Genomic DNA, 53,539 nt, shown 5'->3' on the forward strand with positions numbered 1-53,539 from the left:
CGCCCAGCGAGGTCTTGCCGACCCCCGGGGGACCGGCCAGCACCATCACCGCACCGGAACCCCGGCCGCCGACCACCTGCAGCCCACGCTGCGCGCGCCGGGTGCGCACCGCCAGGTATTCGACGATGCGGTCCTTCACGTCGTCCAGACCGTGGTGGTCGGCGTCCAGGACGGCCCGGGCGGCGGCCAGGTCGGTCGAGTCCTCGGTCCGCACATTCCACGGCAGGTCCAGCACGGTGTCCAGCCAGGCGCGGATCCAGCCGCTTTCCGGGCTCTGGTCGCTCGCCCGTTCCAGCTTGCCGACCTCACGCAGCGCGGCCTCGCGCACCTTCTCCGGCAGATCGGCGGCCTCGACCCGCGCCCGATAATCGTCAGACCCCTCGGGCTCGCCCTCGCCCAGTTCCTTGCGGATGGCGGCCAGTTGTTGGCGCAGCAGGAATTCCTTCTGCGTCTTCTCCATGCCCTCGCGGACGTCTTCGGCGATCTTGTCGTTTACCTCGACCTCGGCCAGGTGCTCGCTGGTCCAGTCGATCAGCAGGCGCAGCCGACGGGCCACGTCGATGGTCTCGAGCATCTCGCGCTTCTGCACGTCGGACAGGTAGGACGCGTAGCCCGAGGTGTCAGCCAGCGCCGACGGGTCGGTGAGGCTGTTGACGTAGTCGATGATCTGCCAGGCGTCCCGGCGTTGCAGCACCGCCAGCAGCAATTTCTTGTATTCGGCAGCCAGCGCCTTGATCTCGTCGGTCGTCTCGGTGTCGGGGACCTCGGTGACCTCGACCCACAGCGCCGCACCCGGTCCGCTGGCCCCGGCGCCGATGTGTGCGCGCCGTTCACCCCGCACGACGGCTGCGGTGCCGCCACCGGCGATCCGGCCGACCTGCAGAATTTTGGCCACCACACCGTGGGTCGGGTAGCGGTCCTCCAGCCGGGGCGCGACCAGCAGCTCGCGTGAGTCGCTGGCCTGGGCGGCGTCGACCGCCGCGCGGGCGGCGTCGTCGAGCGCAATCGGCACCACCATCCCGGGCAACACGATCGTGTCGGTAGCGAACAGGACCGGCAGTGATTTGGCTTCAGCCATCAGATCCTCCAAAAGTTAAGTCTGACTGGCTCAACCCTGCCGGCAGGCCGTTTGTTCCCTGGACTGTTTCGCTACGAGCGTCACACCAGCGCAACGCTGGCCGCCGAGCGTCACGCTGGTGTTACGCCGGCGGCACCGGCCCCACCCGCCGTAGCTGCGTCACGTGTTTGGGGGAGAGTTCTTCGAGGCAGGTCACGCCCAGTAGGGCCATGGTGCGCAGCACACCGCTCTCGAGGATGTCGATCGCTCGCCGGACGCCCGCCTCGCCACCGGCCATCAACCCGTAGAGATAGGCCCGTCCTACCAGCGTGCACCTGGCGCCCAATGCGATCGCCGCGACGATATCGGCGCCCGACATGATGCCGGTGTCCAGCAGGATCTCGGTGTCGTTGCCCAGTTCGCGGGACACCGACGGCAGCAGGTGGAACGGCACCGGCGCCCGATCCAGTTGCCGGCCACCGTGATTGGACAGCACGATGCCGTCGACGCCGCGGTCGACGACCGCCCGGGCGTCGTCCAGCGTCTGAATCCCCTTGACCACGAGTTTGCCGGGCCAGTGCGACTTGATCCAGGCCAGATCGTCGAAGGTGACACTGGGGTCGAACATGGAGTTCAGGTATTCCCCGACGGTGCCCGACCAGCGGTCCAGCGACGCGAAGGACAACGGTTCGGTGGTCAACAGATCAAACCACCAGTGCGGGTGCGGAACCGCGTCCAGCACGGTCCGCAGCGTCAACGCCGGCGGGATGGACATTCCGTTGCGGACATCGCGCAACCGCGCGCCGGCGACGGGGACGTCGACGGTGACCAGCATGGTGTCGAAACCCGCCGCTGCGGCCCGCCTAACCAGGGCCATGGACCGGTCGCGGTCCTTCCACATGTACAGCTGAAACCATTTGCGTCCCTGCGGCACTGCCGTCGCGACGTCTTCGATGGAGCTGGTGCCCAGGGTGGACAGCGAGAAGGGGATACCCGCCGCGGCCGCCGCCCGCGCACCGGCGAGCTCGCCTTCGGTGTGCATCAAACGGGTGAATCCGGTGGGTGCGATGGCGAACGGCAACACCACCGGTTGGCCCAGCACATTCCATCCGGCCGTCACATTGGTGACATCACGCAGGATGGTCGGGTGAAATTCGATGTCGCGGAACGCTTGTCGGGCCCGCTGTATCGAAAGCTCGTCCTCGGCTGCGCCGTCGGTGTAGTCGAACGCCGCCTTGGGAGTCCGCCGTTTGGCGATCCGGCGCAAATCTTCGATGGTGAGCGCGGCCTCCAACCGCCGTTGGACGCGGTTGAACTGCGGCCGCTTGAACTGCAGCAGCGGCGCCAGGTCGCGGATTCTGGGCATCTGCCGCTTGACCGCCATCAGTTCATCTAACCAGTGTGCGAGTCTGGAGGTATGGCCCGCGATCGGTTCGAGCTGCAGCGTTTCGTGGACGCCCAGGACCGCGTCTACGACGACGTCGTGCAGGAGTTGCGGGCCGGCCGGAAACGCAGTCACTGGATGTGGTTCGTCTTCCCGCAACTGCGCGGGCTGGGCAGCAGCCCGACGGCAGACCATTACGGCATCTCCTCCCTCGAAGAGGCCCGCGCCTACCTGGAACACGACCTGCTCGGGCCGCGGCTACGCGAGTGCGTCCGGTTGGTCAACGACATTGCGGGCCGCTCGGCCGGACAGATCTTCGGCTCACCGGACGACTTGAAACTGCGGTCCTCGGTGACGTTGTTCGCTCGGGCCACCGATGACAACCAGGATTTCGTCGCGCTGCTGGACAAGTATCACGGGGGCGAAGAGGACCCGCGCACCGTAGCGCGGCTCAGCTAGGACGCAGAATCCGCCAGCCGTGCGGCTCGACGGTCACGCTGTCCACGACCTCCGCGGGCGGGGCCGTCGAACCGGCCAGCACCTCTGCCCGCTGCGAGCCCAGCTCCGGCAACGACAGCCGCAGCGGCTCGTCGTCGATGTTCAGGGCGACCAGCAGCGCGTCGTCGCCGTGCTGCGTCCGGTAGACGTAGTGCTTGTTCTGCAACAGCACGGCGCGGGTCGTCGCGGCGTGCAACCACGGGTGCCGGCGTCGCAAGCCGACCAGGAACTGGTGCAACGCCCATACGCGCTGACCTGATTCGTCGAGTTGCGCTGGGGGAGTGCCGAACTCCGGGCGGACCGCGTCGTCACCGCCGCGGCGCTCTTCCTTGACCCCGCGCCAGCCGAATTCGTCGCCGGCATACACGCTGGGGACGCCACCCACCGTCAGCAACAGCACCAGCGCGTGCGCCTGGTGTTCGGCGCGGTCGAGCTGGCTGGCGATCCGGGTGACGTCGTGATTGCCGACAAAGGTCAGGGGCGCGAACTCGTCGAGGAACTCGTTGTGCCGCTGCAGTGCCCAGTCCAGCTCGAAGAAGTTTCCGTCGTTGAGGCTGCTCCAGATCGCCTTCCACAACTCGTACTGGGTGGCCGAATCGAACCTGGCGGCCCGGACCTGCGCCGCGTAGTCACCGTGGATGAGTTCTCCGACGAACCAGACGTCGGGGTGGCGCTCGCGTACCCGCGGTAGCACCTCGGCCCAGAATTCATGCGGCACAACATAAGCCGCATCGAGGCGCCAGCCGTGCGCGCCCCGCTCGAGCCAGTGCGACATGACGTCGACGACATAGTCGGCGACTTCGGGATTGTTGTGATTGAGGCCGATCAGTTCGTCGTGGCCTTCGAAGTTGCCGCCGCTGAACCAGTCCGCCGAAGCGGGGTCGCGGTAGCGCGCGAAATCCGCGCCCACATGGTTGAACACGCCGTCGAGCAGGATACGCAGCCCTCGGCGATTCGCCTCGGCCACCAGCTGGTCGAAGTCGCCGTCGTCGCCGAGTCTCGGGTCGATCAGGTAGTGGTCCGTGGTGTCGTACCCGTGGGTGCGGGAGGAAAAGATCGGCCCCAGCGCGACACCGGAGGCGCCCAGTGCGATCGCGTGGTCGAACCACTCGGCGAGTCGGCGCAGCCGGTGTTCCCCCGGGCCCGGCGGATGTTCAGCGGGGAACGCTCCGACGAAGCCCAGGGGATAGACCTGCCACCAGATCGCGTGTTGCACCCAGACGGGTCCGGTCATGACGGGCCGATCAGCCGACGGCCGCCAACGTATCGGCTGTGCTGATCGCTTGCGCCACACCGGAAACGATCGCTGCGACCTTCAACGCCTCGAACACGGCCTCGCGTTCGACACCCGACTCGCGCAGCGTGTGCTCGTGCGCCACCATGCAGTGCGAGCAGCCGTTGATCGACGAGACCGCGAAGCTCCACAGCTCGAAGTTCGCCTTGTCCACACCGGGGTTGCCGATGATGTTCATCCGCAGGCCGGGACGCAGGTCGTCGTACTTGCCCTCGAGGAAGCCGCGGCCACGGTAGAACACGTTGTTCATCCCCATGATCGAGGCGGCACCCAGGGCCGCGTTGTAAGCCTCGGCCGACAGGTTGTCGGCCGCCTCCCCGCCGATTTCGCTCAGCACCCGGGCATTCCGGGTCGCCGCGGCGCTGGCCAGCAGGGTGCCCCAGAGCTGCTCCTCGTTCAGCGCGGTGGTGCGGGAAATCGAGCCCAGGTTGAGCTTGAGATCCTTGGCGTACTCGGGCAGCGCGTCCTTGAGATTCTCGATACTCATGTTTCCTCCTCTGTGCCCTCTACCCGCTATGCCGAAGCCTTGAGCAGCTCGCCGGCATCGATGGTCGGGTCGCCCTTGCGCCAGTTGCAGGCACACAGCTCGTCGGATTGCAGGGCGTCCAGCACCCTCAGCACCTCGTCGACGTTACGCCCCACCGAACCGGCCGTCGCGGACACGAACTGGATCTCGTTGTTGGGGTCGACGATGAACGTCACCCGGTCGGCGACACCGTCGGCGTTGAGCACGCCGGTCGCCTGGGCGAGCTCGCGCTTGATGTCGGAGAGCATCGGGAAGGGCAGCTTCTTGAGATCCTCGTGCTGGGCACGCCACTGGAAGTGGACGAACTCGCTGTCGATCGAGGCGCCGAGCACCTGGGCGTCCCGGTCCTCGAACTCGTCGTTGAGCTTGCCGAAGGCCGCGATCTCGGTGGGGCACACGAAGGTGAAGTCCTTGGGCCAGAAGAAGATCACCCGCCACTTGCCGGGGTGGTCGTCGCTGGAGATGGTGGTGAAGTAGTCACCGGGCTGCTTGGCATCGACCTTGGACAGGTCGCCGCCGATCAGCGCGGTCAGCCGGTATGCGGGAAACTGGTCGCCAATGGTCAGCAGAGACATGGCACTCCTTTTTCTGTACTGATTCAAATTTGACGGTTATGTCACCATATTGCCCCGTCACCGGCATGAAGTAAAGGTGATATATAGCACTGTATTATTAGGTATGACCGATAAGAGTTTTCAGCCCACCCTGGCCGGCTTGCGGGCGTTCGTCGCGGTGGCGGAGAAGCAGCATTTCGGCAGTGCGGCAACGACTCTCGGGGTTAGTCAATCGACCCTGTCGCAGGCCCTGGCCGGGCTGGAGGCGGGGTTGGGCGCTCTACTCGTCGAGCGGTCCACCCGCCAGGTCCGAGTGACCGCCGAGGGTGTGCGGCTGTTGCCGTTGGCCCGGGCGGCGATCGAGGCCGCGGACGCGTTCACCAACGCGGCGGCAGGCGTGTCCGATCCGCTGCAGGGCAGCATCCGCCTGGGACTGATCCCGACGGTGGCGCCGTATGTGCTGCCCACCGTCCTGGCCGGGCTGACCCGCCGGCTACCCGATCTCACGGTGCGCGTCGTCGAGGACCAGACCGATCGGCTGTTGCTGGTCCTGCGCGAGGGTGCGCTGGACGCCGCCCTGATCGCATTGCCCGCGGACACCAGCGGCATCAGCGAGATTCCCATCTACGCCGAAGATTTCGTACTGGCGCTGCCACCCGGGCACCCGCTGACGGGCAAGCCGCGGGTACCCCCGGCGGCGCTGGCGGAGCTGCCGCTGCTGCTCCTCGACGAAGGCCACTGCCTGCGCGATCAGGCCCTCGATGTCTGCCAGAACGCGGGCGTGCAGGCCGAACTCGCCGACACCCGGGCAGCCTCCCTGACCACCGCGGTGCAGTGCGTGGCCGGCGGGCTCGGCGTGACGCTGATACCGGAGAGTGCGGTGTCGGTGGAGACGGCACGCGGCGGCGTCGGGCTCGCGCGCTTCGGCGCACCCCGGCCCGGGCGGCGCATCGGGCTGGTCTTCCGGTCGTCCAGCGGTCGCGAGGAGGCCTATCGGCGCCTTGCCGGGATCATCGGAGAACTCATCAGCGAGGAACTGCCGGTACGCCTTACCCGCTGACGGACGTAAGGTTCGGCCCATGGAGAAGGTCATCGCCGTGCTCAGGCGCGCGGAATCGGACGAGGGCTGGTGCGCTCGCCAGCGCGGCCCGGTCGCCGAGCAATTGCTGCAACTGGGCATCCCGGGGCTGTCGGTCAACGTCCGCGACGACGCTGTGCGCGAGTCGCTGATGACGCTCACGACACTGGACCCGCCGGCAGCCGCGGTGGTGAGTCTGTGGACCCAGCAATGTTATGGCCAACAGGTCGCGGCGGCGCTGGACCTGCTTGCCGCCGAGTGCGAGCGGCTGGCCGCCTACCTGGTCACCGAATCCGTTCCACTGGCCGGCCCTGTGTCCGAACCAGGTTCCCGCACAACGGGTTTGGCCAACATTGCACTGCTGCGCCGGCCCGCCGAGCTGGACCAGGCGACCTGGCTGAACCGTTGGCAACTCGATCACACCCCCGTGGCCGTCGAAACCCAGTCCACCTTCGGCTACACCCAGAATTGGGTGGTGCGAGCGCTCACCCCGGACGCGCCGGGAATCGCCGCCATCGTCGAAGAGTTGTTCCCGCCGGAAGCGGTGTCCGACCTGAAAGCGTTCTTCGGGGCCGCCGACGACGCCGACTTGCAGCACCGGGTAGGCCGGATGGTCGCCAGTACTTCCGCGTTCGGCGCGAACGAGAACATCGACACCGTGCCCACCAGCCGGTACGTCATCAAGACGCCCTTTGTGAACTGAGGAAGGCCATGACAACACTCGTCGACGCAGTGGGACTCGCATCATCGGAAAGCGGATTGGCGGTGGTCTCCACCGTCCGCGCCGACGGCACAGTGCAGGCGTCGCTGGTCAATGTGGGCCTGCTGCCGCACCCGGCCGGGGGAGCGCCGGTCCTGGGCTTCACCACCTACGGCAAGGTCAAGCTGGCCAACCTCCGGGCACGACCCCCGCTGGCCGTCACCTTCCGCAACGGCTGGCGGTGGGCCACCGTCGAAGGCCGCGCGGAGCTGGCCGGCCCCGACGACCCGCAACCCTGGCTGAGCGGTCCGGATCAGTTGCGGCAGTTGCTGCGAGACGTGTTCACCGCGGCAGGTGGCTCCCACGACGACTGGGACGAGTACGACCGGGTGATGGCGCAGGAGCGGCGCGCGGTGGTGCTGATCGAGCCGAACCGCGTCTACAGCAGCAGATAGGATCCAGCGGTGACGCTGCTGATCGACGATGACAACCGGGTCCGCACGCTGACGCTGAACCGGCCCGAAGCGCTCAACGCCTTCAACGAGGCCCTCTATGACGCCACCGCGCAGGCCCTGCTGGACGCCGCCGAGGATCCGGAGGTTGCCGTCGTCCTGCTGACCGGTGCCGGACGCGGCTTCAGCGCCGGTACCGATCTCGCCGAGATGCAGGCGCGCATCACCGACCCCGATTTCCAGGAAGGCAAGTACGGCTTCCGCGGGCTGATCGAGGCGTTGACCGCCTTTCCCAAACCGCTGATCTGCGCCGTGAACGGCGTCGGCCTGGGCATCGGCGCCACCATCCTGGGCTATGCCGACCTGGCCTTCATGTCCTCGACCGCGCGGCTGAAATGCCCGTTCACCAGTCTGGGTGTGGCGCCGGAGGCCGCCTCGTCCTACCTGCTGCCGCGGCTGATGGGGCGGCAGAACGCCGCCTGGTTGTTGCTGTCGTCGGAATGGGTCGACGCCACCGAAGCGCTCCGAATGGGTCTGGTTTGGCGGGTCTGTGAGCCCGACGAACTGCTGCCCGAAGCCCGGCGGCATGCCGACATCCTCGCCGGCCGCCCGATCGCCAGCCTGATGGCGGTCAAGCACACCATGCTCGAACCCCTTCGACCGGAAATCGCCGCGGCCACGGCACGCGAAAACGCCCACTTCGCGCAATTGATGGGTGCCGCCGCCAACGCCGCCGCACTGGCGGATTTCAGCAACCGGCCGCGTTAAGCGACGTCAAGCAGAGGGGCTCAATTCGGCCTGCTCCACGCGCGCTGCCGCCAGGATCGCTCGCAGTGTTCGGCGGCAACGGCCGCAATCGGCGCCCGCCCCGCACGCCGCAGCAATCTCTTTGGAGGTCGACGCACCGCGCGCCACAACCTCACAAACAGTCTGATTGGTGGCTCCGACGCACAGGCAGACGTACATCAGCAAACACCCACCGAGTGGTCACCGAGGACTCCGTGTACTGGCCGCATATTAGTGGAGTCTAACCTAAGTGGGTTAGTAGAGTCTAACCTAAGTATTAAACACGCTGCCCGGTTCCCGCGTCGATCGGACGCGCCGACGGCGCAATTAACCCTGCGCCGACCAGCACCACAGGCATTACATTTAGATTGCTACACCCCGCACGGCTCGCTCCAGCCCAGCAGCCGGCGGTACGTCATGACAGCCTTCCCTAGGAGTGATCATGCAAGGTGATCCAGATGTATTGCGCCTGCTCAACGAGCAACTGACCAGCGAGCTCACCGCCATCAACCAGTATTTCCTGCATTCCAAGATGCAGGACAACTGGGGCTTCACCGAGCTTGCCGGCCACACAAGGGCGGAATCGTTCGACGAGATGCGGCACGCCGAGGCCATCACGGATCGCATCCTGCTGCTGGACGGTCTGCCGAACTATCAGCGCATCTTCTCGTTACGCATCGGCCAGACACTGCGCGAGCAGTTCGAGGCCGACCTGGCGATCGAGTATGAGGTGCTGGACCGGCTCAAGCCCGGCATCATCATGTGTCGCGAGAAGCAGGACAGCACCAGCGCCACGCTGCTGGAAGGGATTGTGGCCGACGAGGAAAGCCACATCGACTATTTGGAGACACAGCTGGAGCTGATGGACAAGCTGGGCGAGGAGTTGTACTCCGCCCAGTGTGTCTCTCGCCCGCCGAGCTGACCGCCCTTGGTCACACCACCTACCTGATTGGGCGGTCGGGATCAGGGGCATTCTCAGGCGCCCGATCTTGAAAGGTGGCAGTGACTACATCGAAGGTGCAGCCGACCGTCCCGGCCGAGCCAACAACGGACCCGGCGCCCGATAGCACGCTGATCACCCCGCAGCGGCGCAACTTCATCTTCCTGGCGATCGTGCTCGGGATGCTGCTGGCGGCGCTGGACCAGACGATCGTGGCAACGGCGTTGCCGACGATCGTTGCCGACCTCGGCGACGCCGGGCGCCAGTCGTGGGTGGTCACCAGCTACCTGCTCGCCTCGACGATCGCCACCGCGCTCGCCGGCAAGTTCGGTGACCTGTTCGGCCGTAAACGGGTTTTCCAGGTCGCCGTGCTGTTCTTCGTCGTGGGATCGGTGTTCTGCGGGCTGGCGCAGTCGATGACCATGCTGGTGGCCGCCCGGGCCTTGCAGGGGGTCGGCGGCGGAGCGATCACCGTCACGGCCAGCGCGCTGATCGGCGAGGTGGTCCCGCTGCGCGACCGGGGCCGCTACCAAGGCATGTTGGGCGCGGTATTCGGCGTCACCACGGTCGTGGGCCCACTGCTCGGCGGCTACTTCACCGACTACCTCACCTGGCGGTGGGCGTTCTGGATCAACCTGCCTGTCTCGGTAGTGGTCATCCTCGTCGCCGCCGCGGCCATTCCGTCCCTGACGGCCACCACCAAACCGCAGGTGGACTACGTCGGCATCCTGTTCATCGGGCTGGGCGCGGCCGGTTTGACGCTGGCCACCAGTTGGGGCGGCACCCTGTACCCGTGGGGGTCGGGAACCATCATCGGCTTGTTCGTGGGTGCCGCGGCAGCACTTGGGGTGTTCGTGTGGGTGGAAACCCGTGTCCCGCAGCCCATTCTGCCGATCCGCCTGTTCGGCAGCCCGGTCTTCACGGTGTGCTGCGTCCTCTCGTTCGTGGTCGGGTTCGCGATGCTGGGCGCGATGACCTTCCTGCCGACTTTCATGCAGTACGTCGACGGGGTATCGGCGACCACATCGGGTTTGCGCACGCTGCCGATGGTCGCCGGCATGCTGATCACCTCCACCGGTAGCGGCAGCTTGGTGGGCCGCACGGGTCGCTACAAGGTCTTTCCGGTGGTCGGCACGGCGCTGATGACGCTGGCGTTCGTGTTGATGTCCCGAATGGACGGCTCGACGCCCGCGCTGGTGCAGTCGGTCTATTTGTTCATCCTCGGCGCCGGCATCGGCCTGTCCATGCAGGTCCTGGTGCTTATCGTGCAGAACACCTCGAACTTCGAGGATCTCGGTGTCGCAACGTCGGGTGTCAGCTTCTTCCGCACCATCGGCAGCTCGTTCGGCGCGGCCATCTTCGGCTCGCTGTTCGCCAATTTCCTCAACTCCAGACTGGCCACGGCGCTGGCTGCCACCGGCGCCTCCCGCGACGCCGTGAGCTCGCCCGGCGCGCTGCACCGGCAACCGCCCGCCGTCGCCGAACCGATCGTGCGGGCTTATGCCGAATCACTGTCCCAGGTGTTCCTGTGGGCCGCGCCGGTCGCCGCGGTGGGATTCGTGCTCGCGTTGTTCCTGCGCGAGGTTCCGCTGCGCGACATCCACAACAGCGCCGTCGACCTCGGTGACGGGTTCGGCATGCCGAGCTCAGAGACACCGGAGCGCTTGCTGGAGAACGCGATTGCGCGGATGCTGCGGGGTGAACCGGGCGTGCGACTGCGCAGCATTGCCCTGCGCCCGGATTGCCGGCTCGATGTCGCCGGGTTGTGGGCGGTGCTGCGGGTGAACCGCTACGCCCAGTTCTTCGGTACCGCGCGCCTCACCGACATCGGCGACAACCTCCAAATACCGTTCGAGGTCCTGGAACCCACCTTCAACCGGCTCGCCGCGGGCGGCTACGTGGTGCGCGACGGCGACCGGTTGTCGCTCACGCCGGCGGGGCGGGAGCAGGTCGAGTATGTGTACTCGCTGTTGCTGAACTGGGTCATCGACAAACTGTCCCGGTCACCCGGTTTTGCGGGGCGTCCGGATCGTCGCGACGTCGAGGCCGCGCTCGGGCGCATCGCGTATCGCATCATCGCGCAACGAGACTGGTTCGAAGACTCGCCGCCGAAGGCTATTGCGGCGGGGTGACCTCGTCTTGTCCGGCGCCCGGTTCGCCAGCCCAACTGCCGGGCAGCATGGGCACTTTCGGGCCGCCGCCGTAGTCGTCGGCCAGGGTGGCCAATCCGGTTGCGTCCCCGGCCTTATCGTCGGCCAGCGTGCCGACGAGTCCCAGTCGGCCGGCGCCGCGTCCGGACGATTGCGCAATCCAGTCGGGATCGACGTCGACGTTCATATCCATGAATTCGTCCCCGTGATCGCGGGACCGGGCCTGCCGTCGGCGCCGCGCGCGGGCCGCTTCTCGGGCGGCCGCAGCCGTCGCCGCCGCGCTATCTGGTTGCGCGGCCTGCCTTTTGGTGGCGGCACTGGCTTTGGCGCCCATCCCGGAACCGAATCCGATGCCTGGCGGTGCCGCGGCATAGGGGGGCGCGAAACCCGTCCCACCGGTAGCGCCCGGCGCCGGTGGAACCGATGAAGGGGCTGAGCCCGCCGGGGGATTGGGGGCGGGCGCGCTCGACGGGGCAGGCGCCGCGGCCGGGGCGCTGACCGTAGCCAGGCCCGCCACGGGTAACAGGGCAGGCGCTGCCAGCGGCACCAATGCCGGTGGCGTCGCGATCGGGGATGGCAACGCGGCCAGCCCGGCCAATCCGGCCAGGCCACTGGCCGACGCGAGGGGAGCGGCCACCACGGGCAGCGCGGCCGCCAGGGCAGCGGGCTGACTCGTCAAGGTGAAGACCTCGGCCAGATGAGTGGGCCAGTCGAACAGTTCCAGGCTGACCAGGTATTGGATGGCCAGCACCGGGTTCGTCTGCAGGAAGACGAAGAACTGCTGGAAATCCTCGCTCAGCTCCAGCGTCCGGGCCACCCAGAACGCCGCGACGGTCGGGTCGCTGTAGTCGTCGTAGTCCAGCCCATTGAGGGTGCCCTGCAACGGGTTCCAGTTGTAGCCGAAGTTGCGCAGGATATTGGCGACGAAGTTGTCGAGCACATTGTCGACCACCGGATCGTGAGCGACGGTGGCGTTGCCGATACCGAACTGCTCGAGAAACGCGTCGAGCTGCGGGTTGTTGACCAAGTTCTCGAACTGGTCGAGCGGATTCAGCTGCGGGTTTCCGATGAAGTTCTGGTAGGCCTGCACCAGGTTCTGCAGGGACTGGTCGATTTGCTGCACGATCTTGGGCGGGGGCGGTAGTTGCGGCGCGGCCATCAGCGCCGCGTCCGAGGCGGCCTGGTAACCGTTCATCGTGGTGGCGGCCTGGACCCACATCCGGGTGTAGTCGGCTTCGTTGACAGCGATCGGAATGGTGTTGACGCCAAAGAAGTTCGTGGCCAACAGAGCCGCGTGGGTGGCGTGGTTGGCGGCCAGCTCGGCCAAAGTTGGCATCGCCGCCAACGCCGCGGCATAGGCACCGGCGACAGCCTCGGCACGCGCGGCGGTTTCCGAGCTCGCCGCACTCGCCTCCTGTAGCCACGCCAGATACGAAAGGTGCGCGGCCACATACGATTCGGCGCTGGGACCGTGCCATGCCGCGCCCTGAACCGCGCCCAGCACCGCCAGGAGATCGTCCGCCGCCGATTCGTATTCGGTGCTCAGCGATGCCCACGCCGCAGCTGCCGTCAACAAGGCGCCCGGGCCAGGACCACTGTTGAGTAGCGCTGAGTGCACCTCCGGTGGCGAGGCCATCCACACCGGATTCGCGCCGGCAAGCCAGCCCTCAGCCCCGGACGATTGCACAGCGACACCCCATCCCGAATCGGAATATTTGAACTTCTTATATAGTGAACATGATTTTCATGTGCGGCAAGTGTGGGGGTGCGGCCGATACCGAATGCCGAGGCCGCGGGCGTACCATCTCGCCATGAGCCGAATCGGAACTTTCGCAGATGACGACGTTGCTGGCTGGGTCCTCAAATCCCCCGAACTCGGCGGCGCGATGGCCAATTTCAGCCGCGCCGTGTACACCAGCAACCGGCTGCCTTTGCGCACTCGCGAGATCGCGCGTGCCGTGATCGCCAACAACAACGAGTGCATCGTCTGTGCCAACACCCGCGACGCCGACGGGCCTGCGGCCGGGGTCGACGAGGAGCTGTACGAGCACGCCGCCGAATGGCGGACCTGGCCGGGATACAGCGCGCAGGAGCGGTTGGCGGCCGAATTCGCGCACCGGTTCTCCACCGAACACACCGTCCTGCGGGACGACGAAGACTTCTGGGCGCGGGCCGCGGAACACTTTACCGAGGAGTTGCTGGCCGACCTGGCCATCTCGTGTGCGCTGTGGGTGGGCATGGGCCGCGTGCTGCGGACCCTCGACATCGGCCAGGCGTGCAAGCTGACCCTGCCCAGCCGGGCCTGACGACGACGCGCCCGCCCACGCCGGCGGGTGCGATCGGCTGGCTCGAGGCCCAGGGCGTCGACAGCGTCATCGGCACCGTCGTGAATCCCGCGGGTCTGACCCACGCCAAGACGGTGCCGGTCCGCCGGATCAACGCCTTCGCCGATCCGGGGCTCGGAGCCAGTCCGTCATGGCACGCGTTCGCCATCGACCAGACCGGCATCGCGTTCACCGACAAGGTCGGCGCGGTCGGCGATCAGCGCCTGCGCATCGACCTGACCGCCCTCCGCGTCCTTGGTGACGGCCTGGCCTGGGCGCCGGCCGAATTCTTCGAGCAGGACGGTTCTCCCGTTGCGCTGTGCGCCCGAGGCGCACTCAAGCGAGTCGAGAACGCGCTGGCCGAGGCCGGCATCGATGCGGTCGTCGGCCACGAACTCGAATTCGTTCTCGTAGACCCGCACGGCGACCGCCTGCCCGCCACATTGTGGGCTCAGTACGGGCTCGCCGGCGTCCTCGAGCACGAGGCCTTCGTCCGCGACGTGACCGTCGCCGCTACGTCGGCGGGTGTCGCGATGGAGCAGTTCCATCCGGAATACGGGGCGAACCAATTCGAGATCTCTCTGGCACCGCGCTCGCCGGTGGCCGCGGCCGACCATCTGGTCCTGATGCGGATCATCGTCGCCCGCGCCGCCCGCAGGCACGGCCTGCGGGTCAGCCTGTCTCCGGCACCCTTCACCGGCAGCGCCGGATCCGGTGCGCACCAGCATTTCTCGCTACACCGGCAAGAACGGCCGCTGTTCTCCGGCGGCACCGGGCCCGGCGGCATGACCGGGGCGGGCCAGGCCGCGGTGGCGGGGGTGCTGCGCGGCCTGGCCGGCGCGCAGGGGCTGCTGTGCGGTTCCATCCTGTCCGGGTTGCGGATGCGGCCCGGGAACTGGGCCGGGGCGTATGCCTGTTGGGGCATCGAGAACCGTGAAGCTGCGCTGCGATTCATCGAGGCCGGCCCGGCCAATCCGCACGGCGCCAACGTCGAGGTCAAGATCGTCGACCCGTCGGCCAACCCCTACTACGCAACGGCGGCCATTCTCGGGCTCGCGCTCGAGGGCATCAAAACCGACGCGACGCTACCGGCGCAGACGACGAAAGATCCCGCCCTGCTTTCGGCGGCGGAGCGGGCCGCTGCGGGTATCGCTCTGCTACCCGATGGCCACACGGAAGTTATTGCTGCGCTTGATGAGTCGACTCTGCTGCGGTCGATTCTGACCGACTCGGTGGTCGACATGGTGGTCGCGGTGCGCACGATGGAGCACGACCGCTACGGCGGACTCGATCCCGACGCGCTGGCGGACAGGTTCCGGATGGCCTGGAGCCTATGACTGCGCCGCTGCCGGATACGCGACTCGCCCAGCACGTCCAGCAGGTGGCGCTGATCGATCAGCACATGCACGGCTGCTGGTTGCGCGCGGGGGACCGCCGCCGCTTCGAGAATGCCCTCAACGAAGCCAACACGCAGCCCCTCGCCGAGTTCGACTCGGGTTTCGACACCCAACTCGGATTCGCGCTGCGCAACCACTGCGCCCCGGTGCTGGGCCTGCCCAGACACGTTGACGCGGAAGCATATTGGGCACGCCGTTGCCAGTTGAGCGAGCCCGAGCTGGCCGGTTTGTTCCTGCCGGCCGCCGGGGTGAGCACCTGGCTGGTCGATACCGGTCTCGGCGACGACATCAGTGGCGTCGCGCAGTTCACCGAGCTGAGCGGGGGTCGCGCGGCGGAAATCGTCCGCCTCGAGCAGGTCGCCGAGGAAGCCGCGCAGGCCCCGGGCGACTACGCCGGAGCCTTCGAAGAGATCCTGCACCGCCGCGCCGCCGCGGCCGTGGGCACCAAGTCGATCCTGGCCTACCGCGGTGGGTTCGAGGGTGATCTGAGCGAACCATCACCGGCGGAAGTCGAACAGGCTGCGGGACGCTGGCGCGACGCGGGCGGCCGCCGCTGCACCGATCGGGTGCTGCTGCGCTTCGGTCTGCACCAGGGACTGCGGCTGGGCAAGCCGCTGCAGTTCCATGCCGGCCTGGGGGACCGGGATTGCGACCTGCACAAGACCAATCCGCTGTGGCTGCTCGACTTCCTTCGCCAGTCCGGAGACACCCCGATCGTATTGCTGCACTGCTATCCCTACGAGCGCGAAGCGGGCTACCTGGCCCAGGCGTTCAACAACGTCTACCTCGACGGCGGGCTGACGGTGAACTTTCTCGGCGCCCGGGCGCCGGCATTCGCCGCCCGGCTGCTCGAACTCGCGCCGTTCCGCAAGATCCTGTACTCGTCCGACGGTTTCGGGCCCGCGGAGCTGCATTACCTCGGCGCCGTCCTGTGGCGCAGCGCCATTTACCGCGCCCTGCAGGGCTTCGTCGACAGCGGGGACTGGTGTGAAAGCGACGCAATCCGGGTAGTCGATCTCATCGCACACGACAACTCCGCCCGCGTCTACCAGCTGGACGCCGGCCCACGCTAGGACAGGATCTCCGACATGGGCGTCTTCGGCGAAGCCATGGAGTGGGCCCGCAAGCAGGTCACGTCCAGGGTTCCCAAAGCCGATCTGGACCAGCGCGACCCCGACTACATCCGCGACCAGCTGCCCGGCACCTGGCTGCTCGCCTCGCTCTACTTCCGCGCCGACGTACGCGGGCTGGACCGCATTCCGCCCGAGGGCCCGGTGCTGCTGGTCGGCAATCACAGCGGCGGTAACGTCCCGCCCGACACCTTCGTCTTCACCCTCGCGTTCTGTTCCTACTTCGGTGTGGAGCGCCCCTTCTACCAGCTGGCCCACAACCTTGTCGTCTCCGCACCGCCGCTGGGCTGGCTGCGTAAGTTCGGCACCGTCGCCGCGAACCACGAAAACGCCCGCCTGGCACTGGAATCCGGGGCCGCACTGCTGGTCTATCCCGGTGGGGACTACGAAGTCTTCCGGCCATCGTGGGAGCGGCACAAGGTCGACTTCGGCGGGCGGATGGGTTACGTGCGACTGGCCCGGGAGGCCGGCGTGCCGATCGTTCCGGTGGCCAGTGTGGGCGGCCAGGAGAGCGCGTTGTTCCTCAACCGCGGCCAGTGGCTGGCCAAACTGCTGATGGCGGATAAGTTGTTGCGGCTCAAGAGCATTCCGATATCGCTGGCGCTGCCGTGGGGCCTGAACATCAGTGACCTGGCGGGACATATTCCGCTGCCCACCAAGATCGTGATCGAGGTGCAGGAGCCGATCGAGGTCGACGGCGATGACCAGGCGGTGCACGACAAGGTAATGGAAAGTCTGCAGGGCGGCGTCGATCGGTTGGCCGCACAACGTCGATTCCCGGTGTTGGGCTGATGCGCGTCGAACGCCGGTGTGTGGTCAAGGCCGACCGCGATGCGGTCTGGAAGATCGTCAGCGACCCGGACACCTATCCGTCCTTCATGAGCAACCTCGAGCGCTGGGAGGCGGCCAACGACCAGCCGCCCGGCGCCGGCGCCCGCTACATCGTGCACTGGAAGATCGGCTCGGTACCCGTCGGCGGGCTGATCGAAGTCGTGGAGTTCGACGAGAACCGCGACGTGGCGTTCGTCGGGATCACCGGGATCACGTTGCGCGGCCGGATCCGGCTGCGCGACGGCGGGGACGGCGAGACCAAGGTGACATTCCGGCTGTCCTATCAGGCGCCGGGTGGCATATTCGGCTATATCGCCGATCGCATCGCGGTGCGCCAGGTAGGGCGCACGCTTTCCGAGACGCTCAAACGCCTGAAGGTGCTCGCCGAGCCCTAGCTGCACTACCCGGGGCGCGTGGCTTCGTAGCGCAGTAGGACCGTGCCACCCGGGAAGGTCCGATTTTCCAACAGCCGCAGCGAGATCCAGGACGGCAGGGTGGGAAAGAACGGGGTGCCGCCGCCCACCGCGGTGGGCGCCAGCACGATCCGGTATTCGTCCACCAGTCCGGCTTGCACGATCGGTGCCGCCAACGTCGCGCCGGCCACCTCCAAATTGCCGTCCGTTTCGGCCTTCAGCCTCCTCACCACGTCGACCGGGTCGCCGCGTTCCAGGCGGGAGTTCCAGTCGACCGACTCCAAAGTGCGCGAGAACACGACCTTGGGCATGTCGCGCCAGATGCGGGCGAAATCAACGATGATCGGGGTGGCGTCCGGGTCCTGGTCGGCGGTAGGCCAGTACGCGGACATCAGTTCGTAGAGGCGCCGGCCATAGAACGACAGGGCGGTCTCGCGCTCGAAGTCGTTCCAGTACTGGTGCAGTTCGTCGCTCGGCGCGCTCCAGTCGATGCTGCCCTGCGCGTCGGCGATGTAGCCGTCCACCGACACGTTGAAGCCATAGATGAGTTTGCCCATGCAGACCAGACTGCCCGTCGGTGCGTTGCTAGACGAGGGCGCTCGCGTCGAAGATCCAGGAGGTGTCGCCTCCGGCGAGGTTCTCGAAGTGGTTGGGCGGCGCGAAGGCGACCAGGCTGTTGAAGTCCCAATAGTCCTTCCAGACAGTGATTTTGCCGTCCAGCACCTTATGCACGGTGACGAACCGCAGCACGCCCGTTTCCCCGGTCTGGAACGTCCAGGTCTCCGAATGCTCGTAGATGACGTCGGAGTCGTTCGACACCAGAACACCATCGTGGTTCTCGTACGCCGCAAGCGGCTCGAGCCCGATCTTCAACCGGGTCACGATGTCGTCGGGACCGCGAGCGGCCAGTGCCGGGACCGGCATGTCGACGTAGAGGCAGTCATCCGATAGAAATGACTTGACCGCGTCCCAGTCCCGTCGCGAAAGTGCCTGCCACAGCCCAATTACCAGATCTGCGGGCGCGGACGTCGAAACCTCTGTCATGCCGTCAATAAACCCTGCCCGCAGGCAGGTGTCAACCGGCGCATACTCGCCGCGGGAGGCACAGTGACCGGATTGCAACGCTACATTGCCGAAGAAATCGCAACCGACCACGTCGAGGGCCTGCTGAGCAGACGCGAAGCGCTGCGGCGGCTGGCGCTGCTCGGCATCGGCGGCACGGCAGGCGCGGCGTTGATCGCCGCCTGCGCGCACCGGCAGGATCAGAACGCGGCCAGCACGGTTTCCCCAGCGCCCACGACGAGCTCGGCCGCCGAGCAGCCACCCGGGATGGCCCGCGCGCTGCCCACCTCGCCGGTCACCTGGCCGGGCCCGCTGGGCGAGCTGCGGGGCGCATGGGCGCGGGCGGCCACCTCCAAGGGCGCAGTGCTGGTGATCCACGAGAACAAGGGCCTCACCGACTGGGTGCGGTCGGTGGCCGGACGCCTTGCCGGGGCCGGTCACTCCGCCCTGGCCATCGACCTGTTGTCGGAGCGCGGCGGAACCGGCACGTTCACCGACCCCGCGCAGGCCACGTCGGCGCTGGCCGGCATCGCCCCCGAACAGTTCATCAACGATCTGAACTCCGGTCTCGACCAACTACGGCGCTTGGTCCCGGGCGAGAAGATCGCCGTGGTGGGTTTCTGTTTCGGCGGGGGACTGGTGTGGCAACTGCTGGCCTCCGCAGCGCCGGCGGTATCGGCCGCGGTTCCCTGGTACGGGCCCCTGCCCGACCACGCCGACTTCGCCAAAGCCCAGGCCGCCGTGCTCGGCATCTATGGTGCTCGGGATGCCCGGGTGACCGGGTCTGAGCCCGCCGCCCGGGCGGCGCTCGAGCGGGCCGGCCTGGTCCACGACACAATCATCGAACCGGACGCCGATCACGCCTTCTTCAACGACACCGGCCCGCGCTACAACGCGGTGGCGTCCGCCGACGCCTGGCAACGCATGCTGGACTGGTTCGGCCGTCATCTGGGCTGAACCGCGCTCAGGACTGTGCGCTGACCGGGCCGAGATCCGCCGTCGATCGGGCCGGCCCCAGTGTCACCGGCAGCGTCGACCAGCCGCGCAGCACCCGGGTGGTTCGACGGGTGCCGCCGCCCACGGCGCGCGCGTCGGGGAAGCGGTCGAAGAAGGTGCGCAGCCCGACTTCACCCTCGGCGCGGGCGAGGGCGGCGCCCAGGCAGAAGTGCCGGCCGGTCGAGAACGACAGGTGCTTTCCGGCATTGGGACGTTCGATGTCGAAGCGGTGCGGGTCGCTGAACACCGCAGGGTCGCGGTTGGCGGCGGCCAGATAGATCACCACCACCTCGCCACGCTTGACGGGCACCCCGGCCACCTCGACGTCGTTGCCGGCCACCCGGGCGGTGAGCTGCACCGGCGAGTCGAACCGCAGGATCTCCTCAACCGCGTTCGGCCACAATTCCGGACGGGCCCGCAGTGTCTCGAGCTGTTCGGGATGGTCCAGCAACAGCCGAATCCCGTTGCCCAGCAAGTTGACTGTGGTTTCAAAGCCGGCGACAAGCACCAGACCGGCGACCGCCTGCAGTTCCGTCTCGTCGAGGTAGCTGTCGCTGTCACCGCCCTCGGCGGTCTGGATCAACTGACTCATCAGGTCATCGCCCGGGGCGCGCCGCAATTGGCGCAGATGCTCGACGAGCCAGGTGTTGAATCCCGCCACGCCGCGTTGCACCCGTTGGTACTGCTGCCAGGGGAGTCCGACATCCAGGCTGGGGGCGGCCAGTTCGCCGAATTCCAGCACCCGGCGCCGGTCATATTCCGGCACCCCGAGAATCTCGCTGATGACGGTGATCGGAAGCTGCGAACAGTACCGCCCGACGATGTCGACGGCGCCGGGCCGCTCGGTGAGTTGGTCGAGCAGGCCGACGGCCGTCTGCTCGACCCGGTCGCGTAACGCGCTGACGGCCCGCGAGGTGAAGACCGCGGAGACCGTCTTGCGGTAGCGGGTGTGGTCGGGCGGCTCGACCGCCAGCAACGACGGTGGCCGCATCGGATGCAGACGATCGTCACGGGTACGCCGCTCCAACCAGCGCAGCGGCGCCGGCAGATTGTCGCCGAACGCAATGACGTGAAAGTCGTCCGAGCGCAACAGATCATGCGCCAGGCGGTGGTCGACGGCCATGTAGTTCGCCCGGTTGCGCACCAGCGGACCGTGCCGCTGCACCTCGTCGTAGAAGGGCACCGGGTGCTCACCCAGAGTCGGGTCGGCGATCAGGCGGGCTTGCAGGTCGCCTCGCCGGATCCCGACCGTGGCGATCCCGCGGATCACCCCGTGCATGGCGAACCAGTGCAGTCTGTCCTTCACCGTCAGCACTCGGCGCTGATCTTGAAGTCTGTCGTCACGACCTTGTTGGGGTTGCTGGTGGCAATGCCCTGGGCGCTGCCCGTAATGGTGTAGCCGTTCTTCGACAAGTCGACGCGCGCGTCCCCGACCCCGCCCTCGTAATAGCTACCGGTGAATCCGCCCATGTTGCGGATCTTGACGAACTGCGGCAGCACGCGATCCCCGCTCATCAGCACCACCGCCTGCAGCTGGCCGTCCCGGTCCCGGATGTCGATGGTGCGGTACGACTCGATCTGACTGCATGACGGCGGGCGGGTGGTGAGCGCGTTGCCGTCGATGGTCACCTTTGCGGCATGGCGCGGCACGGTCTGGCTGCCGCCGCATCCCGATACGGCGCCGGCGACGGCCACCGCGATTGCTGTCACTGCGACCAACCGGTTTTGCACCAGCCACCTCCGTCTCGGCCCCGCTGCGGTATGCAGGAAAACATTATGGCTGTTTCGGGTTCATCCTGGGCAACGCCTTGATGATGCCTTTACGAACGAACTCGGGGCTGACCCCTTTGAGGCGGTCGATCCAGCGGATGCTGCCGGGGACATACCAGTGCAGCCGGGTGGGATGGTGATAGGCCCGCCACGCCACCTCGGCGACGCTGGACGCCGGCATCAGCCGGAACATGCCGCGCTTGGGGGCCGCCGCCCGCAACTCCTCGGGCGACATCGTGGCCGGAGCACCGGCTGAGCCTGTGCCCGAGTGTTGCGGCGTCGAGGTGAGGATGGCGGTGTCGATCAGGCCGGGCAGCACGTCGGCGACCCGCACACCGTGCCGTTCCCACTCGACGCTCAGTGCCTCGGTGAGCCCTTTGACCGCGTGTTTGGTCGCCGAATAGACCGCGATGCGGGGCATCCCGTAGGTGCCCGAGGACGACGACGTGGAGAACATCAGGCTGCCCGGCGACTTCTTCAGGTAGGGCAGCGAACCGTATGCACCGGCCACCACCGCTTTGAAGTTCACGTCGATGACCCGCATCGCGGCCTCGTAGGGCACGTCCTCGAACCAGCCGCCCTCGCCGATGCCGGCGTTGTTCCACATCATGTCCAGGCCGCCGCCGGCATTACCGGCGCAGAAGTCCGCCAGCGCCGCATCCAGTGCCGCCTTGTCCGTCACGTCGACGACCCGGGTCCACAGTCCCGCGCCCAGTTCCACGCAGAGTGCGGCCAGGCCGTCGTCGGCGCGGTCCACGGCGCCGACTCGCCAGCCCTTGCTGTGGAACAGCTTCACGCCCTCGCGGCCCATACCGCTGCCGGCGCCGGTGATGAATATGGTCTTCTGCGATTTGATGTCAGCCGCCCCTCAACCCGCTTCGACCACGTCTTTGATGCGGTTCAGCGTCTTTGTCATGTCCCTGATGTTGCGCCGCCTCCGGAGGAATCCTCCGAACACCAGATAGACGTTATTCAACGGGGAAGGGGCCAGGCGAAAGGACTCGGTCACATCGGTGGACTGCCCGTCCGGCCCGGCCGGCGTCAATCGGTAGTGCCAGTTGTTCACCACCCGGTCGCCGAGCAGTACAGCAAACCCGAACTCGCGGCCGGGCTCGCACGCCGTCACCTCACAGGTGGTCCAGTAGACCGGGCCGATCTCGTTGCGCCGGACGTGCCCACGGAAGCGCGCGCCCAACGCCGGCCCGGTCGCGCCGTCCAGCCACTCGGCCTCAAATGTCTCCGGCGAGAAGCGCCCGGTATTTCGAATATCGGCAATCAATTCCCAGATTTTGTCCGCCGGCGCCGCCATATGAACCGTTGCTGAACCCTCCATAGGAGAATCCAAACACGCCGGCTGTAACGAAACCACCCCGGCCGCCGATATTCACTGTTTGGGCACGAACATCCCGATGATCTGAGTCAGGGTCTGCTGCAGCTGCTGACCGGGTTGCGGCACCTGCGCGATGCCCGGCGCCATGCCGCCCGCCTTGGAGCACTTCGGCCAGGCCCCGGGTCCCTGGCCCGCCAGCACCCGGTTGGCGACGGCGATTTGTTGCTGCTTAGAGGCCTTTGCCGGGTTCCCGACGCCGCCGTACTCCTCCCAGGTGGCCTGTTTGAACTGCAGTCCGCCGTAGGCGCCGTTACCGGTGTTGGCGGCCCAGTTACCCCCGGACTCGCACTGTGCGACGGCGTCCCAGTTCATGGAGTCCGCGTCGGCGACGCCCGTGGAAAACGACATACCCACCGCTACGAAACCGGCGGTCATAACCGACTTGATGAGGGGCTTTGTGATGTGCGTCATGACCGGCATTTCGCCGGCTGTAGTCAAAGCGTTACCGACTAGAGGAAATTATGAGACCCGTTGTCTATCACTTTGAGATTGGTGCAAACCTTGCTCAGCGGGGCATTTCAAGCCGCCGATTGACCCTGGCAGTAGGACCGGGTGGCGGCGTTCAGCGCTCGTTGATAGAGGTCGTCGAACCGGCGGGCACGGATCACCACAGTCCGGGCCTCGTCCAGCCGGAACCCGCACGACGGCGAGCGCAGCAAACTCCAATTAAGCGATGCCTGAGACAAAATCTTAGTGTTGAGGGTGTCGATCTGCGCCCGCGATGCCGACAGGTCCTGCGGCGGTGGGGGTGCGCCGGCGGTGTCGAGCTTCCATTGCGCGAATCTGCTGTACTCGATGGCTTCGGTGGCGCCGACCTGGTCGCGGAAGATCGTGGCTACGTAATCCGGGTAGTCGGGGTCGATTTGGAGCGCTTCGGCGTCGGCTCGCAGTGTTGCGAGTTCCTGCTCGACGCGGGCCGGATCCTCAATGGGAGTGTGCGTACTCCACTTGTAGGCCGCTACCGGCTCGGCGATTTGTAGTCGCTCGGCCACCGCGTCGATCAGAACGGTCAACGCGGCGTCGGCCCGTGCCTGCGGCGCGAGGACGAGCACGGTGATCAGCGCAGCGACAAAGCAGGCCTTAGCCACTGTGCGCGGGGACCGTAGCGATTGCGTCGATCACGGCCGCGGGGCTGTCCAGGGACACGAAGGTTCTCGCCCCGGGCACCTCGATCATCGTCGAGTTGGCGAACAGGGTGGCCATCTGCCGGCCCAGCGCCGGCTTGAAGCACCGGTCACGCAGGCCCCATACCAGCGTGACGGGCTTGGTGAAGCGCGAGAACCGGGTGGACACGTCGACCAGATCGGTGGCCGCGACGTGGCGCAGCAACTCGGCAAGGTCGCCCGCGATGCGCGGATCGTCGCGACAGGGCGCAAGCCAGGATTTGGTCAATTCGGCATCGGGATCGCTGAGCAGCAGACCGAACCCTAGCGGTGAGTGGCGCAACTTGGACCAACTCATGGTGGCGAACAGCGTCTTGATCGATTTCGGGCCGCGCAACACCGCAAAAACGACATTGAACGGGAATGGCGGAAACTTGTCGAAGGCGTCGCAGTTGGTGAGCACCAACCGACCGATCCGGTCGGGATATTCGTCGATGACGAACTGACACAACGCCCCGCCCGTGTCATTACCCACCAGCGTCACCTCGGAAAGATCGAGGCTCACCAGGAATTCGTTGATCATTGCGGCGATTCCGCGGGGGGAGAGATCTGCTCCGTCATTGGCCGGAATGGTGTGCGCGCCCAACGGCCAGGTCGGCAAGAAGCACCGATAGCCCAGCCTCGCCAGGCCGTCCGCGACGCGGTCCCAGAGTCTTTCGTCGGCCAGAATGCCGTGTACGAACAGCACCGGCGGGTGCGGCGATTTCTCCGGACCCACCACTCGGTAGGCAATGGTTGCTTGCGTGAGTGTGGCCTGCGGCATCGCGGTTATCCTTCGAAAAGTAACTTACAAACTCTCAGTACGTAAGTTACGTACAGAGTGCATGAAAGTCAATGTTGATGGAGGACAGGGCCATCCGCTATTTTCCGCGAGACCCGGACTGGCTGCGGACGAACGCGGCCCGGGCATTGCTGGCGGCCGCGCTGGGGATACCGCTGGTCATGGGCGCAATCTTCGTGTCGGTGGATCGGCTCCATGCCACGCCGGCCGACGCCCTCTCGCGCGCCGACAACGTCTCCGACGAGCAGAGCCGAGCCCAGGCGGTTGGTGCGGCCGGCCGGGTTGTCGATGTCGCGGGCCTGCGCCCGACAACGGCCGGCTACCTGTTGATGTCGTGCGGGGGCCACGAGGACCCGCCGTATCAGGGGGCGATTCATCTGACCTTCGCGCTGCCCACCGAGCAGCGCGCCGACACCTACTTCCAGACGGTCGCCGCGGCCCTGCGGTCCGACGGCTGGATCGAGGGATTACCGCCCGGCGGCCATGCGTATGGCTCCACCCTGTCCAAAGACGGTGTCACGGTGATTCTGTACCGGCACGACGACAACCCGGGCCTGGGCGTGCTGCGCCTCTACGGCGAGTGCCGGAACACGAACGACCACCGCAACGATGCGACGGGGTGGGTCGATGTCACCAGTCAGGTCGGCTTGGGGCGGTGAGGCCCACGAAAAGCACTACTGCGCTTGACGGCGGTTGCCGTCAAGCGCAGTAGTTGTAGTGCTGGTGCGGGTTAGCCTCAGCGAGCGCCCAGTGCGCCCTGCAGGTCACCCTTCATGGCGACCAGCTGTGCGCCCCAGTACTCCCAGCTGTGCGTACCGTCGCTCTGGAAGTTGAACACCGCGTTGTGGCCACCGGCCGCGTTGTAGGCGTCCTGGAACTTCAGGTTGCTGCTGCGGACGAAGTTCTCCAGGAACTCGGCCGGCAGGTTGGCGCCACCCAGTTCGGAGGGCTTGCCGTTGCCGCAGTACACCCACAAGCGGGTGTTGTTGGCGACCAGCGTCCCGATTTGCAGGGTGGGGTCGTTGCGCTGCCACGCCGGGTCACTCGAGGGGCCCCACATGTCGGAGGCCTTGTAGCCACCGGCGTCACCCATGGCCAAGCCGATCAGCGACGGCCCCATGCCCTGGGAGGGGTCCAGCAGCGCCGACAGCGAGCCGGCGTAGATGAACTGAGCGGGGTGGTAGGCGGCCAGGATCATCGCCGACGAGCCGGCCATCGAGATACCGACGGCGGCGCTGCCGGTCGGCTTGACGCTCTTGTTGGCCTGCAAGTAGGAGGGCAGCTCGCTGGTCAGGAAGGTCTCCCACTTGTAAGTGGAGCAGCCGGCCTTACCACAGGCGGGGTTGTACCAGTCGCTGTAGAAGCTGGACTGACCGCCGACGGGCATCACGACCGAGAGGCCGGACTGGTAGTACCACTCGAAGGCCGGGGTGTTGATGTCCCAACCGTTGTAGTCGTCCTGGGCACGCAGGCCGTCGAGCAGGTACACCGCAGGAGAGTTGTCGCCACCGCTCTGGAACTGCACCTTGATGCTGCGCCCCATCGCCGCGGACGGCACCTGCAGGTACTCGACTGGCAGACCCGGCCGGGAGAAAGCTCCCGCAGTCGGTGCGCCCCCGGCAAGTCCGATCAGGCCCGGCAGGGCCGCAGCCGCAGCTGCACCGACCAGGAGTCGGCGACCCCAGGCCCGTATCTTCCCGCTCACCACTGTCATAACCTGTGCCCCTTTTTCCTTATGTCTCTTGCTCCGGCCAGAACTTACCGTGTGAATAGGCCAAATGTCGATTCGGACGCAAACACATTTCAGTTCGATATCGGTTAACTTCGTGAGCCCAGCAACTGTGTTACCGCGTCCCCGCCGGTTGACCGCATCCGTTATAGCGCGGCGCTGACACGCGCAAACGCGACACACGCCGCGGCGTTATACACGCGTTATCCAGTTGGAATGAGGCGGAGTCGGGGCGGGGAGCAAAACCCTATTGAGTTTGGCTAACCATTTTGACCGGCGGCACTCCGGTGACAGCGGCCCGGCGAGCAACTCAGACCATTATTTCCGCGGGCGTCAGATTTATCTTTGGCCACGTCTCGGTTACTTGAGAGTCACCTGCCGGTTTCCAGACCGGCGCAGCCGAACGGCCGGCGACCGCGTAGGCTCGCTCGGAGCAAGCCGACTTACGACACGCTATCCCCGAGCCGTTTCGGCACTCCCGCGTCCCGCACCTGCCCCTTGGTGCGATTGGCATCGCGCAGAGTGCGACGGGCCCGGGAGACGATTGAGGTGCGGGATTTGGATACGGTACTTGGGCTGTCGGTCACACCGGCCGCCGTCGGGTGGATCCTCGCTGAGGGACACAGCGCCGAAGGCGCGATCCTGGACCACCACGAATTGCATCTGCAGGACGGCGCCGAGGGCGGCCGGCACGTCGGCCAGGGTGTGCGTGTCGTACACACCGCCGAGCAGGTGGCCGCCGAAGTGCTCCGGGCGCGGGATGTGGCGCTCGCCGGGGACCGCCGGCTGCGCGTGATCGGCGTGACGTGGAGCGACGAGGCATCCGCCCAGGCCGCGCTGCTGTTGGAGGCGCTGACCGACGCCGGCTTCGACAATGTCGTACCCGTGCGTCTGCTCGATGCGGTCGAGACGCTCGCCGAGGCCGTCGCGCCGGTGATCGGCTACCAGCAGACCGCGGTGTGCATCCTCGAGCGTGAATGGGCGACGGTGGTCATGGTCGACACCCATGACGGGCAGACGCAGACGGCGGTCAAGCACGTTCGCGGCGGGTACGACGGTCTGACGTCCTGGCTGACCGGGATGTTCGACCGCAGTTCCTGGCGGCCGGGCGGGGTGGTCGTGGTCGGTTCCGAAGGAGACGTCAACGATTTCTCCTGGCAGCTGGAAAAGGTCCTGCCGGTTCCGGTGTTCGCCCAGACGATGGCGCAGGTAACCGTGGCGCGCGGAGCTGCGCTGGCCGCGGCCCGCCGCACCGAGTTCACCGATACCGAACTGATCGCCGATCACGTTGCGCCGGTCTCCGCCGCCCCGACGCGGTCCCGGCAGTACGCCGGGGCGGCGACGACGTTGGCCGCGGCCGCAGTGACCTTCGTGGCGTCGGTGTCCCTGGCGGTGGGCATCCAATTGGCTCCCGGCAAGGATGCGCACCCTGCTCATCCCGTGGTGCACAAGTCGACGCCGCCGATAGCCGAGGCCGAAGCGCCGCGACCGGTTCCGCCGGCCGCGGTTCCGGCGGCCCCGTCGCCGGCACCGCCGCAACAAGAACCCGTGCGGTTGACCGCCGGTGAACAGGTCGACGAATCCGGACCGGGCGAGCAACCGGGCGGCGCGGTGCCCGAACCGGCGCCCGGCGACGGACCGCTGCGTTTGAGCAGAGTGCTCGAGCACATTCCCGGCACGTACACCGAGCCCGGCCGCCCGCCCGAGTAACCGTCAGCCGCCCTTGCTGCGACTGGCCGAGAAGGCCACCGTCACCTCGTCGGCGACGTGCAGGGACCCGAGCAGCATCGAGTAGGGCTTGACGCCGAAATCGGTCTGCCGAACCGTCGATTCGGTTGCCAGCAGCCAGCTATCCCCGCGATCGTCCACGCGCAGGTCGACAGCGTGTGCACGGGCCTTGCCCCTGATGTCCAGCGTGCCGTCCAGCCGGTAGCCGTCCACGGTCTTCTCGATGTCTTCGGCGCTGAACCGGATCTCGGGAAATCGGCCGGCGGACAGCGACTTCAGCGCGTTCGAGCGCGCCAGCGCCTGCTCCGGGCCGGACAGGCCCTTGACGCCACCGTCACCGCGCAGCACCTGCAGCGAATCCACGTGCACGATCAACTCTGCCGAATCGGGTTCGTCCGCAGCCCAATTGACAGTTGCCTGCCAGCGGGTCATGGCCAGGGTGAGCCGATGGCCCATCCGCGCGGCCCGGCCCGCCACTCCGGTGCGGACGGTCAATTCGCCGTCGTCGACGCCCAGCGTCCACGAGTCGGTCACCGTTGCGGTGGTCAGACCGTCAGAACGGTGCGGTAGTGCGCACGTCCTTGCTCCAACGTGGCGTAGCCCTCGGCGGCCCGCTCCAGAGGCAGCTCCTCGACCCACGCCCGCACGCCGGAGAGGACCGCGAATTGCATTGTCTCCTCGACGTCCTTGGCCGTTCCGGACGGATGACCGATCACGCTGAGCCCGGGAATGATCAATTGAACGGGGCTGATCGGCAGCGGCTCGGGGGTGACCCCGATGGTGACGAGCTCACCTTGGGGGAGTAGCCCGCCGACCGTGTCGGCCATGGCCTTGGAGTTGCCCGCGGTGGCGAGGACGACGGACGCGCCGCCCAGGGTGCGCAGCGCTTCGGATACGTCGACGCTGGTGGAGTCGATGTAGTGATGCGCGCCCAACTTCTTGGCGTCCTCGGCCTTTCCGGCGCCGCGAGCGATCGCTATGGTCTCGAAACCCATTGCCCGGGACCACTGGACGCCGAGGTGACCGAGACCGCCGACGCCGAGCACCGCGACCCGGTCACCGGGTAGCGCCCTGGTGTGCCGCAAGGCGTTGTAGGTGGTGACACCGGCGCACCCCATCGGGGCCGCTTCGACATCGGTCAGTCCGGCGGGGATCCGGGCCAGCGCGGTGGCGGGCACCGTCACGGATTCGGCGTAGCCGCCGGGATACTGCCAGCTGGGCACCTGCGCGTTCGCGCAGTGAATGAGGATGCCCTTCCGGCACGGATCGCAGTGGTTGCAGTTGCCGCCGAACCAGCCGACGGCGACCCGGTCACCGACCGCGAACTCTTCGACGTCTTTACCGAGTTCGGCTATGGTGCCGGCGATTTCGTGCCCGAGGGTCAGCGGCCAGGTCATATCCGGGAATCCGCCGTTGACGAAATGCGCGTCGGTACCGCAGATTCCGCAAGCGGTGACCGAGATGCGCACCTCGCCGCGTCCTGGTGGGCGCGTTTCCACCTCGGTGAGCTCCAGCGGTGCGCCCTCCGACGCCACCTGCACAGCCTTATGGGTAGCCATGTGTTTCCTTTTGAGTTGTGAACGGTTGAGGTGTGAGTGTCAGTGGGACACAGGGCATTTGTCGCCCGGAGCGGTCCCCGAGGTGTGGTAGTCGACCTGCCAGTGCTTGATGCCGTTGAGCCAACCGGAGCGCAGCCGCTCGGGCTTGCCCACCGACTCCAGGTCGGGCATTGCGTCGGCGATCGCGTTGAACATCAGGTCGATCGTCATCCGGGCCAGGTTCGCCCCGATACAGTAGTGCGCGCCGGTCCCGCCGAATCCGACATGCGGATTGGGGTCGCGCTTGATGTTGAAAGTGAACGGGTCGTCGAACACGTCCTCGTCGAAGTTGGCTGAGCGATAGACCATTACCACCCGCTGGCCCTTCTTGATCTGCACGCCGGAGAGCTCGTAATCCTCGAGCGCGGTGCGCTGGAACGAGGTGACGGGGGTGGCCCACCGGACGATCTCGTCCGCGGTGGTGACCGGCCGCTCCCGCTTGTACAGCTCCCACTGGTCGGGGAAATCGGTGAAGGCCATCATGCCCTGGGTGATCGAGTTGCGGGTCGTCTCGTTGCCGGCGACCGCCAGCAGGATGACGAAGAACCCGAACTCGTCGTCAGACAGCTTGTGACCGTCGACGTCGGCTTCGATCAGCTTGGTGACAATGTCTTCACCCGGGTTCTGCGCCCGGTCGGCCGCCATCTGCATCGCGTACATGATCAGTTCGACCGAGGCGGCAATGGCGTCGTTGGTAGCGAACTCGGGGTCCTGGTCGCCGACCATCTGATTGGACCAGTGGAACAACTTCATCCGGTCCTCCTGCGGCACCCCCAGCAGGCCGGCGATCGCCTGCAACGGCAGCTCGCAGGAGACCTGTTCGACGAAGTCGCCGGAACCCTGCGCGGCGGCGTTGGCCACGATCCGCTTCGCGCGCTCGTTGAGGTCGTCGCGCAGTCGCTCGACGGCCCGCGGGGTGAAGCCCCGGGAGATGATCTTGCGCAACCGGGTGTGGTGCGGCGCGTCCTGGTTCAGCAGGACGAACTTGCCGCGCTCGATCTGCTCGCCGACGGTGCCGTCCTTATATCGGGGCAAAGCCGTCTTGGCCAGACTGGAGAAGACGTCGCTGCGCCGGGAGATCTCCTTGACGTCCTTGTGTTTGGTCACCACCCAGAAGCCGCCGTCGTCGAAACCGCCGACCCCGAGCGGTTGCTCGTTCCACCAGATCGGCGCGGTGCGGCGCAGTTCGGCCAGCTCCTCAACGGGCAGCCGCTCGGCATGCACGTCCGGATCGGTGAAATCGAACCCCGGCGGCAGGTTCGGCTTGGCTTGCGGTTCGGCTGGCATCGTCGACAAGGCCCACTCCTCGTACACCGTGGTCTAGTTGTTGTCCCGTGCCAATAATCCATTGCTACAGCACGGTTGGGAAGCTCTGAGCGAAAAGAGGCCGAAGCCCAACTAGAACACGTTCCACGACGGCGGGGACGGGAGCCGATCCGGGTCTGCCGATCTGCCCTTGTGACCCCTGCAGCAATCGTTATGCTTCTCATCAACCATCGTCGGTGCCATGAAGGAGTGCCACATGATTCGCGAATTGCTCACCACCGCTGCGATCGCGGGCTCGGCGATAGTTCTGGCGCCTGTGGCGAGTGCCGACAACGGCCGCTGGGAAGGCGATGTGCCCGGGATGAACTATGACGCCTCGCTGGGTGCGCCGTGCGACAACTACGAGCGCTTCATCTTCGGGCGCGGCCCCAGCGGCCAGGCCGAGGCCTGCCACTTCCCGCCGCCCAACCAGTTCCCGGCCGCCGAGACCGGGTACTGGGTGATCTCCTACCCGTTGCGTGGCGTCCAGCAGATCGGCGCGCCGTGCCCCGGCCCGCGTGTCGCCGCGCAGTCGCCGGCCGGGCTGCCGATGCTGTGCCTGGGAGCGCAAGGGTGGCAGGAAGGTTGGTTCACCGGAGCAGGGTTCTTCCCACCCGAGCCGTGACCGATTACCCGGTTCCGCGCTGGCTACGATTCGTCCTTGCGTCCGATCGGGCCGGCTCGGCGTGGTACATAGGCGCCGGCTTCTTCTTCGCGCCGGTGTTGGCCGTGCTCTCGCCCTGGCCGGCGGTGACCACCGCGCTGTGGTGGCTGATCGGGCTGGCCGGACTTTGGCTCGGCCTGCTCGGGATCGCCATGGCCGTGGGCTTGGCCCGAGTGCTGTTGTCGGGCAAGGAAATTCCCGAAGAGTACTGGCGCACCCTGGTCGACTACTGACAACTCACGACCCGGTCTAGAGTCATTACAACCGTCCGTCAACGAATAGGAGACACCCGTGGGCTTCGATCCCAAAGATGCCGTGGACGCCGTTCGCGACATCGCGACCAATGCCGTCGAGAAGGCCTCCGACATCGTCGAGCACGCCAGCGACATCATCCGTGGTGACATCGCCGGCGGCGCCAGCGGCATCGTTCAGAATTCCATCGAAATCGGTACCCACGCGGTGGACCGGGTCAAGGAAGTCTTCACCGGCAAAGAGGACGATCTCGACTGATCGTCAGACCGCGGCAGCCTCGTTGAGCTCGTCGAGCCTGCTGGTCGCCTCCAGGTACTCCTGGACCCAGCGTTCGATCACGGTCGAGGTCTTCTCCACCTTCTGGAACTGACCGACCACCTGCCCGACCGGGTTGAACGCCACGTCGACGGACTCGTTGGGATACCTGTTGGTGGCGCGCACCGCCATGCCGGACACCATGTACTGCAGCGGCATGCCGAGCGGCTTCGGGTTGTCCGGCTGCTCCCAGGCTTCGGTCCAGTCGTTGCGCAGCATCCGGGCCGGTTTGCCGGTGAAGGAGCGGCTGCGGACGGTGTCGCGGCTGCCTGCCTTGATGTAGGCGGCCTGCTGCACCGGGGTGTTCGAGGATTCCTCGACCATCAGCCACTGCGAACCGGTCCACGCGCCCTGGCAGCCGAGCGCCAGCGCCGCCGCGATCTGCTGGCCGCTGCCGATGCCACCGGCGCCGAGCACCGGGATCGGGGCGACCTCCTTGACGACCTGCGGCCACAGCACGATGGAACCCACCTCGCCGCAGTGTCCGCCGGCCTCGCCGCCTTGGGCGATGATGATGTCGACGCCGGCGTCGGCGTGCTTGCGCGCCTGCGACGGCGACCCGCACAGCGCGGCGACCTTGAGCCCGGCGTCATGGATGTGCTTGATCATGTCCGCGGGCGGCGTGCCGAGCGCGTTCGCGATCATCTTGACCTTCGGGTGCTTGAGCGCCACCTCGACCTGCGGGGTGGCCGTTGCCTCGGTCCAGCCGAGCAACTGCAGGGTGTCGCCGTCGCTGTCTTCGACCGGTACGCCGTGGTCGGCCAGGATCTTCTTGCCGAAGTCCAGGTGTTCCTGCGGCACCATCTTGCGCAGGGTCTCGGCCAGTTCCTCGGCGGACAGGTGCGAGTCCATGCCCTCGTATTTGTTCGGGATGACGATGTCCACGCCGTAGGGGTGGTCACCGATGTTCTCGTCGATCCACTTCAGCTCGATCTCGAGCTGCTCGGGGGTGAAGCCGACGGCACCCAGCACGCCGAAGCCGCCGGCCTTGCTGACCGCGACGACGACGTCGCGACAGTGGGTGAAAGCAAAGATCGGAAACTCGATACCGAGTTCGTCGCATAGGGCGGTGTGCATGCCAGCTCCTCGGGCGTTCGCCAAATTGAAACGTGTTCTAGTTTAGTACGGACGCCGACCGCGTGGCCAGTGAGGTCGAATGTGTCGCGACTAATACCCGTCAGAGAGGCCGTCGAGAACCACGCCGTGCACCGACCACAGCACCGTAAACGCAAGCAAACACCCGAAGCAGATCAGGTGGTCGCGGCAGACGACGCGAGCCAGCCGGCTCTGGCCTACCGCAGTGTCCCGCCGCTTTCCGAGCCGCACCGCGCTCGGGACGGTATGGAACATCGCCAGCGCCACCGGCACGCCGGCCAGCGCGGCGGAAGTCAGCAGTAGCCAGGCCGGTCCACCGCCGTTCAGCGCGTGAATTACCAACGCGCTCAGCAGGATCAGCATGACCAGCGCGATGAGTCTGCCCATCGGGCGTGAGGTGGTGGTGGCCCGGTGATAGTAGGCGGCGATGGACGCCAGTACGGGCTCGGGCAGTTCGCCACCGTCCGGACCGGCCCGGAACACCTGGACATCGAAGATCAGGTCCATCCACAGCACAGCCAGCAGGAAGCCCCCGCAGGCCGCAAGCAGCGGTGCCATAGCCGCACTCCTCAGGTCTGCGCTGTCACTTCCGTTCCCACTCTGCCGCCGACCGCGCACTTCTAGAACGGGTTCCAGCACCGCTCGCCGGTGGTGGCCGGTCCGTTACGTCTTTTTTCGCTTCAATCTCGCATTGCAGTTGGGGCAGACGAAGGACGTCTCGTGCACCGACACGCTGTGCACGTGCTGGCAGGCGTGACACCGGACTTTGGTCTTCTTCTCAGCGGGCACGTCGGCGGGCACCTCGGTGGGAGTCTCGGCGGGCGCTTCGGCAGATACCTCAGTGGGCACGTCGGCGGGGTCCGGTTCCGCGGCGTGCTCCTCGGCCGGCTGCGGCGCCGTCGCCCGGTCCTCCCGAGCCTCGTCGCGCCGGAACAGATAGATGCCCACCACTTCGTCGGTGGCGACCCAGTCGGCGTGCTCGAGGCGCCATCCGGCCTGCTCGATGAGACCGAGGGTTGCCCCGACGTCCGCGGCGTGCGGCAGCTGGATCTGGAAGAACTCCTCGCCGCGGTCGAAAGCCTTGATGGCGCGCCGCTGCGGGGATTCGCGCGGCGGTTGCTTCGCCGGGCCGGCCGCGCCGCTGCGCGGGCCGGTCGCCTTCTGGCCGAACAGACCCATGGACCGGAACTTACGCCGGGGATTCGCGGAGTCTTGATCGGGGTGCGACACCGCGGGTAGCGTAGGGCTGCCAATTACGAAACCTGCAGTAGCGTAATTGCAGCCACCCGAAAGGAATCGCCCTCGATGCGCAGCCGGTACGCCGGGCAACCCTTCACGACCCCGACATCGGAGATCGCCGCCGCGCTGGAGGAGGTCAGCATCCCGACGTTGCTGCTGTCGTTGGTGCACATCACCGGTGACCCGCGGTTCATCCGCGATTACAAGCAACTGGGTGTGTTCCTGAACGAGGTGCAGGGTTTCATGTCCGAGGAGGACAAGGCCCGGGCCCGGGCCGAAGCACTTACCGTGATCACCGACTACCGCGACCGCGGATGCCCCGAGCCCGCACCTCTGAGCGCCGAGTTGATCAGGGAGATGCTGGACTGGACGGCCTGCGAGCGCGTGCCCGATGACTACCTGCCGTTGGCCCTCGAGGAGATGGACCTCGAGGGTGTCGACCCCCGTCGTCCGGTGGCACTGTCGCCGGAGAGCACGGCGGACCTTTCCGTCCTCGTCGTCGGATGCGGCGAATCCGGCATCCTGGCGGGTCTGCGGCTCAAGCAGGCCAACATTCCGTTCACCATCGTCGAGAAGAACGCGGGGCCCGGCGGAACCTGGTGGGAGAACAGGTATCCCGGCGCCCGCGTGGACGTCGCCAACCACTTCTACTGCTACAGCTTCGAACCCAACAACGACTGGACGCACTTCTTTGCCGAACAGCCCGAGTTGCAGCGGTACTTCACCTCGGTGCTGGCCAACCATGATCTGACCCAGCACGTCCGGTGGAGCACCGAGGTGCTCTCTGCCGAATGGCAGGACGGCCATTGGGCGGTCGCACTGCGCGGACCCGAAGGCCACACCAGCACGGTGCGGGCCAGAGCGGTCATCACCGCGGTCGGCCAGCTGAACCGGCCGTACCTGCCCGACTTCGACGGCGCCGACACCTTCGAAGGGCCGTCGTTCCACTCCGCGGCCTGGGACCACTCCGTCGACTTGACCGGCAAACGGGTCGCTTTGGTCGGCGCCGGCGCGAGCGGGTTTCAGATTGCGCCCGCGATCGCTGCCGGCGTCGAGCGTTTGACGGTGTTCCAACGCACCGCGCAGTGGATGTTCCCGAACCCGATGTATCACGACGAGGTCGGCGACGGCGTGCGCTGGGCGATGCGGCATCTGCCGTTCTACGGCCGGTGGTACCGGTTCCTGTTGTTGTGGCCGGGCGCCGACAAGGGACTCGACGCCGCTCGAAGCGATCCCGACTACGCCGACCAGGATTACGCGGTCAGCGACATCAACGCCGCCGCCCGGATGATGTTCAGCCACTGGATCACCAGCCAGGTCGGCGAGGACGACGAGTTGCTGAGCAAGGTGATGCCCGACTATCCGGCCACCGGGAAACGCACACTGCAGGACAACGGAAGCTGGCTGCAGACACTGCAACGCGACAACGTCGAACTGGTCCGCACTCCGATCCAGCGCATCACGCCGCGCGGCATCGTCACCGAGGACGGCGTGCAACACGAGGCCGACGTCATCGTCTACGCCACCGGTTTCCGCCACACCGACGTGCTGTGGCCATTGAAGATCCTCGGCCGCAACGGAATTGACCTGCACCAAGTGTGGGGGAGCCGACCGCACGCCCATCTGGGCATCACCGTTCCCGGCTTCCCCAACCTGTTCATCATCTACGGGCCGGGGACCCACCTGGCCCATGGCGGCAGCCTGATCTTCCAATCCGAATTGCAGATGCGTTACGTCAACCTGTGCCTGCAGCGGATGGCCGAGGAGCGGATCGCTGAGCTCGAGCCCACACCGGAGGCCACCGCCGCATGGCACCGGCGCACGCAGACCGAGATCAAGAAGATGGTCTGGTCACATCCCGCGGTCAAGCACTCCTACTTCAAGAACGCCGACGGCGAGATCCACACGGTCAGCCCATGGCGTCTCAACGAGTACTGGGCCGCGGTGCGTACACCGGACTGGTCCGATTTCATTGTGCGACAGGAGAAGTGAGCTATATGCGGACAGTTGTCGTCGACGGGCCCAGCAGCATCCGGGTGGACAAGCGTCCGGATCCCGGCCTCACCGGTCCGGACGGTGTGATCGTCGCGGTCCGCGCCGCCGGCATCTGCGGGTCCGATCTGCACTTCTACGAGGGTGACTACCCGATGGCCGAGCCGGTGGCTCTGGGTCACGAGGCGATCGGCACCGTGGTCGAGGCCGGGTCGGAGGTGCGCACCGTCAAGGTGGGCGACGAGGTGTTGGTGTCGTCGGTCGCCGGCTGCGGCACGTGTCCAGGCTGCGCCACCAACGACCCGGTCATGTGCCATTCGGGCCTGACGATCTTCGGCGGCGGGGTGCTGCCCGGCGCCCAGACCGACCTGCTGGCGGTGCACGCCGCCGACTTCCAGGTGCGCAAGATCCCGGAGGGCATCAGCACCGAGCAGGCGCTACTGCTCACCGACAACCTGGCCACCGGCTGGGCGGCGGCGCAGCGCGCCGACATCCCGTACGGCGGCACGGTCGCGGTGATCGGCCTGGGGGCGGTGGGGCTGTGCGCCCTGCGTAGTGCTTTCCTGCAAGGTGCCGCAACGGTTTTCGCCGTGGACCGCGTCGAGGGGCGGTTGCGGCGCGCGGCCGACTGGGGTGCGACGCCGGTGCCCTCGCCGGCCACCGAAGCGGTGCTGGCCGCGACTGGCGGCCGGGGTGCGGACGCGGTGATCGACGCCGTCGGCACCGACGCCTCCATGACCGACGCACTGTCGGCGGTGCGACCCGGCGGCACGGTATCCGTCGTCGGCGTGCATGATCTGCAACCGTTCCCGTTTCCCGCCCTGATGACCCTCATCCGCAGCATCACGCTGCGGATGACCACGGCACCCGTGCAGCGCACCTGGGCGGAATTGATCCCGCTGCTGCAGTCTGGACGACTGGACGTCGACGGCATCTTCACCACTACGCTGCCGCTCGACGACGCGGCCAAGGCGTATGCAACCGCCGCGGCCCGGTCCGGTGACGACGTGAAAATCCTGCTCACGCCGTAGTGGTCGGCTGTGGCAGCATGGCCCCATGCGCTGTGCGGCAATACAGCTCGAGGCCGTGCCGGCCGATGTCGACGCGAACCTGGCCATCGTCGAGCGTCTCACGGAGGAGGCGGTCGCCGCGGGCGCCGAAACGATCGCGCTGCCGGAGTTCTTCACCACCGGAATCGGTTTCTGGCCGGAACTCGCCGACGCCGCGCAGCCGCCCGACGGGAAGGCCACCGAACTTCTCCTTGGACTCGCGCGGCGACACGGTGTGATGATCGGCGGCTCGTTGCTGATCCGGGATACCGACGGAGACGTCCGCAACGCGTACCTGCTCGTCACGCCGGAGGGGTTGGCCGGTCGCCACGACAAGGACCTGCCGACGATGTGGGAGAACGCGTTCTACGTCGGCGGTGATGACGACGGGGTGATCGAGACCGGTGAGATCACGGTGGGCGCGGCGGTGTGCTGGGAACTGATGCGCGGGCAGACCGCGCGCCGGCTGCGTGGCCGCGTTGACCTGGCGATGACCGGATCGGGGTGGTGGTCGATTCCGGACTGGTGGCCGCAAGGCGGCTTTCGCCGCTTGGAGGCGCGCAACGCGGCGACCGCGCGCAAAGCCGCCGCATCGTTCGCCGGTTACATCGGGGCGCCCGTCCTGCACGCTGCGCACGCGGGCTCGTTACAGTGCCGGATGCCTTGGCTACCAATGAGTTACGCGGGTCGCTTCGAGGGCGGCACGTTGATCGTCGCGGCCGACGGCACCGTGCTGGGCTGCCGCGACGGAGCCGACGGCGAGGGCATCGTCGTCGCCGAGGTCGAGGTCGGGCGGCGCACTCCGCGGGCCGAGGTGCCCGCCGGCTTCTGGCTGCATCGACGCGGCGCGCTGCCCGCCGCAGTGTGGCACTACCAGCGGCTACACGGCCGCCGGTACTACCGTCGCCACGTCAGCGGGTCGCGATGACGTATTGCGAGTGCATGAAGCTGTCGATTTTGATGTCCACCTCGGGTGGCGTCAGCCCGTAGCCGACCTGCAGGTCGAGTGTGTTGCGCACCGGCTCGACCGCCCATCCGTCCGCGACCAGCCAATCCGTCGGGTCGGTCGGGTTCTCGTATGTCAACGACGAGAAGTCGATATCGCCCGCCACGTTGACCCCGGGGTGCGATTCCTCCAGCTCGGCCAGCTGATCGTGGTCCAGCCGGGAACCCAGGGCGCCGATGGCGAGCCGGCTGCCCGGTGCGCTCAACTCGCCGATGCCGGCGAACAGCGCCTGGTGAGCTTTGCTGGTGAGGTAGGGCAGCAGGCCCTCCAACGACCACGCGCTCGGACTTTGCGGGTCGAAACCGGCCGCGACCAACGCCGCGGGCCAGTCGGTGCGCAGGTCGGCCGCCACCTCGCGGCGCTCCGCCTTGGGCCGCGCGCCGTGCTCGCCGAGCACCTGGGTCTTGAATTCCAGCACCTTGGGCAGATCGATCTCGAAAACGGTTGTCCCGGTGGGCCAATCGAGCCGGTATGCCCGGGAGTCCAGCCCGGCCGCGACGATCACCGCCTGCCGGATCCCGGCTTCGCACGCGGCGCCGAAGAACTCGTCGAAGAAGCGCGTTTGCACGCCGTAGAGCCGCGGAAAGGCGCTCTCGTGCTCGGAGGTTCCCGGATTGGCCAGCAGGCCGTTCAGATACGGGTCCGCCGACGCCTCGATGAACAGTTTCGCGTAGTCGTCCCGCACCAACGGTTGCTGACCGATGGCGTGCAACGCACGCCAGGCGGCCACGATCAGAGCGGTGTAGCCGACGCCGCTGACGATGTCCCACTGGTCGTCGTCGGAGCGAAGCGAACCGTATTCCGTCATAAAGCTGAACGTACCCTTCAGAGTTCCAGTAGGACCGTTACTGGGCCGTCATTGACCAGTTCAACCTGCATGTGCGCGCCGAACACCCCCGTTTGGACCTGCGCTCCGAGCCGGCGCAGCGCCTCGGCGAGGGCCGCCACCAGGGGCTCGGCGACCGCGCCGGGGGCCGCAGCGTTCCACGACGGGCGCCGGCCCTTGGCCGTATCGGCGTACAGGGTGAATTGGCTGACCACCAGAATCGGCGCCCCGACGTCGGAGGCGGACTTTTCGTCGTCGAGAATCCTTAGTTTCCAAAGCTTTTCGGCGAGCCGGCGGGCGTGGTCCGGTTCGTCGCGGTGCGTCACACCGACGAATGCCAGCAGGCCCTGACCGGCTGGCCGGATCTCGCCGACCACTTCGCCGGCGACCGAGACCGACGCCGAGGAGACCCGCTGCACCAGAAGCCGCATGGGTCTCGATGGTGCCATGCGACAGTAGACGGGTGTCGGTACTGGTCGCGTTTTCGGTGACCCCACTGGGCGTGGGGGAGGGCGTCGGCGAGCTGGTCGCCGAAGCGGTTCGAGTGGTGCGTGATTCGGGGTTGCCCAACAACACCGATTCGATGTTCACCGTGATCGAAGGGGACAGCTGGGAGCAGGTGATGGCCGTCGTGCAGCGGGCGGTCGAGGCGGTGGCCGCGCGCGCCCCCCGGGTCAGCACGGTGATCAAGGTGGACTCGCGGACCGGGGTCACCGACGCGATGACGCAGAAGGTGGCATCCGTCGAGCGCTATCTGTCGGCTGACTGAGCCTGCTGACTAAGCCTGCACTGCGGCGGTGAACGCGCGCTCGGCCTCGTTGCCGTGCACGGCGAAGACGACGCTCCGCAACGAGCCGGGCCGGTGGCCGCGGACGGCGTCGACCATGAGCCGCGCCGCGTCCGGCAGCGGGAAGCCCCCGACGCCGGTGCCGAATGCCACCAAAGCCAGCGACCGGCAACCCAGCTCTTCCGCCTTCTGCAACGTTGAAATTGTTGCGCGCGTGATGATTTCGGCGGAGGTCGGACCGCCAAGCTCCATCGTTGCCGCATGAATCACATACCGGGCGGGCATGGCGCCCGCGGTGGTCTCGACCGCGTCGCCCAGCCCGATCGGCGCCTTCTCGTTCGACTCGCGCTGCACGTTCGGTCCACCCGCGCGGGAGATCGCCGCCGCCACTCCGCCCCCGTGGCGCAGCTGAGTGTTGGCCGCGTTGGCAATCGCGTCGACCTCGAGTTTGGTCACGTCCGCCTGCAACACCGCTAGCTCGATCATCGGGACATTCATGGGTTCATTGTCTCGCTGCGCGTAGCGTGAGGCCGAAACAGAGCGGACGGCTGGACAGGAGGCGGTAGATGACCGAAGGCGGTCACGGAGGAGCGGGCGGAGCCGGCGGGGCCGGCGGCCAGGGCGGCCGCGGCGGTGACGGCGGCCGCGGGGGTGACGGCGGCCGCGGCGGTGACGGCGGCCGCGGCGGTGACGGCGGTGCCGGCGGGCCCGGCGGTGCACCGGGTGCCGGCGGTCAACCGGGTCAACCCGGCGAGCCTGGTCAACCGGGACAGCCTGGTCAGCCGGGTCAGCCCGGCGAGCCCGGTCAACCCGGACAGCCCGGCAAGCAGGAGGAACGGGGCGGCCTGGTCGACCCGGGGATACCCGGCCAAGAAGGCAGTCCCAGCACCTAGGGGCTGATTGCCGGCCGACTGCGGTCCAGGGCATACAGCCGCCACTGGCCGGGAATGCCCTTGAGCGTGTGTTCGCCGCGGTCGACGAACACGTGCCCGGAGCCGGTGACGATGTCGCGCAGGGTGGACGACACCAGCACCTCACCGCCGTCCGCGAGGGCCGCGACCCGGGCGGCGAGGTGCACGGCCATGCCGGCGACGTCGATCTTGGTAATGCCCCGCACTTCCACTTCGCCCGCGTGGATGCCGGCCCGCACCTCCAGGTCCAGCACGGCCACGGCGGCCACGACGGCGTCGGCGCAGGCGATCGCCGCACTCGGGCTGGTGAACGTCGCGACGAATCCGTCGCCGGCGGTGTTCACCTCGTGACCGCCGAACCGCTGGATCTCGTGGCGCACGATGTAGTCATGGTTGTCGAGCAGATGACGCCAGCGGTTGTCGCCGAGTTCGGCTGCGCGCCGGGTCGATCCGACGATGTCGGTGAACATGATGGTGGTGAGCACGCGTTCGGCGGCTGCCCCGCCGCGCACGCCCGTGACGAACTCCTCGATCTCATCCAGCATCGATCCGGCGTCGCCGACCCAGTACAGGACGTCAGCGCCCGGGAACTCGATGAACCGTGATCCCGCGATGTGCTCGGCGAGATAGCGACCCTGCCCGACGGGAATGAAGATCGCCCCGGTCCGGTGCAGGATCAGTGTCGGCACATTGATGCGGGGCAACGCTTCCCGCACGTCGGCCTCCGCCAACGCCAGCGCCACGGCCCGCGCCATGCTGGGCGGGCCGGCCCGGTTACCGGCCAGGTCCCACCACGAGCGGAACCGGTCGTCATCGGCAACCGACGGCGCGACGATGCGTAGCACGTCGAAACCCTGTTCCACCGCGTCGGGCTCGAGCGCGACGGTGAGGTAGGGGTCGAGCCGGCGCGGGTCGGCGCCGACGGGGTAGTCGGGTGCCCGCAGCGACCGCGCTGTGCCGTTGACCACCGCCAGGTTGCTCACCCGCTCCGGGTAGTCGGCGGCCAGCACCAGGCCGGTCATCGCATGGAAATTGGGCGCGAGGACCGTCGCGCGCTCGGAACCGACCGCGTCCAGCACCGCGATCGCGTCCTCGGCCCAGAACCGCGGGCCCAGCAGGTCGGCGGCCGGGGTGCGCGAGGAGAGGCCGACCCCGCGCAGGTCGAACCTGATCACCCGGGCGAACGATGCCAGGCGTCGGTGGAAGCGGTACAGCCCGGGCTCGTCGTCCACCGAGTCGATCGGCACGAATGGTCCCGGCAGCAACAGCAGGTCCGTTGGACCCTCACCGAGTACCTGATAAGCAATGTCGACATCGCCGCACCTGGCGTACCGGGTACGCGGAGCCTGCACCACGGGCTCAGGCTAACCCCAACCGCTGGTCTGCGTAATCTCATGACGGTGAGCGCACGCGCAGGCATCGTCGTCACCGGCACCGAAGTTCTCACCGGCCGCGTCCAGGACCGCAATGGTCCCTGGATCGCCGATCGGCTCCTCGAATTGGGCGTTGAACTGGCGCACATCACCATCTGCGGTGACCGCCCCGACGACATCGAGGCGCAGCTGCGATTCATGGCCGACCAGGGCGTGGATCTGATCATCACCAGCGGCGGACTGGGCCCGACCGCCGACGACATGACGGTCGAGGTGGTGGCCCGGTTCTGCGGGCGCGAGCTGGTCCTGGACGACGAGCTGGAGAACCGGATCGCCGAGATCCTCAAGTCCATGATGGCGCGCAACCCGGCATTCGCCGCCCTGCTGGAGCCCGGCAATTTCGAGTCGGTACGCACGGCCAACCGCAAACAGGCGATGGTGCCGGTCGGCTCACAGATCCTCGACCCGGTCGGGACCGCGCCGGGTGTGGTGGTGCCCGGCAAGCCGGCGGTGCTGGTGCTGCCGGGTCCGCCGCGCGAATTACAACCGATGTGGCGCAAGGCAATTGAGACGCCCGGGGTACAGGAGGCGATCGCCGGCCGGACGGTGTACCGGCAGGAGATGGTGCGGATGTTCGGGCTGCCCGAGTCGGGCCTGGCCGAGACATTGCGTGACGCCGAGACCGCCATTGACGGCTTCGGGGCGCTGGAGATCACCACCTGTCTGCGGCGCGGCGAGCTGGAGATCGTGACCCGCTATGAGCCCGACGCGGCCGATACCTACGCGCAGCTGACCCAGCTGCTGCGCGACCGGCACGGCGACAAGGTGTTCTCCGAAGACGGTTCGCAGGTCGATGATTTGGTGGCCGGGCTGCTGGCGGGCCGTCGAATCGCAACCGCGGAATCCTGCACCGCGGGACTACTGGCGGCGCGGCTGACCGAACGGCCGGGCTCGTCGGACTATGTGGCCGGCGGCGTGGTGTCCTACTCGAACGAGGCGAAGGTGCAACTGCTCGGTGTCGACGCCGGCCTGATCGAGCAGCACGGCGCGGTGTCCGAGCCCGTTGCCGAGGCGATGGCGGCCGGCGCCCTCAAGCGCTTCGACGCCGACACCGCGGTCGCGATCACCGGAATCGCCGGCCCCGGCGGGGGAACCGAGGAAAAGCCGGTCGGCACAGTCTGTTTCACCGTGGCGCTGGGCGATGGCCGATCCGTCACCCGGACCTTGCGGCTGCCCGGCAATCGGTCCGACGTGCGGGAACGCTCCACCACGGTGGCGATGCACCTGCTGCTACGGCTGCTGCGCGACTAGCTCGCCGCCTTTCGTCGCACCCTTACGTCACGCTGGCGTGACGCTCGGCGCCCACCGCCACTCTGGCGTGACGCTCGACGCCCACCGCCTTTCGTCGCACCCTTACGTCACGCTGGCGTGACGCTCGGCGCCCACCGCCTTCGTCGCACCCTTACGTCACGCTGGCGTGACGCTCGGCGCCCACCGCCACTCTGGCGTGACGCTCGACGAGGGGAGACGCTAACGCGCGTCGTCCGGCAGGAACGCGGTCTCGGCGGTGCCGAACCGAATCCCGGTGGCGTCCTTGCCGATCAGCGTCAACACCGCGACCATGACCAGCACCGGCACGATGGTCGCCGCCAGCGCGAACGGGTAGCCGTGTGTCTCGGCCAGGTGCTCCTGGATGGGCAGGTTGAACGCCGCCAACAGATTGCCGAGCTGATAGGTCACCCCGGGGTACAAACCGCGGATGGCGTCCGGTGACATCTCGGTGAGGTGCGCGGGGATCACACCCCACGCGCCCTGCACGCAGACCTGCATCAGGAACGACCCCAGGCACAGCATCGCGGCCGTGCGCGAATAGGCGAACAACGGCACTATCGGCAGCCCCAGCACGGCGCAGAACACGATGGTGTAGCGGCGGCCGAGCCGCTGCGACAGCGTCCCGAAGACCAGCCCGCCGATGATCGCACCGACGTTGTAAGCCACCACAATCCAGCGGGCGGTGGCGCTGGACAAGCCGGCCCCGTGGTCGGTGGTCGCCTTCAGGAAAGTGGGGTAGACGTCCTGCGTGCCGTGGCTCATCCAGTTGAACGCAGTCATCAGCAGGACCAGGTAGAAGAACCGCCGGATCACCTTCGCCTCGCGCAGCACGTCACGAACCCTGGTCTTGGTCAGCCGCATTTGATCCTGCGCGGCCTCCCAGACCTCGGATTCCTCGACCCGGTACCGGATGATCAGGCTGATGAAGGCGGGGATGATGCTCAGCGCGAACAACCAGCGCCACGACAGGCCCAGGCCGTTCATCACCACCAGCGACGCCACTGTGGCCAGCAGGTAGCCGAGCGAGTAACCCTCCTGGAGCAGGCCCGAAAAGAACCCGCGACGCTCGGCGGGAACCTTCTCCATCGCCAGCGCCGCGCCCAGCCCCCACTCGCCGCCCATGCCGATGCCGTAGAGCAGCCGAAGTATCACCAGCACAGTGAAGTTCGGCGCGAACGCGCAGAGGAATCCGACGATCGAGTAGAAGGCCACGTCCACCATCAGAGGCAGCCGCCGGCCGACGCGGTCGGCCCACAACCCGAACAACAACGCCCCCACCGGCCGCATCGCAAGGGTGGCCGTCGTGACGAACGCGACCTCGGTTCGGGAGCGATGGAACGTCTCGGCAATGTCGGCGTAGACCAGTACCACAATGAAGTAGTCGAACGCGTCCATCGTCCAGCCCAGGAACGCCGCGACAAACGAATTGCGCTGGTCGCTGGTCAGGCGCTGTCTACTCACCTGAGCATCCTGGCCTACCCGCAGCGATACCGCGAGCGTGGCGCGCACAGTGTGCGCCGAACGTGGGCCCCAGGTAGCTGAAACGCACTCGCGCCGCCGTAAGGCGCACGTTCGACGCCCCCATCCGCGCGACGGGCGAGTATGTTCCGCTTACATGCGCATCATCGACGCCGACGGGCATGTCGCCGAGAATCCCACTCTGGCGATGGAGATGCTCAAGCGGTGGCCAGAGCATGTGGCGCTCAGCGGCGGCGAGCGGCCCCGGTTGGTGATCGAAGGGCGTCGCTACCCCGAGGACGAGGGTCCCGGCGCCGGCTGCCCCGTCGAGCACGGCATCACCAAGGCGACCGGTCTCAACTGCGCGACGCCCGAGGGCATGCTGGGCGACGCCGACCGCGATCAACTGGACACCATGGTGCTCTATCCCAGCCTCGGCCTGTGCGCGCCGAGCCTGGAAAACCCGGCGTTCGCAGCCGGATTCGCGCGGCTCTACAACGAGTGGATCGCCGACTTCTGTGCACCTACCAACGGCCGGCTACGGGGGGTGGGCGTGACCCCGATCGAGCACGGGCAGGTCGCCATCGACATCATGGCCGAGGCCAAGGACCTGGGACTGGTCGCAACGCTGGTGCCGCCGGCGCTCAAGGCCCGCAACCTCGACCATCCCGACCTCGACCCGTTCTACGCCGCCGCCGTCGACCTCGAGATGCCGCTGGGCATTCACGGCGCGCCGGGCGTGCACCTGCCCAAGATCGGCGTGGACCGGTTCACCAACTACATCCAGGTGCACTGCATCAGCTTCCCGTTCGACCAGATGACCGCGATGACCGCGCTGGTGTCCGGCGGTGTCTTCGAACGGTATCCCCGATTACGGGTCGCCTTCCTGGAAGCCGGCGCCGGGTGGGTGCCGTTCTTCATCGACCGCCTACACGAGCACTACGAGAAGCGCGGCGACTGGATCGAGCGGGGTTGGCGACGCGACCCGCAGGAGTACCTGCGGGCGGGCAACATCTGGGTGACGTGTGAACCGGAGGAGCCGATCCTGCCCGGCGTAATCGACGTCCTGGGCGACGACTTCATCATGTTCGCCAGTGACTACCCGCATTGGGACGGGGAATGGCCGGAAAGCACCAAGCACCTGCGCCACCGGTCGGACATCAGCGAACAATCCCGCGAAAAGATCGGTGGACTGAACGCACAGCGCTTCTACCAGCTGAACTGAGCACCCGGTGGCAGGATCGGCGCATGGTGCCTTTTCTGGTCCGCGCGGCCTTCACCGGTCTTGCGTTATGGGTGGTGACTCTTTTCGTGCCCGGAATGCGTTTCGTCGGCGGGGACAATGTAGTGCAGCGGATCGGACTCATCTTCGTCGTCGCGGTCCTGTTCGGATTCGTGAACGCGATCGTCAAACCGGTGGTTCAGATCTTGTCGATTCCGATGTACATCCTGACCCTCGGGTTGTTCCACATCGTCGTCAACGCACTGATGCTGTGGATCACCGCCCGCATCACCGAGCACACCACTCATTGGGGACTGCAGATCGATCACTTCTGGTGGACCGCGATCTGGGCGGCCATCCTGTTGTCGATCGTCAGTTGGGTGCTGTCGCTGGCCAGCCGCCGAGCTGGGCGCGGGCATTGAATTCGCAGTGAAGTAACTCTGAAATTTCGCCCCGACTCCCTATGTTGTCAGGCCCAATTACACATATGCTAATTAAGTCCGTGCTTTCGAAGACCGCATCTGACGACCGGCAAACACCTACGCTGTCTCTCGGTACGACGAAGATAACCCCCACGACGACGGGATAACGCGGAATATGAACACTGTCGCGATCGGATCGAAGCCCGGTCCCGGGAGCACGCGGCTAAGTTCGCAACTTGCTGATCCGAACAGTGGTCTGCGGGCGGTCACCGAGTGCACCGGGTCGGCCGTCGTCATCCATGTCGGCGGTGATATCGATGCCAGCAATGAGGTCGTGTGGCAGCGGTTGGTGAGCAGGAGCTCTGCCATCGCCATCGCGCCCGGCCCGTTCGTCATCGACATCCGCGAGCTGGATTTCCTAGGGTCCTGTGCCTATGCGGTGCTGGCGCAGGAGTCGGTGCGTTGCCGTCGCCGCGGGGTGAATCTGCGGCTGGTCAGCAACCAACCCATCGTGGCCCGCACCATCGCCGCGTGCGGATTACGCCGGTTGCTGCCCATGTACTCCAACGTCGAAAACGCGTTGGCGCCGCCGGCCTGAACCGCCTCCGCCCTCCTCGCTGACCAAGCGCGCCGCACCTGTCCGGGATGTTGATGCCGCCCGCAGACCACTCGCTGCGAATGGGGGAAGACAACGCGCTGACCGAACAGCGGCCGCATCGAGTCTCCGACACGAGTCGTTAAGGGACGTGCTGGCCGTTCGGCCCGAGCAGGCCGTTGAGGATGCCGAGGCTGGTTTGCAGCTGAGCCCCCGCGACCGGTCCGGGAGCGGCGGGCGGAGGCGCGTCCGCCGACGGTTGCCAGGGCTGGCAACCGTTCGTCTTGAACGTCTTGTCGGTGGGCTCGATCTGCACCACCTGCGGCTTCTTCGTCATCGCGTTGTCGATCAGCGCGCCGTCGGGGTTGCCGGTCCGCTTCCAGTAGCAGGTACCGTCGCCGACCGGGCCCGCGGAGCTGTAGATGCCCGGGGCGATGTCCGTTCCGACGTTGTAGATGCCGTCGTGGTCCATGGTCGTCTTGGGTGCCGCCGCAGGGGCCGGGGCCGGTGACCCGGCCGGGGCCGGAGCCGGGGCGGGAGCAGGAGCAGGGTCGGGATCGGCCGCAGCGACGCCTACGGATGCGGCCCAGCCGGCGACCATCAGCGCCGCGGCGCCGACCCGCCACACCGTGCGAGCTTTTTCCTTAGAGCGCATAACTAACCAGGGTACCGCCACGCACGGCATGGTGTCAGTCCAGATGGCGAACGGCATAGGACTTCGTCAGCCACCCCACTCATCCCAGAACGTGATCGACTCGGCAGGCGGCCGTGCCGCGGGCCGGAAGTCGGTCCCAATGGTGTAGGCCACCGGGAACAGGGCGGCCTGCGTGACCGTGGGCGGAATCCCCAGCACGTCGGCGACCTCTCGCTCCCTGGCCAGATGCATCGTCGTCCACACCGAGCCCAGGCCCCTGGACCGCAGGGCGAGCAGGAAACTCCAGCCGGCCGGGATGATCGAGGCCCACGCCGACGCGGCGACCAACCGGTTGCTGTCATCGATGGGTTGCAGCAAACACGGGATTACGTGCACCGGCACCCGTGCCAGCGTGTCCGTCAAGGCGTGCGCGCTGCGGTACACGCGCTGAGTCTGCGGATCGGTCGCGGTGGCGGCGGCCTGCGCCAAATACTCGGCGCCGACGCTGCGGTAGATCTCGGCGATGGCGGCGCGCTTGCCCGGGTCGGTCACCACCACCCAGCGCCAATCCTGGGCGTTGCTGGCGGTCGGCGCCTGCATCGCCAGCCGGATGCACTCGAGGATGACCTCCCGACCGACCGGCCGGGTCAGGTCGAGGCGTTTGCGCACCGCCCGCGTGGTGGTCAGCAATTTGTCGACTGAAGCGATGTCCATTCCGTGCCCTTTCGCCGTCCGCTCAGAATTTACCGATCGCGCGCGATCGAGAAAGCCCGGCTATTGACGCGAGCGTTAGCCGCACATGGACAGGATGAACCGCGCCGGTTTACCGTGCTGGCAGAAAGCGTGCGTTCGCAAGGCAGCGCCGCGGAAAGAGGTCTGGGCGTTGCTGTTCATGCACGAAGTACACACGGTGCGCGGCCGCGCCGAGGACGATTTCGAGGCCGCCTTCCGTGACGGTTGGATGCCCATGCTCGCCGACGGCGACGAGGCCCGCCTGCTCTGGTACACCAACCAGGCGCACGGCAGCGGCCCCGCATACACCGTTATCACCGTGACCGCGGTCCGCGACGGCGCCGCCTGGGAGCGGTTGACCCACCGGGTCCAGCGGGGTGATCTGCGGGACTGGATGCGCCACACGGACGAACTGCGCCACGAGGTGGACGCAAAGCTGCTGGTGCCGCTGCCGTGGTCGCCGATGCTGGAAGTGTCGTTCGACGAGGTGCCGGTCGACGGCCGGGAGCACGACATGAGCCTCTACATGGAGGACACCATGTGGCCCTACGAGGACAAATTCGAGGAGTACATCGTGCGCTGCGGCGAGGTGTATGCGCGCTCCCTGGAACAACCGTCGTCCATGCTGAAGATGCACGCGTCCTTCCAGCCGGCGCTGGGCAGTCATCTGCGCCGGGAGGTGATCCTTATGCAACGCATCAGCCGCCCCGAAGCGCTGCTCGATCTGCTGCGCACGCATATCCCGGCGGAGTACCGCGTGCCCGGGACCTGGCTGCACGACGCGTTGGACTTGCGCGATCAGTGGACCAGCCGGTTGCTGCGCACCTCGACGTGGTCCCCGCTCTACTGAGGCACGGATGAATATCGGGACGATCATCGACGCCGCCGCGGCGCAAGATCCGGAGCGCATCGCGCTCATCATCGACGACCGTCCGGTCGGCTATGGCGAACTCGGCGCGGCGGTCCGTCGCTGCGCTACCGGCCTGGCCGACCGGGGCATCACTGCCGGCGACCGGGTCGCCGTTGTCGACGCCGCCGGTGTGCTCTCGATCGCGACACTGCTTGCGGCGGCGCGCATCGGTGCCGCGGCGGCGCTGATGAATCCGGCGCTGACACCGGGCGAGCTGCGGGCGCTGATGGACAACGCCGGCTGCTTGCGCGTCGCGGTGGCCGGGGCCGCGTATGCCGACCGGCTCGCAGAAGCCGGGGTACCGACGGTGCTGACGGACGCCGACCTCCTCGAGGACCGCGCAGCGGCGGCGCCCGAGCCGGCCGCCGACTCCGCCGACTCCGCGGCGATGATCCTGTTCACCAGCGGCACCACCGGGTTGCCCAAGACCGTCGAGATCGGCAACCGGCAACTTGAGGCCCGGCTGCAGCGCACCTCGCGGCCCTTCGCGGTGGACACGCCGGCGGTGGCGGTGATGATGTGCGTCCCCTATTTCCATGTCGGCGGCTCACTGGGACTGCTCGCCAGCCTCTACTCGGGCAACACCCTGGTGGTGCAGAAACGTTTTGACGCCGGGGAGTGGTTGCGCCTGGTGTCCCAGTATCGGGTGACCGGGATGTTCCTGGTGCCGACGATGCTGCACCGGATCCTGGAGCATCCGGATTTCGCCACCACCGATCTGTCCTCACTGGCCGCCATCACCTACGGGGCAGCGGCCGCGCCCATTACGTTGATGCGCAGCGCCGTGGCCGCGCTGCCGCAGGTCGCCTTCACCAACGTCTTCGGTCAGACCGAGACCCTCGGGACGTATGCCAACCTGCTGCCCGAGGATCATCACGATCCGGCGCGGGCGGGATCGGTGGGCCGGCCACTGCCCGGCGTCGAGGTGCGCGTGGTCGATCCCAACACCGGCGAGGACGTCGAAGAGGGTGCGGTGGGGGAGTTGTGGGTCAACTCCCCGGTCAACACCGTGCCGGGATGGCTGCGCACCGGCGACCTGGGGCGCCGGGACGCGGACGGCTACATCTTCCCGACCGGCCGGCTGCGCGACACGATCAACCGCGGCGGCGAGAAGTTCGGGCCGATCGAGGTGGAGGAGGCGCTGCGGTCCCACCCGGCGGTCAGCGACGTCGCGGTGGCGGGCATCGCCGATCAGGAACTGGGCCAGCGGGTGGGCGCCGCGATCGTGGCCAGGACGGCGGTCACGCTGGAGGAGTTGCGCTCGCACTGCCGGGCCCGGATCGCCTATTTCAAGTTGCCCGAGAAGCTGGCCATCGTCGACAGCATCCCCTACAACGCGACGGGCAAGGTCAATCGCGGTCAGCTCGCCGCGCTGATCGCGGGTGTTTCCTAGCTTTCGTTGCCGCGATTGAGGATTCGCGCGGCGTCTGCGACCATGCCGGCCACGATGTCGGCGGCCGGACGGATGTCGTGAATCACCCCGACGGCCTCGCCGACCAGCACCGTGTCGACGTCGAAATCCTCGGCGGCGACACCTCGCTCATACGCAGCCACCACCTCGGGCAACCGACTCTGCAGCTCGGTCTCGTTGCCGTGCCACCGGCGGATGAGTGCGTTGGTCACCAACCGCAGATCGTATTCCGGCGGCCATTCCCGTTGTCGCACAAGGTCAAAGGCGCGGGTACGGATGGTGTCGTCGCCGCCGGCCTGCAGCGCCCGCTGCTGTGCCCGCGGCGAGACCAACGCCTCCGGAGACGCCCAGAACCTGCTGCCGACCAGCACCCCGTCGGCGCCCAGGGTCAGCGCCGCCGCCAGGCCCCGGCCATCGGCGATACCGCCGGCTGCCACCACCAGCGTCTGAGGTGAGCGTTCGGCGACCAGGTCGACCACCTCGGGGACCAAGGTGAAGGTCGACCGGGCGCTCATTCCGTGTCCGCCCGCCTCGCCACCCTGGGCGACGATGATGTCGGCACCGGCGGTCAGGGCGCTGCGCGCCTGGGCAAGGTTCTGTACCTGCGCCGTCACCGGGACCCCGGCGTCGTGAATGCGTGCGGTGAACGGCGCGAGGTCACCGAACGACAGCATGACCGTGGCGGGTTGCTGCGCGAGCACGGTATCCAGCAGTTCGGGTTGACGCGCCAATGCCCAGGTGATGAACCCGTATCCGACACGGGCTTTTTGGCTGTTCTGCATCTCTGCCTGCAACCAGTCCGGATCGCCGTAGCCCGCGCCGATCAGGCCGAGGCCGCCGGCGGCGGTCACCGCCGCGGCAAGCCGGCCACCCGACACCATAGCCATCGGCGCTAGCAGGATGGGGTGCTCGATGCCGAGCACATCGGTGAGACGGGTGTTCAGCGTCATGAGCGGCTCTCCTTCGCCAACTGCAGCTCACCGGTGAGGAACTGCGCCCGGCCGTGCCCGAAAGACCAGTCCTCGTCGTCGTTTTCGGTTATCGACACGATCAGATCCGCCGGATCCTGGCCGCATCGGTCGACGAGTTTGGCCGCCACCAGCTCATAGAACTTCTGCTTGAGCTCGCGTGGTCGGCGCCGGCTCACCACGTGCAGTATGACCAAGGCGCCGGTGCGATCGATGCCCAGACCGGTGTCCTGCGCGACGATCTCGTGGGCGGGATGGCTGCGCACCACCTGATAGCGGTCGCGCTGTGGCACTCCGAACGCCTCGACCACGGCCTCGTGGATGGCGTCCAACAGCACCCGAACCTCCGAGGGCGTCCGCCCCTCGACGATGTCGATGTATACCAGTGGCATTGCTTTCCCCTTCCTGATGTCTGAGGCAACGTCGAGACCGACGCGCGCAATACCGGTGGTGAAATGCCTGCTGTGGCGCATCTATGCTTGCCAGGCATGAGTGGTGTGCAGAGCGGGCGCGTTGAGTTGCGTCACCTGCGGGTGTTCGAGGCGGTGGCCCGGCTCAAGTCGTTCACCCGGGCCGCGGACGAACTCAACATCACCCAGCCGGCGCTGAGCCGCACCATCGCCCAACTGGAAGACGCGCTCGGCGTCACGCTGCTCGACCGCACCTCACGGCGCGTGGAGACAACCCGGGCCGGACGGACGTTTCTGGAATACGTCGAGCGGGTCCTGGCCGAGCTGGAGCGGGGGTTCGGCGCGTTGCGGCGACAGGCGACCATCCGGCTGGGGTTCAGTTGGCTGCTGCCCGATCCCTGGGCACAGCGCACGGTCGCGAGTTTCGAGCGCACCACCGGAACCACGGTGACCCTGGTGCGCACCGACGATGCGCTTGCCGCGGTCGAGAAGGGCAAGGTCGACGTTGCTGTGGTGCGGGGGCAGGTCGAGTCGACCGCCGTACGCGTGGTTCATCTGTTCGATGAATCACGCGTCGCCGTGTGTTCGGTGCACAGCCGGCTGGCGGAGCGATCGGAGCTGGAGTGGCGGGAGATCCCGCGGTTCCCGCTCGTGGTCAACACCACCAGCGGCACCACCGGTCCGTGGTCCTGGCCGGTGGGCGAAGGGCCCGAAAAGATCGTAGAGACACTGAATTTCGACGAGTGGATCGAATCGGTCGCGGCCGACCGCGGTCTGGGCGTGATTCCCGATGTCGCCGTCCGGCGCAACATCCATCCCGGGGTGCGGTTCATCACGCTGCGCGGAGCCCCGCCGAGTCCGGTCACCCTGGTCTTTCTGCCCCGGCATCGCAATGCGAGC

General features: G+C 67.2%; 62 protein-coding genes (1 of these 62 cut by a window edge). 30 read left to right on the forward strand and 32 right to left on the reverse strand.

Annotated features, from left to right (window positions below; all coding sequences use genetic code 11):
- Both A9X01_RS00805 and A9X01_RS00810 read right to left on the reverse strand, forming a co-directional pair.
- On the reverse strand, positions 1 to 1,078 hold a 1,078-nt coding region (locus tag A9X01_RS00805; protein ID WP_172832424.1), incomplete at its 3' end, for an LON peptidase substrate-binding domain-containing protein.
- 121 nt (positions 1,079 to 1,199) lie between these two features.
- Positions 1,200 to 2,441, reverse strand: a complete 1,242-nt coding sequence (locus A9X01_RS00810; protein WP_065118853.1) for an alpha-hydroxy acid oxidase — start codon at positions 2,439 to 2,441, stop codon at positions 1,200 to 1,202.
- 33 nt (positions 2,442 to 2,474) lie between these two features.
- Between A9X01_RS00810 and A9X01_RS00815 the strand changes: the two genes are divergently transcribed.
- Entirely contained in the window at positions 2,475 to 2,900 is a 426-nt protein-coding gene (locus A9X01_RS00815) for a DUF1810 domain-containing protein (RefSeq protein ID WP_065118854.1), read from the forward strand.
- Here the strand turns inward: A9X01_RS00815 and A9X01_RS00820 are convergent.
- Genes A9X01_RS00820 through A9X01_RS00830 form a run of 3 tightly spaced genes read right to left on the reverse strand, consistent with a single transcriptional unit; the run spans position 2,893 to position 5,334 of the window.
- Positions 2,893 to 4,173: an alpha-amylase family glycosyl hydrolase gene (locus A9X01_RS00820; RefSeq protein ID WP_065118855.1), complete on the reverse strand. Its 1,281-nt coding sequence runs from the start codon at positions 4,171 to 4,173 to the stop codon at positions 2,893 to 2,895. The genes A9X01_RS00815 and A9X01_RS00820 overlap by 8 nt on opposite strands.
- Positions 4,174 to 4,183: 10 nt before the next feature.
- Complete coding sequence (locus tag A9X01_RS00825) at positions 4,184 to 4,720, reverse strand: alkyl hydroperoxide reductase (RefSeq protein ID WP_065118856.1); 537 nt, start codon at positions 4,718 to 4,720, stop codon at positions 4,184 to 4,186.
- Between the two features lie 26 nt (positions 4,721 to 4,746).
- Entirely contained in the window at positions 4,747 to 5,334 is a 588-nt protein-coding gene (locus tag A9X01_RS00830; RefSeq protein ID WP_065118857.1) for a peroxiredoxin, read from the reverse strand.
- A 103-nt stretch (positions 5,335 to 5,437) separates the two neighbouring features.
- Here A9X01_RS00830 and A9X01_RS00835 point away from each other — a divergent pair, with 103 nt between their 5' ends.
- Genes A9X01_RS00835 through A9X01_RS00850 form a run of 4 tightly spaced genes read left to right on the forward strand, consistent with a single transcriptional unit; the run spans position 5,438 to position 8,311 of the window.
- Entirely contained in the window at positions 5,438 to 6,373 is a 936-nt protein-coding gene (locus tag A9X01_RS00835; protein ID WP_065118858.1) for a hydrogen peroxide-inducible genes activator, read from the forward strand.
- A gap of 19 nt (positions 6,374 to 6,392) precedes the next feature.
- Complete coding sequence (locus A9X01_RS00840) at positions 6,393 to 7,094, forward strand: hypothetical protein (RefSeq protein WP_065118859.1); 702 nt, start codon at positions 6,393 to 6,395, stop codon at positions 7,092 to 7,094.
- A gap of 8 nt (positions 7,095 to 7,102) precedes the next feature.
- Positions 7,103 to 7,546 (forward strand): TIGR03618 family F420-dependent PPOX class oxidoreductase, encoded by a 444-nt coding sequence (locus tag A9X01_RS00845; protein ID WP_065118860.1) that lies wholly within the window; start codon positions 7,103 to 7,105, stop codon positions 7,544 to 7,546.
- 9 nt (positions 7,547 to 7,555) lie between these two features.
- Positions 7,556 to 8,311 carry an enoyl-CoA hydratase/isomerase family protein gene (locus A9X01_RS00850; RefSeq protein ID WP_065118861.1) on the forward strand — a complete coding sequence of 252 codons (756 nt, stop codon included), beginning with the start codon at positions 7,556 to 7,558 and terminating at the stop codon, positions 8,309 to 8,311.
- A gap of 6 nt (positions 8,312 to 8,317) precedes the next feature.
- Here the strand turns inward: A9X01_RS00850 and A9X01_RS28665 are convergent, their stop codons facing one another.
- Positions 8,318 to 8,509, reverse strand: coding sequence for a (2Fe-2S)-binding protein (locus A9X01_RS28665; RefSeq protein WP_081282136.1), 192 nt, complete (start codon positions 8,507 to 8,509; stop codon positions 8,318 to 8,320).
- A gap of 262 nt (positions 8,510 to 8,771) precedes the next feature.
- Between A9X01_RS28665 and bfr the strand changes: the two genes are divergently transcribed.
- Both bfr and A9X01_RS00860 read left to right on the forward strand, forming a co-directional pair.
- Positions 8,772 to 9,251, forward strand: coding sequence for a bacterioferritin (gene bfr, locus A9X01_RS00855; protein ID WP_065034228.1), 480 nt, complete (start codon positions 8,772 to 8,774; stop codon positions 9,249 to 9,251).
- 95 nt (positions 9,252 to 9,346) lie between these two features.
- On the forward strand, positions 9,347 to 11,401 hold the full coding sequence (locus A9X01_RS00860; RefSeq protein WP_065118862.1) for an MDR family MFS transporter: 2,055 nt from the start codon (positions 9,347 to 9,349) through the stop codon (positions 11,399 to 11,401).
- Here A9X01_RS00860 and A9X01_RS00865 read toward each other — a convergent pair.
- Positions 11,385 to 13,055 (reverse strand): PPE family protein, encoded by a 1,671-nt coding sequence (locus tag A9X01_RS00865; RefSeq protein WP_065118906.1) that lies wholly within the window; start codon positions 13,053 to 13,055, stop codon positions 11,385 to 11,387. The genes A9X01_RS00860 and A9X01_RS00865 overlap by 17 nt on opposite strands.
- Before the next feature lie 175 nt (positions 13,056 to 13,230).
- Here A9X01_RS00865 and A9X01_RS00870 point away from each other — a divergent pair, with 175 nt between their 5' ends.
- The 5 genes from A9X01_RS00870 to A9X01_RS00890 are packed head-to-tail and all read left to right on the forward strand — an operon-like array spanning position 13,231 to position 17,496.
- Positions 13,231 to 13,725 (forward strand): carboxymuconolactone decarboxylase family protein, encoded by a 495-nt coding sequence (locus A9X01_RS00870; protein ID WP_065118907.1) that lies wholly within the window; start codon positions 13,231 to 13,233, stop codon positions 13,723 to 13,725.
- The gene (locus tag A9X01_RS00875) at positions 13,722 to 15,080 is read left to right on the forward strand and encodes a type I glutamate--ammonia ligase (RefSeq protein ID WP_065118908.1); all 1,359 of its coding nucleotides are present in this window, start codon (positions 13,722 to 13,724) and stop codon (positions 15,078 to 15,080) included. Before A9X01_RS00870 ends, A9X01_RS00875 begins: the two co-directional genes overlap by 4 nt.
- Positions 15,077 to 16,213, forward strand: a complete 1,137-nt coding sequence (locus A9X01_RS00880; protein ID WP_065118863.1) for an amidohydrolase family protein — start codon at positions 15,077 to 15,079, stop codon at positions 16,211 to 16,213. The genes A9X01_RS00875 and A9X01_RS00880 overlap by 4 nt, the downstream gene beginning before the upstream one ends.
- Positions 16,214 to 16,228: 15 nt before the next feature.
- Positions 16,229 to 17,062 carry a lysophospholipid acyltransferase family protein gene (locus A9X01_RS00885; RefSeq protein ID WP_065118864.1) on the forward strand — a complete coding sequence of 278 codons (834 nt, stop codon included), beginning with the start codon at positions 16,229 to 16,231 and terminating at the stop codon, positions 17,060 to 17,062.
- The gene (locus A9X01_RS00890) at positions 17,062 to 17,496 is read left to right on the forward strand and encodes an SRPBCC family protein (protein WP_065118865.1); all 435 of its coding nucleotides are present in this window, start codon (positions 17,062 to 17,064) and stop codon (positions 17,494 to 17,496) included. The genes A9X01_RS00885 and A9X01_RS00890 overlap by 1 nt, the downstream gene beginning before the upstream one ends.
- 5 nt (positions 17,497 to 17,501) lie before the next feature.
- Here A9X01_RS00890 and A9X01_RS00895 read toward each other — a convergent pair whose 3' ends face one another.
- Positions 17,502 to 18,071: a dihydrofolate reductase family protein gene (locus A9X01_RS00895; protein WP_065118866.1), complete on the reverse strand. Its 570-nt coding sequence runs from the start codon at positions 18,069 to 18,071 to the stop codon at positions 17,502 to 17,504.
- Between the two features lie 28 nt (positions 18,072 to 18,099).
- On the reverse strand, positions 18,100 to 18,558 hold the full coding sequence (locus A9X01_RS00900) for a nuclear transport factor 2 family protein (RefSeq protein ID WP_065118867.1): 459 nt from the start codon (positions 18,556 to 18,558) through the stop codon (positions 18,100 to 18,102).
- A 63-nt stretch (positions 18,559 to 18,621) separates the two neighbouring features.
- Here A9X01_RS00900 and A9X01_RS00905 point away from each other — a divergent pair, with 63 nt between their 5' ends.
- Positions 18,622 to 19,533, forward strand: a complete 912-nt coding sequence (locus A9X01_RS00905) for a dienelactone hydrolase family protein (protein ID WP_065118868.1) — start codon at positions 18,622 to 18,624, stop codon at positions 19,531 to 19,533.
- 7 nt (positions 19,534 to 19,540) lie between these two features.
- Here A9X01_RS00905 and A9X01_RS00910 read toward each other — a convergent pair whose 3' ends face one another.
- The 7 genes from A9X01_RS00910 to A9X01_RS00940 all read right to left on the reverse strand — a co-directional run bounded on the left by A9X01_RS00910 (position 19,541) and on the right by A9X01_RS00940 (position 24,658).
- Complete coding sequence (locus A9X01_RS00910; RefSeq protein ID WP_065118909.1) at positions 19,541 to 20,878, reverse strand: cytochrome P450; 1,338 nt, start codon at positions 20,876 to 20,878, stop codon at positions 19,541 to 19,543.
- Between the two features lie 2 nt (positions 20,879 to 20,880).
- On the reverse strand, positions 20,881 to 21,303 hold the full coding sequence (locus A9X01_RS00915; protein WP_065118869.1) for a lipoprotein LpqH: 423 nt from the start codon (positions 21,301 to 21,303) through the stop codon (positions 20,881 to 20,883).
- 43 nt (positions 21,304 to 21,346) lie between these two features.
- A complete protein-coding gene (locus A9X01_RS00920) occupies positions 21,347 to 22,198 on the reverse strand; it encodes an SDR family oxidoreductase (RefSeq protein WP_301336916.1) in 852 nt (283 codons plus the stop codon).
- A 12-nt stretch (positions 22,199 to 22,210) separates the two neighbouring features.
- Positions 22,211 to 22,675, reverse strand: a complete 465-nt coding sequence (locus A9X01_RS00925) for an SRPBCC family protein (RefSeq protein ID WP_065118871.1) — start codon at positions 22,673 to 22,675, stop codon at positions 22,211 to 22,213.
- A 51-nt stretch (positions 22,676 to 22,726) separates the two neighbouring features.
- Positions 22,727 to 23,152 carry a transglycosylase family protein gene (locus tag A9X01_RS00930; protein WP_253848851.1) on the reverse strand — a complete coding sequence of 142 codons (426 nt, stop codon included), beginning with the start codon at positions 23,150 to 23,152 and terminating at the stop codon, positions 22,727 to 22,729.
- 98 nt (positions 23,153 to 23,250) lie between these two features.
- A complete protein-coding gene (locus A9X01_RS00935; protein ID WP_065118872.1) occupies positions 23,251 to 23,820 on the reverse strand; it encodes a chorismate mutase in 570 nt (189 codons plus the stop codon).
- Entirely contained in the window at positions 23,813 to 24,658 is an 846-nt protein-coding gene (locus A9X01_RS00940; protein ID WP_065118873.1) for an alpha/beta fold hydrolase, read from the reverse strand. The genes A9X01_RS00935 and A9X01_RS00940 overlap by 8 nt, the downstream gene beginning before the upstream one ends.
- A gap of 77 nt (positions 24,659 to 24,735) precedes the next feature.
- On the opposite strand from A9X01_RS00940, the gene A9X01_RS00945 reads away from it, so the two are divergent.
- Positions 24,736 to 25,335 (forward strand): lipoprotein LppJ family protein, encoded by a 600-nt coding sequence (locus tag A9X01_RS00945; RefSeq protein ID WP_253848853.1) that lies wholly within the window; start codon positions 24,736 to 24,738, stop codon positions 25,333 to 25,335.
- Between the two features lie 77 nt (positions 25,336 to 25,412).
- Here A9X01_RS00945 and ag85B read toward each other — a convergent pair whose 3' ends face one another.
- Positions 25,413 to 26,390: a diacylglycerol acyltransferase/mycolyltransferase Ag85B gene (gene ag85B / locus A9X01_RS00950; RefSeq protein WP_065036362.1), complete on the reverse strand. Its 978-nt coding sequence runs from the start codon at positions 26,388 to 26,390 to the stop codon at positions 25,413 to 25,415.
- Between the two features lie 573 nt (positions 26,391 to 26,963).
- Between ag85B and A9X01_RS00955 the strand changes: the two genes are divergently transcribed.
- The gene (locus tag A9X01_RS00955) at positions 26,964 to 28,115 is read left to right on the forward strand and encodes a DUF7159 family protein (RefSeq protein WP_065118912.1); all 1,152 of its coding nucleotides are present in this window, start codon (positions 26,964 to 26,966) and stop codon (positions 28,113 to 28,115) included.
- Between the two features lie 3 nt (positions 28,116 to 28,118).
- Here A9X01_RS00955 and A9X01_RS00960 read toward each other — a convergent pair whose 3' ends face one another.
- From A9X01_RS00960 to A9X01_RS00970, 3 genes are read right to left on the reverse strand one after another with little or no spacing between them, the layout of a single operon-like run.
- Positions 28,119 to 28,667, reverse strand: coding sequence for a YceI family protein (locus A9X01_RS00960; RefSeq protein WP_065118874.1), 549 nt, complete (start codon positions 28,665 to 28,667; stop codon positions 28,119 to 28,121).
- An 11-nt stretch (positions 28,668 to 28,678) separates the two neighbouring features.
- Complete coding sequence (locus A9X01_RS00965) at positions 28,679 to 29,692, reverse strand: alcohol dehydrogenase catalytic domain-containing protein (protein WP_065118875.1); 1,014 nt, start codon at positions 29,690 to 29,692, stop codon at positions 28,679 to 28,681.
- A 39-nt stretch (positions 29,693 to 29,731) separates the two neighbouring features.
- Positions 29,732 to 31,018, reverse strand: a complete 1,287-nt coding sequence (locus tag A9X01_RS00970; protein ID WP_065118913.1) for a cytochrome P450 — start codon at positions 31,016 to 31,018, stop codon at positions 29,732 to 29,734.
- Between the two features lie 235 nt (positions 31,019 to 31,253).
- Here A9X01_RS00970 and A9X01_RS00975 point away from each other — a divergent pair, with 235 nt between their 5' ends.
- From A9X01_RS00975 to A9X01_RS00985, 3 genes are read left to right on the forward strand one after another with little or no spacing between them, the layout of a single operon-like run.
- Positions 31,254 to 31,661 (forward strand): hypothetical protein, encoded by a 408-nt coding sequence (locus A9X01_RS00975; RefSeq protein WP_065036365.1) that lies wholly within the window; start codon positions 31,254 to 31,256, stop codon positions 31,659 to 31,661.
- Complete coding sequence (locus A9X01_RS00980) at positions 31,658 to 31,933, forward strand: hypothetical protein (protein WP_065036366.1); 276 nt, start codon at positions 31,658 to 31,660, stop codon at positions 31,931 to 31,933. The genes A9X01_RS00975 and A9X01_RS00980 overlap by 4 nt, the downstream gene beginning before the upstream one ends.
- A gap of 58 nt (positions 31,934 to 31,991) precedes the next feature.
- Entirely contained in the window at positions 31,992 to 32,210 is a 219-nt protein-coding gene (locus A9X01_RS00985) for an Rv1893 family protein (protein WP_065118876.1), read from the forward strand.
- Positions 32,211 to 32,213: 3 nt separating this feature from the next.
- Here the strand turns inward: A9X01_RS00985 and A9X01_RS00990 are convergent, their stop codons facing one another.
- The 3 genes from A9X01_RS00990 to A9X01_RS01000 all read right to left on the reverse strand — a co-directional run bounded on the left by A9X01_RS00990 (position 32,214) and on the right by A9X01_RS01000 (position 34,592).
- Positions 32,214 to 33,344: a nitronate monooxygenase gene (locus tag A9X01_RS00990; protein WP_065036368.1), complete on the reverse strand. Its 1,131-nt coding sequence runs from the start codon at positions 33,342 to 33,344 to the stop codon at positions 32,214 to 32,216.
- 90 nt (positions 33,345 to 33,434) lie between these two features.
- Complete coding sequence (locus tag A9X01_RS00995) at positions 33,435 to 33,920, reverse strand: hypothetical protein (RefSeq protein ID WP_065118877.1); 486 nt, start codon at positions 33,918 to 33,920, stop codon at positions 33,435 to 33,437.
- A gap of 105 nt (positions 33,921 to 34,025) precedes the next feature.
- On the reverse strand, positions 34,026 to 34,592 hold the full coding sequence (locus tag A9X01_RS01000; protein WP_155771854.1) for a hypothetical protein: 567 nt from the start codon (positions 34,590 to 34,592) through the stop codon (positions 34,026 to 34,028).
- Between the two features lie 75 nt (positions 34,593 to 34,667).
- Here A9X01_RS01000 and A9X01_RS01005 point away from each other — a divergent pair, with 75 nt between their 5' ends.
- Genes A9X01_RS01005 through A9X01_RS01015 form a run of 3 tightly spaced genes read left to right on the forward strand, consistent with a single transcriptional unit; the run spans position 34,668 to position 38,570 of the window.
- Positions 34,668 to 36,593, forward strand: coding sequence for a flavin-containing monooxygenase (locus A9X01_RS01005; protein ID WP_065118879.1), 1,926 nt, complete (start codon positions 34,668 to 34,670; stop codon positions 36,591 to 36,593).
- Positions 36,594 to 36,598: 5 nt separating this feature from the next.
- Positions 36,599 to 37,624 (forward strand): zinc-binding dehydrogenase, encoded by a 1,026-nt coding sequence (locus A9X01_RS01010; RefSeq protein ID WP_065118880.1) that lies wholly within the window; start codon positions 36,599 to 36,601, stop codon positions 37,622 to 37,624.
- Positions 37,625 to 37,649: 25 nt separating this feature from the next.
- The gene (locus A9X01_RS01015) at positions 37,650 to 38,570 is read left to right on the forward strand and encodes a carbon-nitrogen hydrolase family protein (protein ID WP_065118881.1); all 921 of its coding nucleotides are present in this window, start codon (positions 37,650 to 37,652) and stop codon (positions 38,568 to 38,570) included.
- On the opposite strand, the gene A9X01_RS01020 is transcribed toward A9X01_RS01015, so the two are convergent.
- On the reverse strand, positions 38,554 to 39,456 hold the full coding sequence (locus tag A9X01_RS01020) for a class I SAM-dependent methyltransferase (protein WP_065118882.1): 903 nt from the start codon (positions 39,454 to 39,456) through the stop codon (positions 38,554 to 38,556). The two genes, A9X01_RS01015 and A9X01_RS01020, sit on opposite strands and share 17 nt — an antisense overlap.
- A gap of 17 nt (positions 39,457 to 39,473) precedes the next feature.
- The gene (dtd, locus tag A9X01_RS01025) at positions 39,474 to 39,905 is read right to left on the reverse strand and encodes a D-aminoacyl-tRNA deacylase (protein WP_065118883.1); all 432 of its coding nucleotides are present in this window, start codon (positions 39,903 to 39,905) and stop codon (positions 39,474 to 39,476) included.
- A 32-nt stretch (positions 39,906 to 39,937) separates the two neighbouring features.
- Between dtd and A9X01_RS01030 the strand changes: the two genes are divergently transcribed.
- Positions 39,938 to 40,243 (forward strand): MTH1187 family thiamine-binding protein, encoded by a 306-nt coding sequence (locus A9X01_RS01030; RefSeq protein ID WP_065118884.1) that lies wholly within the window; start codon positions 39,938 to 39,940, stop codon positions 40,241 to 40,243.
- A gap of 9 nt (positions 40,244 to 40,252) precedes the next feature.
- Here A9X01_RS01030 and A9X01_RS01035 read toward each other — a convergent pair whose 3' ends face one another.
- Complete coding sequence (locus A9X01_RS01035) at positions 40,253 to 40,747, reverse strand: macro domain-containing protein (protein WP_065118914.1); 495 nt, start codon at positions 40,745 to 40,747, stop codon at positions 40,253 to 40,255.
- A gap of 80 nt (positions 40,748 to 40,827) precedes the next feature.
- On the opposite strand from A9X01_RS01035, the gene A9X01_RS29615 reads away from it, so the two are divergent.
- Positions 40,828 to 41,154 (forward strand): hypothetical protein, encoded by a 327-nt coding sequence (locus A9X01_RS29615; protein WP_155771855.1) that lies wholly within the window; start codon positions 40,828 to 40,830, stop codon positions 41,152 to 41,154.
- Here A9X01_RS29615 and lipJ read toward each other — a convergent pair.
- On the reverse strand, positions 41,151 to 42,527 hold the full coding sequence (gene lipJ / locus A9X01_RS01045) for a bifunctional lipase/adenylate cyclase LipJ (protein ID WP_065118886.1): 1,377 nt from the start codon (positions 42,525 to 42,527) through the stop codon (positions 41,151 to 41,153). The genes A9X01_RS29615 and lipJ overlap by 4 nt on opposite strands.
- 45 nt (positions 42,528 to 42,572) lie before the next feature.
- Between lipJ and A9X01_RS01050 the strand changes: the two genes are divergently transcribed.
- Positions 42,573 to 43,856 (forward strand): competence/damage-inducible protein A, encoded by a 1,284-nt coding sequence (locus A9X01_RS01050; RefSeq protein WP_495524968.1) that lies wholly within the window; start codon positions 42,573 to 42,575, stop codon positions 43,854 to 43,856.
- 219 nt (positions 43,857 to 44,075) lie between these two features.
- Here A9X01_RS01050 and A9X01_RS01055 read toward each other — a convergent pair whose 3' ends face one another.
- Positions 44,076 to 45,338 carry a sialate:H+ symport family MFS transporter gene (locus A9X01_RS01055; RefSeq protein WP_155771856.1) on the reverse strand — a complete coding sequence of 421 codons (1,263 nt, stop codon included), beginning with the start codon at positions 45,336 to 45,338 and terminating at the stop codon, positions 44,076 to 44,078.
- 154 nt (positions 45,339 to 45,492) lie between these two features.
- Here A9X01_RS01055 and A9X01_RS01060 point away from each other — a divergent pair, with 154 nt between their 5' ends.
- The 3 genes from A9X01_RS01060 to A9X01_RS01070 all read left to right on the forward strand — a co-directional run bounded on the left by A9X01_RS01060 (position 45,493) and on the right by A9X01_RS01070 (position 47,577).
- Positions 45,493 to 46,560 (forward strand): amidohydrolase family protein, encoded by a 1,068-nt coding sequence (locus tag A9X01_RS01060; RefSeq protein ID WP_065118888.1) that lies wholly within the window; start codon positions 45,493 to 45,495, stop codon positions 46,558 to 46,560.
- Positions 46,561 to 46,583: 23 nt separating this feature from the next.
- The gene (locus A9X01_RS01065; protein ID WP_065118889.1) at positions 46,584 to 46,979 is read left to right on the forward strand and encodes a phage holin family protein; all 396 of its coding nucleotides are present in this window, start codon (positions 46,584 to 46,586) and stop codon (positions 46,977 to 46,979) included.
- 175 nt (positions 46,980 to 47,154) lie between these two features.
- The gene (locus tag A9X01_RS01070; RefSeq protein WP_036360135.1) at positions 47,155 to 47,577 is read left to right on the forward strand and encodes an anti-sigma factor antagonist; all 423 of its coding nucleotides are present in this window, start codon (positions 47,155 to 47,157) and stop codon (positions 47,575 to 47,577) included.
- A 139-nt stretch (positions 47,578 to 47,716) separates the two neighbouring features.
- Here A9X01_RS01070 and A9X01_RS01075 read toward each other — a convergent pair whose 3' ends face one another.
- Both A9X01_RS01075 and A9X01_RS01080 read right to left on the reverse strand, forming a co-directional pair.
- The gene (locus A9X01_RS01075; RefSeq protein ID WP_065118890.1) at positions 47,717 to 48,229 is read right to left on the reverse strand and encodes an Rv1352/Rv1906c domain-containing protein; all 513 of its coding nucleotides are present in this window, start codon (positions 48,227 to 48,229) and stop codon (positions 47,717 to 47,719) included.
- A gap of 66 nt (positions 48,230 to 48,295) precedes the next feature.
- Positions 48,296 to 48,922 carry a nitroreductase family protein gene (locus A9X01_RS01080; RefSeq protein ID WP_065118891.1) on the reverse strand — a complete coding sequence of 209 codons (627 nt, stop codon included), beginning with the start codon at positions 48,920 to 48,922 and terminating at the stop codon, positions 48,296 to 48,298.
- A gap of 85 nt (positions 48,923 to 49,007) precedes the next feature.
- Between A9X01_RS01080 and A9X01_RS01085 the strand changes: the two genes are divergently transcribed.
- Positions 49,008 to 49,790, forward strand: coding sequence for a hypothetical protein (locus A9X01_RS01085; RefSeq protein WP_253848855.1), 783 nt, complete (start codon positions 49,008 to 49,010; stop codon positions 49,788 to 49,790).
- A 7-nt stretch (positions 49,791 to 49,797) separates the two neighbouring features.
- Positions 49,798 to 51,243: a class I adenylate-forming enzyme family protein gene (locus tag A9X01_RS01090; RefSeq protein WP_065118892.1), complete on the forward strand. Its 1,446-nt coding sequence runs from the start codon at positions 49,798 to 49,800 to the stop codon at positions 51,241 to 51,243.
- Here A9X01_RS01090 and A9X01_RS01095 read toward each other — a convergent pair.
- Together A9X01_RS01095 and A9X01_RS01100 are read right to left on the reverse strand one after the other, a co-directional pair.
- Positions 51,240 to 52,211 carry an NAD(P)H-dependent flavin oxidoreductase gene (locus A9X01_RS01095; RefSeq protein WP_065118893.1) on the reverse strand — a complete coding sequence of 324 codons (972 nt, stop codon included), beginning with the start codon at positions 52,209 to 52,211 and terminating at the stop codon, positions 51,240 to 51,242. The genes A9X01_RS01090 and A9X01_RS01095 overlap by 4 nt on opposite strands.
- Entirely contained in the window at positions 52,208 to 52,621 is a 414-nt protein-coding gene (locus tag A9X01_RS01100) for a tautomerase family protein (RefSeq protein ID WP_065118894.1), read from the reverse strand. Before A9X01_RS01100 ends, A9X01_RS01095 begins: the two co-directional genes overlap by 4 nt.
- A gap of 96 nt (positions 52,622 to 52,717) precedes the next feature.
- Here A9X01_RS01100 and A9X01_RS01105 point away from each other — a divergent pair, with 96 nt between their 5' ends.
- On the forward strand, positions 52,718 to 53,539 hold the 5' portion of the coding sequence (locus A9X01_RS01105) for a LysR family transcriptional regulator (RefSeq protein WP_065118895.1). The gene runs 42 nt beyond the window's last position; 822 of the gene's 864 nt are visible here — the first part of the coding sequence; it begins with the start codon at positions 52,718 to 52,720; its stop codon lies off the right edge, out of view.

The sequence above is a fragment of the Mycobacterium asiaticum genome (genome assembly GCF_001668675.1).
Lineage (GTDB): Bacteria > Actinomycetota > Actinomycetes > Mycobacteriales > Mycobacteriaceae > Mycobacterium > Mycobacterium asiaticum_D.

What these genes read in the sequence shown, in the direction of transcription:
- A9X01_RS00810 (WP_065118853.1), bottom strand. Translation starts at nt 2,441, where the DNA reads ATGGCGGTCAAGCGGCAGATGCCCAGAATCCGCGACCTGGCGCCGCTG.
- A9X01_RS00815 (WP_065118854.1), top strand. Translation starts at nt 2,475, where the DNA reads ATGGCCCGCGATCGGTTCGAGCTGCAGCGTTTCGTGGACGCCCAGGAC.
- A9X01_RS00820 (WP_065118855.1), bottom strand. Translation starts at nt 4,173, where the DNA reads ATGACCGGACCCGTCTGGGTGCAACACGCGATCTGGTGGCAGGTCTAT.
- A9X01_RS00825 (WP_065118856.1), bottom strand. Translation starts at nt 4,720, where the DNA reads ATGAGTATCGAGAATCTCAAGGACGCGCTGCCCGAGTACGCCAAGGAT.
- A9X01_RS00830 (WP_065118857.1), bottom strand. Translation starts at nt 5,334, where the DNA reads ATGTCTCTGCTGACCATTGGCGACCAGTTTCCCGCATACCGGCTGACC.
- A9X01_RS00835 (WP_065118858.1), top strand. Translation starts at nt 5,438, where the DNA reads ATGACCGATAAGAGTTTTCAGCCCACCCTGGCCGGCTTGCGGGCGTTC.
- A9X01_RS00840 (WP_065118859.1), top strand. Translation starts at nt 6,393, where the DNA reads ATGGAGAAGGTCATCGCCGTGCTCAGGCGCGCGGAATCGGACGAGGGC.
- A9X01_RS00845 (WP_065118860.1), top strand. Translation starts at nt 7,103, where the DNA reads ATGACAACACTCGTCGACGCAGTGGGACTCGCATCATCGGAAAGCGGA.
- A9X01_RS28665 (WP_081282136.1), bottom strand. Translation starts at nt 8,509, where the DNA reads ATGTACGTCTGCCTGTGCGTCGGAGCCACCAATCAGACTGTTTGTGAG.
- bfr (WP_065034228.1), top strand. Translation starts at nt 8,772, where the DNA reads ATGCAAGGTGATCCAGATGTATTGCGCCTGCTCAACGAGCAACTGACC.
- A9X01_RS00865 (WP_065118906.1), bottom strand. Translation starts at nt 13,055, where the DNA reads ATGGCCTCGCCACCGGAGGTGCACTCAGCGCTACTCAACAGTGGTCCT.
- A9X01_RS00870 (WP_065118907.1), top strand. Translation starts at nt 13,231, where the DNA reads ATGAGCCGAATCGGAACTTTCGCAGATGACGACGTTGCTGGCTGGGTC.
- A9X01_RS00880 (WP_065118863.1), top strand. Translation starts at nt 15,077, where the DNA reads ATGACTGCGCCGCTGCCGGATACGCGACTCGCCCAGCACGTCCAGCAG.
- A9X01_RS00885 (WP_065118864.1), top strand. Translation starts at nt 16,229, where the DNA reads ATGGGCGTCTTCGGCGAAGCCATGGAGTGGGCCCGCAAGCAGGTCACG.
- A9X01_RS00890 (WP_065118865.1), top strand. Translation starts at nt 17,062, where the DNA reads ATGCGCGTCGAACGCCGGTGTGTGGTCAAGGCCGACCGCGATGCGGTC.
- A9X01_RS00895 (WP_065118866.1), bottom strand. Translation starts at nt 18,071, where the DNA reads ATGGGCAAACTCATCTATGGCTTCAACGTGTCGGTGGACGGCTACATC.
- A9X01_RS00900 (WP_065118867.1), bottom strand. Translation starts at nt 18,558, where the DNA reads ATGACAGAGGTTTCGACGTCCGCGCCCGCAGATCTGGTAATTGGGCTG.
- A9X01_RS00925 (WP_065118871.1), bottom strand. Translation starts at nt 22,675, where the DNA reads ATGGAGGGTTCAGCAACGGTTCATATGGCGGCGCCGGCGGACAAAATC.
- A9X01_RS00930 (WP_253848851.1), bottom strand. Translation starts at nt 23,152, where the DNA reads ATGCCGGTCATGACGCACATCACAAAGCCCCTCATCAAGTCGGTTATG.
- A9X01_RS00940 (WP_065118873.1), bottom strand. Translation starts at nt 24,658, where the DNA reads ATGCCGCAGGCCACACTCACGCAAGCAACCATTGCCTACCGAGTGGTG.
- A9X01_RS00945 (WP_253848853.1), top strand. Translation starts at nt 24,736, where the DNA reads ATGGAGGACAGGGCCATCCGCTATTTTCCGCGAGACCCGGACTGGCTG.
- ag85B (WP_065036362.1), bottom strand. Translation starts at nt 26,390, where the DNA reads ATGACAGTGGTGAGCGGGAAGATACGGGCCTGGGGTCGCCGACTCCTG.
- A9X01_RS00965 (WP_065118875.1), bottom strand. Translation starts at nt 29,692, where the DNA reads ATGGCTACCCATAAGGCTGTGCAGGTGGCGTCGGAGGGCGCACCGCTG.
- A9X01_RS00970 (WP_065118913.1), bottom strand. Translation starts at nt 31,018, where the DNA reads ATGCCAGCCGAACCGCAAGCCAAGCCGAACCTGCCGCCGGGGTTCGAT.
- A9X01_RS00975 (WP_065036365.1), top strand. Translation starts at nt 31,254, where the DNA reads ATGATTCGCGAATTGCTCACCACCGCTGCGATCGCGGGCTCGGCGATA.
- A9X01_RS00990 (WP_065036368.1), bottom strand. Translation starts at nt 33,344, where the DNA reads ATGCACACCGCCCTATGCGACGAACTCGGTATCGAGTTTCCGATCTTT.
- A9X01_RS00995 (WP_065118877.1), bottom strand. Translation starts at nt 33,920, where the DNA reads ATGGCACCGCTGCTTGCGGCCTGCGGGGGCTTCCTGCTGGCTGTGCTG.
- A9X01_RS01005 (WP_065118879.1), top strand. Translation starts at nt 34,668, where the DNA reads ATGCGCAGCCGGTACGCCGGGCAACCCTTCACGACCCCGACATCGGAG.
- A9X01_RS01010 (WP_065118880.1), top strand. Translation starts at nt 36,599, where the DNA reads ATGCGGACAGTTGTCGTCGACGGGCCCAGCAGCATCCGGGTGGACAAG.
- A9X01_RS01015 (WP_065118881.1), top strand. Translation starts at nt 37,650, where the DNA reads ATGCGCTGTGCGGCAATACAGCTCGAGGCCGTGCCGGCCGATGTCGAC.
- A9X01_RS01020 (WP_065118882.1), bottom strand. Translation starts at nt 39,456, where the DNA reads ATGACGGAATACGGTTCGCTTCGCTCCGACGACGACCAGTGGGACATC.
- dtd (WP_065118883.1), bottom strand. Translation starts at nt 39,905, where the DNA reads ATGCGGCTTCTGGTGCAGCGGGTCTCCTCGGCGTCGGTCTCGGTCGCC.
- A9X01_RS01035 (WP_065118914.1), bottom strand. Translation starts at nt 40,747, where the DNA reads ATGATCGAGCTAGCGGTGTTGCAGGCGGACGTGACCAAACTCGAGGTC.
- A9X01_RS29615 (WP_155771855.1), top strand. Translation starts at nt 40,828, where the DNA reads ATGACCGAAGGCGGTCACGGAGGAGCGGGCGGAGCCGGCGGGGCCGGC.
- A9X01_RS01060 (WP_065118888.1), top strand. Translation starts at nt 45,493, where the DNA reads ATGCGCATCATCGACGCCGACGGGCATGTCGCCGAGAATCCCACTCTG.
- A9X01_RS01065 (WP_065118889.1), top strand. Translation starts at nt 46,584, where the DNA reads ATGGTGCCTTTTCTGGTCCGCGCGGCCTTCACCGGTCTTGCGTTATGG.
- A9X01_RS01070 (WP_036360135.1), top strand. Translation starts at nt 47,155, where the DNA reads ATGAACACTGTCGCGATCGGATCGAAGCCCGGTCCCGGGAGCACGCGG.
- A9X01_RS01075 (WP_065118890.1), bottom strand. Translation starts at nt 48,229, where the DNA reads ATGCGCTCTAAGGAAAAAGCTCGCACGGTGTGGCGGGTCGGCGCCGCG.
- A9X01_RS01080 (WP_065118891.1), bottom strand. Translation starts at nt 48,922, where the DNA reads ATGGACATCGCTTCAGTCGACAAATTGCTGACCACCACGCGGGCGGTG.
- A9X01_RS01085 (WP_253848855.1), top strand. Translation starts at nt 49,008, where the DNA reads ATGGACAGGATGAACCGCGCCGGTTTACCGTGCTGGCAGAAAGCGTGC.
- A9X01_RS01090 (WP_065118892.1), top strand. Translation starts at nt 49,798, where the DNA reads ATGAATATCGGGACGATCATCGACGCCGCCGCGGCGCAAGATCCGGAG.
- A9X01_RS01095 (WP_065118893.1), bottom strand. Translation starts at nt 52,211, where the DNA reads ATGACGCTGAACACCCGTCTCACCGATGTGCTCGGCATCGAGCACCCC.
- A9X01_RS01100 (WP_065118894.1), bottom strand. Translation starts at nt 52,621, where the DNA reads ATGCCACTGGTATACATCGACATCGTCGAGGGGCGGACGCCCTCGGAG.